The 57671-nt window shown below is 37.8% G+C and carries 48 protein-coding genes, 1 other RNA gene and 3 pseudogenes (1 of these 52 running past the window's edge); 31 read left to right on the forward strand and 21 right to left on the reverse strand.

The window, feature by feature from the left end; translation table 11 throughout:
- The 3 genes and pseudogenes from ACFILY_RS05670 to ACFILY_RS05680 form a co-directional block, all read right to left on the reverse strand.
- Window positions 1-483, reverse strand: a pseudogene (locus ACFILY_RS05670) (hemagglutinin repeat-containing protein); the annotation flags it as partial.
- A gap of 575 nt (window positions 484-1058) precedes the next feature.
- Entirely contained in the window at window positions 1059-1940 is an 882-nt protein-coding gene (locus tag ACFILY_RS05675) for an outer membrane protein (RefSeq protein WP_375631052.1), read from the reverse strand.
- A gap of 182 nt (window positions 1941-2122) precedes the next feature.
- Window positions 2123-2924 (reverse strand): annotated as a pseudogene (locus tag ACFILY_RS05680) (outer membrane protein).
- Between ACFILY_RS05680 and ACFILY_RS05685 the strand changes: the two are divergent.
- Window positions 2854-3024, forward strand: a complete 171-nt coding sequence (locus ACFILY_RS05685) for a hypothetical protein (RefSeq protein ID WP_273790651.1) — start codon at window positions 2854-2856, stop codon at window positions 3022-3024. The pseudogene ACFILY_RS05680 and the gene ACFILY_RS05685 sit on opposite strands and share 71 nt — an antisense overlap.
- A 277-nt stretch (window positions 3025-3301) precedes the next feature.
- Here ACFILY_RS05685 and ACFILY_RS05690 read toward each other — a convergent pair whose 3' ends face one another.
- The 3 genes from ACFILY_RS05690 to ACFILY_RS05700 all read right to left on the reverse strand — a co-directional run bounded on the left by ACFILY_RS05690 (window position 3302) and on the right by ACFILY_RS05700 (window position 6648).
- The gene (locus ACFILY_RS05690; protein WP_375631053.1) at window positions 3302-4129 is read right to left on the reverse strand and encodes an outer membrane protein; all 828 of its coding nucleotides are present in this window, start codon (window positions 4127-4129) and stop codon (window positions 3302-3304) included.
- A 337-nt stretch (window positions 4130-4466) separates the two neighbouring features.
- The gene (locus tag ACFILY_RS05695) at window positions 4467-5300 is read right to left on the reverse strand and encodes an outer membrane protein (RefSeq protein WP_375631054.1); all 834 of its coding nucleotides are present in this window, start codon (window positions 5298-5300) and stop codon (window positions 4467-4469) included.
- A 1018-nt stretch (window positions 5301-6318) separates the two neighbouring features.
- Window positions 6319-6648 carry a hypothetical protein gene (locus ACFILY_RS05700; protein WP_375631055.1) on the reverse strand — a complete coding sequence of 110 codons (330 nt, stop codon included), beginning with the start codon at window positions 6646-6648 and terminating at the stop codon, window positions 6319-6321.
- Window positions 6649-7061: 413 nt separating this feature from the next.
- On the opposite strand from ACFILY_RS05700, the pseudogene ACFILY_RS05705 reads away from it, so the two are divergent.
- A pseudogene (locus ACFILY_RS05705) lies at window positions 7062-7496 on the forward strand (integrase); the annotation flags it as partial.
- Window positions 7497-7744: 248 nt separating this feature from the next.
- Here ACFILY_RS05705 and ACFILY_RS05710 read toward each other — a convergent pair.
- The 11 genes from ACFILY_RS05710 to gshB form a co-directional block, all read right to left on the reverse strand.
- Window positions 7745-8365, reverse strand: a complete 621-nt coding sequence (locus tag ACFILY_RS05710; protein WP_273790559.1) for a ribonuclease D — start codon at window positions 8363-8365, stop codon at window positions 7745-7747.
- Window positions 8358-9752 (reverse strand): M20/M25/M40 family metallo-hydrolase, encoded by a 1395-nt coding sequence (locus ACFILY_RS05715; protein ID WP_273790560.1) that lies wholly within the window; start codon window positions 9750-9752, stop codon window positions 8358-8360. Before ACFILY_RS05715 ends, ACFILY_RS05710 begins: the two co-directional genes overlap by 8 nt.
- Window positions 9753-9836: 84 nt before the next feature.
- Window positions 9837-10712 carry a bifunctional DNA-formamidopyrimidine glycosylase/DNA-(apurinic or apyrimidinic site) lyase gene (mutM, locus tag ACFILY_RS05720; RefSeq protein ID WP_375631056.1) on the reverse strand — a complete coding sequence of 292 codons (876 nt, stop codon included), beginning with the start codon at window positions 10710-10712 and terminating at the stop codon, window positions 9837-9839.
- Window positions 10713-10987: 275 nt separating this feature from the next.
- Window positions 10988-12235, reverse strand: coding sequence for an aminopeptidase (locus ACFILY_RS05725; RefSeq protein WP_375637607.1), 1248 nt, complete (start codon window positions 12233-12235; stop codon window positions 10988-10990).
- Between the two features lie 174 nt (window positions 12236-12409).
- Window positions 12410-13246 (reverse strand): cell wall hydrolase, encoded by an 837-nt coding sequence (locus ACFILY_RS05730; RefSeq protein ID WP_273790563.1) that lies wholly within the window; start codon window positions 13244-13246, stop codon window positions 12410-12412.
- A 550-nt stretch (window positions 13247-13796) separates the two neighbouring features.
- A complete protein-coding gene (gene phoU / locus ACFILY_RS05735) occupies window positions 13797-14519 on the reverse strand; it encodes a phosphate signaling complex protein PhoU (RefSeq protein WP_273790564.1) in 723 nt (240 codons plus the stop codon).
- Between the two features lie 21 nt (window positions 14520-14540).
- Window positions 14541-15299, reverse strand: a complete 759-nt coding sequence (gene pstB, locus ACFILY_RS05740) for a phosphate ABC transporter ATP-binding protein PstB (protein ID WP_273790565.1) — start codon at window positions 15297-15299, stop codon at window positions 14541-14543.
- A gap of 51 nt (window positions 15300-15350) precedes the next feature.
- Window positions 15351-16640 (reverse strand): phosphate ABC transporter permease PstA, encoded by a 1290-nt coding sequence (pstA, locus tag ACFILY_RS05745; RefSeq protein ID WP_375631059.1) that lies wholly within the window; start codon window positions 16638-16640, stop codon window positions 15351-15353.
- Entirely contained in the window at window positions 16637-18097 is a 1461-nt protein-coding gene (gene pstC / locus ACFILY_RS05750; RefSeq protein WP_375637606.1) for a phosphate ABC transporter permease subunit PstC, read from the reverse strand. The genes pstA and pstC overlap by 4 nt, the downstream gene beginning before the upstream one ends.
- A 75-nt stretch (window positions 18098-18172) precedes the next feature.
- Window positions 18173-19219, reverse strand: a complete 1047-nt coding sequence (locus ACFILY_RS05755; RefSeq protein WP_375631060.1) for a substrate-binding domain-containing protein — start codon at window positions 19217-19219, stop codon at window positions 18173-18175.
- Window positions 19220-19351: 132 nt separating this feature from the next.
- The gene (gene gshB / locus ACFILY_RS05760) at window positions 19352-20299 is read right to left on the reverse strand and encodes a glutathione synthase (RefSeq protein ID WP_375631061.1); all 948 of its coding nucleotides are present in this window, start codon (window positions 20297-20299) and stop codon (window positions 19352-19354) included.
- A gap of 87 nt (window positions 20300-20386) precedes the next feature.
- Between gshB and ACFILY_RS05765 the strand changes: the two genes are divergently transcribed.
- On the forward strand, window positions 20387-21181 hold the full coding sequence (locus ACFILY_RS05765; protein WP_375637605.1) for a molybdopterin-synthase adenylyltransferase MoeB: 795 nt from the start codon (window positions 20387-20389) through the stop codon (window positions 21179-21181).
- 923 nt (window positions 21182-22104) lie between these two features.
- Here the strand turns inward: ACFILY_RS05765 and ACFILY_RS05770 are convergent.
- On the reverse strand, window positions 22105-22668 hold the full coding sequence (locus ACFILY_RS05770) for a c-type cytochrome (RefSeq protein ID WP_375637604.1): 564 nt from the start codon (window positions 22666-22668) through the stop codon (window positions 22105-22107).
- A gap of 104 nt (window positions 22669-22772) precedes the next feature.
- Between ACFILY_RS05770 and ACFILY_RS05775 the strand changes: the two genes are divergently transcribed.
- The 24 genes from ACFILY_RS05775 (at window position 22773) to truB (ending at window position 48712) form a co-directional block, all read left to right on the forward strand.
- The gene (locus tag ACFILY_RS05775; RefSeq protein ID WP_375631064.1) at window positions 22773-23504 is read left to right on the forward strand and encodes a 3-deoxy-manno-octulosonate cytidylyltransferase; all 732 of its coding nucleotides are present in this window, start codon (window positions 22773-22775) and stop codon (window positions 23502-23504) included.
- A complete protein-coding gene (locus ACFILY_RS05780) occupies window positions 23501-24364 on the forward strand; it encodes a prephenate dehydratase (protein ID WP_273790573.1) in 864 nt (287 codons plus the stop codon). The genes ACFILY_RS05775 and ACFILY_RS05780 overlap by 4 nt, the downstream gene beginning before the upstream one ends.
- Window positions 24365-24901: 537 nt before the next feature.
- Window positions 24902-25309 (forward strand): hypothetical protein, encoded by a 408-nt coding sequence (locus ACFILY_RS05785; RefSeq protein ID WP_375637603.1) that lies wholly within the window; start codon window positions 24902-24904, stop codon window positions 25307-25309.
- Window positions 25310-26854: 1545 nt separating this feature from the next.
- An RNA gene (gene ffs, locus ACFILY_RS05790) (signal recognition particle sRNA small type) lies at window positions 26855-26952 on the forward strand.
- A 223-nt stretch (window positions 26953-27175) separates the two neighbouring features.
- A complete protein-coding gene (locus tag ACFILY_RS05795; RefSeq protein WP_375637602.1) occupies window positions 27176-29116 on the forward strand; it encodes a DNA polymerase III subunit gamma/tau in 1941 nt (646 codons plus the stop codon).
- Between the two features lie 14 nt (window positions 29117-29130).
- Window positions 29131-29454 carry a YbaB/EbfC family nucleoid-associated protein gene (locus ACFILY_RS05800; protein ID WP_375637601.1) on the forward strand — a complete coding sequence of 108 codons (324 nt, stop codon included), beginning with the start codon at window positions 29131-29133 and terminating at the stop codon, window positions 29452-29454.
- A gap of 30 nt (window positions 29455-29484) precedes the next feature.
- Entirely contained in the window at window positions 29485-30090 is a 606-nt protein-coding gene (recR, locus tag ACFILY_RS05805) for a recombination mediator RecR (protein WP_273790577.1), read from the forward strand.
- Between the two features lie 49 nt (window positions 30091-30139).
- A complete protein-coding gene (locus tag ACFILY_RS05810) occupies window positions 30140-31168 on the forward strand; it encodes a YeiH family protein (RefSeq protein WP_273790578.1) in 1029 nt (342 codons plus the stop codon).
- Window positions 31169-31881: 713 nt separating this feature from the next.
- On the forward strand, window positions 31882-32568 hold the full coding sequence (gene tsaB, locus ACFILY_RS05815; protein WP_375631069.1) for a tRNA (adenosine(37)-N6)-threonylcarbamoyltransferase complex dimerization subunit type 1 TsaB: 687 nt from the start codon (window positions 31882-31884) through the stop codon (window positions 32566-32568).
- Complete coding sequence (gene rimI, locus ACFILY_RS05820; RefSeq protein ID WP_273790580.1) at window positions 32568-33059, forward strand: ribosomal protein S18-alanine N-acetyltransferase; 492 nt, start codon at window positions 32568-32570, stop codon at window positions 33057-33059. Before tsaB ends, rimI begins: the two co-directional genes overlap by 1 nt.
- Window positions 33060-33090: 31 nt before the next feature.
- Window positions 33091-34467, forward strand: a complete 1377-nt coding sequence (gene miaB, locus ACFILY_RS05825; protein WP_375631070.1) for a tRNA (N6-isopentenyl adenosine(37)-C2)-methylthiotransferase MiaB — start codon at window positions 33091-33093, stop codon at window positions 34465-34467.
- A 159-nt stretch (window positions 34468-34626) separates the two neighbouring features.
- Window positions 34627-35751, forward strand: a complete 1125-nt coding sequence (locus ACFILY_RS05830; RefSeq protein WP_375637610.1) for a PhoH family protein — start codon at window positions 34627-34629, stop codon at window positions 35749-35751.
- A complete protein-coding gene (gene ybeY, locus ACFILY_RS05835) occupies window positions 35748-36215 on the forward strand; it encodes an rRNA maturation RNase YbeY (RefSeq protein WP_375637600.1) in 468 nt (155 codons plus the stop codon). Before ACFILY_RS05830 ends, ybeY begins: the two co-directional genes overlap by 4 nt.
- Window positions 36216-36323: 108 nt before the next feature.
- On the forward strand, window positions 36324-37349 hold the full coding sequence (locus ACFILY_RS05840) for a hemolysin family protein (protein ID WP_273790583.1): 1026 nt from the start codon (window positions 36324-36326) through the stop codon (window positions 37347-37349).
- Complete coding sequence (gene lnt, locus ACFILY_RS05845) at window positions 37312-38946, forward strand: apolipoprotein N-acyltransferase (protein ID WP_273790584.1); 1635 nt, start codon at window positions 37312-37314, stop codon at window positions 38944-38946. Before ACFILY_RS05840 ends, lnt begins: the two co-directional genes overlap by 38 nt.
- A 148-nt stretch (window positions 38947-39094) precedes the next feature.
- Window positions 39095-39508, forward strand: coding sequence for a helix-turn-helix domain-containing protein (locus ACFILY_RS05850; RefSeq protein ID WP_273790585.1), 414 nt, complete (start codon window positions 39095-39097; stop codon window positions 39506-39508).
- Window positions 39509-39638: 130 nt separating this feature from the next.
- Window positions 39639-40907, forward strand: a complete 1269-nt coding sequence (metK, locus tag ACFILY_RS05855; protein WP_273790586.1) for a methionine adenosyltransferase — start codon at window positions 39639-39641, stop codon at window positions 40905-40907.
- Complete coding sequence (locus ACFILY_RS05860) at window positions 40904-41605, forward strand: tRNA (guanine(46)-N(7))-methyltransferase TrmB (protein ID WP_375637599.1); 702 nt, start codon at window positions 40904-40906, stop codon at window positions 41603-41605. Before metK ends, ACFILY_RS05860 begins: the two co-directional genes overlap by 4 nt.
- 127 nt (window positions 41606-41732) lie before the next feature.
- Window positions 41733-42383 carry a ribosome maturation factor RimP gene (gene rimP, locus ACFILY_RS05865; RefSeq protein ID WP_273790647.1) on the forward strand — a complete coding sequence of 217 codons (651 nt, stop codon included), beginning with the start codon at window positions 41733-41735 and terminating at the stop codon, window positions 42381-42383.
- A 47-nt stretch (window positions 42384-42430) separates the two neighbouring features.
- Window positions 42431-44062, forward strand: a complete 1632-nt coding sequence (nusA, locus tag ACFILY_RS05870) for a transcription termination factor NusA (protein ID WP_375631074.1) — start codon at window positions 42431-42433, stop codon at window positions 44060-44062.
- Window positions 44063-44698 (forward strand): RNA-binding protein, encoded by a 636-nt coding sequence (locus ACFILY_RS05875; RefSeq protein WP_273790589.1) that lies wholly within the window; start codon window positions 44063-44065, stop codon window positions 44696-44698.
- Window positions 44695-47214 (forward strand): translation initiation factor IF-2, encoded by a 2520-nt coding sequence (gene infB, locus ACFILY_RS05880; RefSeq protein WP_273790590.1) that lies wholly within the window; start codon window positions 44695-44697, stop codon window positions 47212-47214. Before ACFILY_RS05875 ends, infB begins: the two co-directional genes overlap by 4 nt.
- Window positions 47215-47337: 123 nt before the next feature.
- Window positions 47338-47745: a 30S ribosome-binding factor RbfA gene (gene rbfA, locus ACFILY_RS05885; RefSeq protein WP_375637598.1), complete on the forward strand. Its 408-nt coding sequence runs from the start codon at window positions 47338-47340 to the stop codon at window positions 47743-47745.
- Between the two features lie 4 nt (window positions 47746-47749).
- Window positions 47750-48712, forward strand: coding sequence for a tRNA pseudouridine(55) synthase TruB (gene truB / locus ACFILY_RS05890; protein ID WP_273790592.1), 963 nt, complete (start codon window positions 47750-47752; stop codon window positions 48710-48712).
- 462 nt (window positions 48713-49174) lie between these two features.
- Here the strand turns inward: truB and ACFILY_RS05895 are convergent, their stop codons facing one another.
- On the reverse strand, window positions 49175-50803 hold the full coding sequence (locus ACFILY_RS05895) for an MFS transporter (protein WP_273790593.1): 1629 nt from the start codon (window positions 50801-50803) through the stop codon (window positions 49175-49177).
- Between the two features lie 314 nt (window positions 50804-51117).
- On the opposite strand from ACFILY_RS05895, the gene rpsO reads away from it, so the two are divergent.
- From rpsO to ACFILY_RS05910, 3 genes are all read left to right on the forward strand, one after another.
- Window positions 51118-51387: a 30S ribosomal protein S15 gene (gene rpsO / locus ACFILY_RS05900; RefSeq protein WP_005774142.1), complete on the forward strand. Its 270-nt coding sequence runs from the start codon at window positions 51118-51120 to the stop codon at window positions 51385-51387.
- Between the two features lie 250 nt (window positions 51388-51637).
- Window positions 51638-53833 (forward strand): polyribonucleotide nucleotidyltransferase, encoded by a 2196-nt coding sequence (gene pnp, locus ACFILY_RS05905; protein ID WP_375637597.1) that lies wholly within the window; start codon window positions 51638-51640, stop codon window positions 53831-53833.
- 74 nt (window positions 53834-53907) lie between these two features.
- Window positions 53908-54903, forward strand: a complete 996-nt coding sequence (locus tag ACFILY_RS05910) for a class I SAM-dependent methyltransferase (RefSeq protein ID WP_375631078.1) — start codon at window positions 53908-53910, stop codon at window positions 54901-54903.
- A 19-nt stretch (window positions 54904-54922) separates the two neighbouring features.
- Here ACFILY_RS05910 and hslU read toward each other — a convergent pair whose 3' ends face one another.
- Both hslU and hslV read right to left on the reverse strand, forming a co-directional pair.
- The gene (gene hslU / locus ACFILY_RS05915; protein WP_375631079.1) at window positions 54923-56233 is read right to left on the reverse strand and encodes an ATP-dependent protease ATPase subunit HslU; all 1311 of its coding nucleotides are present in this window, start codon (window positions 56231-56233) and stop codon (window positions 54923-54925) included.
- Window positions 56234-56815 (reverse strand): ATP-dependent protease subunit HslV, encoded by a 582-nt coding sequence (hslV, locus tag ACFILY_RS05920; RefSeq protein WP_012754621.1) that lies wholly within the window; start codon window positions 56813-56815, stop codon window positions 56234-56236. It abuts the gene before it with no gap.
- Window positions 56816-57035: 220 nt separating this feature from the next.
- Here hslV and ACFILY_RS05925 point away from each other — a divergent pair, with 220 nt between their 5' ends.
- Window positions 57036-57671, forward strand: partial view of an asparaginase gene (locus tag ACFILY_RS05925; RefSeq protein ID WP_375637596.1) — the 5' portion only. Its footprint extends 354 nt past the window's final position; only the first 636 of its 990 coding nucleotides appear in the window; the start codon lies at window positions 57036-57038; the stop codon falls past the right edge of the window.

Here is a 57671-nt window from a genome sequence, read left to right on the forward strand (position 1 = left end):
TTTCAGCCCTACCTTGCCATCAGCCGCAATGGAACTGCCTGTGATGCTAAGATCATGCGGTTTGCCATCCTGCCCTGCAATGACCGTGGTGTCACCTCCCGATTTTATCGAAGAGCCAACGGCATGAGAGGCTTGCATATCCACTTTCGTGTTTTTGGTGCGAAGATGATACTCCATCTCATCGTTTCTTACCCCTATCGCTATCTCCCCTTGGGCGCCAAGAGCAACATTACCCTTGGCATCTATATCGGAAGCAGCCATATGGATATCTTTTCCAGAGAGAACAGTGGTCTCTTTTCCAGAACTTAAATGAGAGCCATTGTGTAAGGCAACATGAAAGGTTTGATCCCCGCGATGGCTATTGGCACTGTTGCGTGTGGCATCAATCGAAACATTCCTCTCAGCTTGCAAGAGAAGTTTATCCGTTGCTTGAACATCAGAGCCTAAAATATTCAAATCTTTTCCAGAGAGAAGTGGGCTTGATGTACTTTGAAAAATATTTATTTAAAACAAATGTGTGAATACACAACAACAAGTGTATTCCGTTTAGGGCGTTCTGTTTTGCATGAGGAGTATGATCCCATTAAGAAATGCAATAAACAAAAACGTAAAGCTAAATTAAAAGAAGATGATAAAGTTGGAAACTAGTTTTTCTCTTTGTAACTTTATATTCTTCCCCAATGAGGCTGTATTCCCGTTTCAGAACTTACTCTAACAGATATATGTAGTATGCTCGCTCTAATCTAGTATATAAAAGTAGACTAAAGTTCGCCACTGGTTATGATATTGTCCTATTTCTGAGATTAATTAAATACTTTTCACTTAAGTGTAAAATGATAGCCGTAATATAAGATTTTATGTAATAAGTAGTTATAAAATCGCTGCATACTACTAATTCGCCTTTTATAATATAAAACTTTTTTAAGCCTTATAATACAAAATGATACCAATAAAAAATAAAAGAGATTAAGAGAAATAAAATAGAGAGCTAATAAAATAAAGGCCCCGTTAAACGAGGCCTTAGTATTTTTTGTGCTAATAATTTCATTTTTACGAAATTAGAATTTGTAAGCGACACCTACACGGAAGTCATTGGTTTTGTAGTTGAATTCACGTGTATCGTTGGCGAATTTCTTTTTACCAAAATCGGAGTAACGGTATTCTGCACGTAAAAGAACGTTGTCGGTCATTGCAAAGTCAACACCGCCGCCAATAGTGAAACCAACCATTGTCTTCGTGTCATCAGCCCAAGTACCACCAGTCAAATCTACATTTTGCTTAATTGATGGGTTTTCAACCACATCAGCTTTCTGTTCAACTTTAACTCTCTCTCCTTTTCCTGTAACTGATTGAATACCCTGTACCTGCGCATAGGCAATACCACCAGCAACATAAGGCATAATACGGTCAACAGCAGCAAAACCGATACGAACGCGTGTAGCACCAGACCATTTTTCTTTGTAACTGTGCTTTTCCGTTACCTTGTCACCTATTTCAAACCGTTGCTGATCTTTTAATTCAACCTTAGCTTTTTCAAGGGCATTATTAAAAAATGCCACATCTTCTTTAGTAAGAGTCAATTCACGGGCTGTTTTTGATTCTTCACGGTCTGCCCAAACTGCATCGGTTTCAACACCGAGAATGAGACCATTTCCAAGGTCTACGTTAGATCCGGCATAAATCCCACCCATGAAACCAGAAGGACTAGGTGTGTTATCTTTTTTGACAAGTTCTTTATCTTCTCCTGGAATAGTTACTTTAGTTTTACTCGAAAAGTTACCAACTTGACCACCAAGATAAAAGCCTGTCCAAGAAAACGAAGGGGCTGCCGCGATAACTGCTGGGGCTGTTTCACGAGGGATCACCACGTCAGCAGCTTGTGCTGCAGAAGCTGAAATTAAAGCGGCAATAGAAGTTGCTATTAAAGATTTTGTATTCATAATTTTGCTCCTAAATTAACTACAAAACGACCTTACAAGATTATAAATAGAAAAGCTGTAGTAAAAATGTCACAGTCGTACAAATAAAAGCCCAGAAAACAGCGCTTTTGTAAAAGTCAATATCTTTTGGAAATTTAATTTTTTATTAATACTTTTTATTCATAATTGCACTTTTGATGAAATTAGAACTTGTAAGCGATACCTACGTGAAAGTCATTGGTTGTGTAGCCTAGTTTAAGGTAATACTTTTTATATTCCTTCTTACCAAAGTCTGAGTAACGGTACTCCGCACGAAGCAGAACATGATCTGTCATCGCGAAATCTATACCACCACCAAGGGTGAAACCCTCCATCGTTTTTATTTTATCAAATACTGTAGCAGAAACTTCTTTACTTGGCTTACCCATTTGCCAATTTTGTTTGTTCCTGAAACTTTACCAACACCCTGTATTTGCGCATAAGCAATACCATCAGCCACATAAGGCATAATACTGTCAGCGACGGAAAAACCAACACGAACCCGTGTTGCACCAGACCATTTTCTTTGAAACCAATGCAATACACTGCTGTGTCACCCTTTTGAAACTTTTCATTTTCATCCAATGTGACACCAGCATCTTTAAATTCATCATTAAAATCATCAAATTCATCAATCGCAAGAATCTTTGAGACCGTCTTCGTCTCTCCTCAGTCTGCCCAGACTGCATCGGTTTCAACACTTAGAATGAGGACATTTCAAAGATATACGTTGGAACCTAAAATAAATACCACCTATGAAACCTGAAGGCTTAGGTAGTGCATCTTTATCTGAAGTTTTTTTCTTTTGTCTCTAAATCAAATACATAAACTTTGACTTGAAAAGTTGCCAACTTGACCACCAAGATAAAAACCTGTCTAAGAAAACGAAAGAGCTATGATAACTGTTGGAGCTTTTTTACGAGGAATGACAATATCAGCAGCTTGTGCCGCAGAAGCTGTAGTCATAGCGATAACAAAAGTTGTTACTGAAGATTTTATATTCGTAAACTTTGCTCCTCATTTATTTACGAGCACAGTATTATACGACTACAAAAAAACGCTGTAGTAAAATGATACAATCATAGGAAACGAAAGCTGACGCAAGATAAAGTCATTTCATAACTTCACGTTTCACAAGAAATTGTAAATTATGAATACGTATAATTCATTGATTTTACCGCGTAATTATTGTCTCTCGTTTATAAAAATCTTTTTAAGGAAATCTGAATAATATCTTTTACTCCCCTAATAAATATAGGGTATGTGATAATATAACAACAGAAAAGAATAGAGGCCCTGTCTTTGACAGAGCCTCTTGGAAGTTTATTTCGTTGTTGACGAAATTAGAATTTGTATGCAACACCAACACGGAAATCATTGGTTTTGTAAGCTACTTTATCCCCGTTCTTTACAAATGCTTTTTTACCATAGTCTGAGTAACGATATTCTGCACGCAACAGAACATTGTCTGTCATTGCAAAGTCAATACCACCACCTACAGTGAAACCAACCATCGTTTTTGATGCATCAGAAACGGTAGCAGTACCAATATCTGCATTATTTTCATCTTTTACCTTAATCGAATCAACTTTTTGTACCTGTGCATAAGCAATACCACCAGCAACATAAGGCATAATGCGATCAACGGCTGCAAAACCAACACGAACGCGTGTAGCACCAGACCATTTTGCTTTTAGAGAAACGCTATTCATCTTTTTGCTTGTCGCCGTGATAGAGGTTTTATTTTTTCCTGAAGCATACTTAGGTTTGAGTTTGTCAAAAGTCTCATCATAACCTGCTCCAACAGTTTCCGCAGCGCGGTCTTTTGATTCTTCGCGGTCTGCCCAGACGGCATCAGTTTCAACACCTAGAATGAGGCCATTTCCAAGATCCACATTGGAACCTACATAGATACCACCCATGAAACCAGAAGGCTTAGGCATCCAATCTTTGTCACTAATTTTATTGTTCGTCGCTGAATCGTATACATCAACTTTACTTGAAAAGTTACCAACTTGACCACCGATATAAAAGCCTGTCCAAGAAAATGAAGGGGCTGCTGCGATGACTGCTGGGGCTGTTTCATGAGGGATGACAACATCAGCAGCTTGTGCTGCAGAAGCTGCTGCTATAGCGATAACAGAAGTTGTTACTAAAGATTTTATATTCATAAACTTTGCTCCTAATTTATTTATGAGCACAGTGCTACAAGATTACAGAAAGAAAAGCTGTAGTAAAAATGATACAGTCACAGAAAATGGAGGGCACATCCCAGACAAAATTGCTTCATAACTTGATTTTGTACGAGAAACCTAAAGATATATATATATATATATATTATTGATTTTTAAATGTAATTCTTGTTTGTTGTCTATGAATTTTTTTAAGAAAATCTGAATAATATCTTTTCACATCCACAATAAATTATGTATTGTGTGATAATATAGCAACAGAGAATAACAGAGGTGCTGTCTTCGACAGCACCTCTGTTATTTAACTTATCATCTATTAAAATTTGTAAGCAACACCAACACGGAAGTCATTGGTTTTGTAAGATGTCTCATATTTATCATTTGAGAATTTCTTTTTACCAAAATCTGAGTAACGATATTCCGCACGGACAATAACGTTATTGGTCATGGCTAAATCAACACCAGCACCAAGCGTGTAACCAACAAGGGTCTTTGTTTCATCAGACAGAGTACCAGAAGCTATTACTTTATCTGAATCTTTCCCTGTTATTGAAATCAATGCACTATCTTGAAGCTGTGTATAGGCGATACCACCAGCAACATAAGGCATAATGCGTTCAGCTGCAAAACCAATACGTACACGTGTCGCACCAGCCCACTTTTCTTTAAAAGTGAAACTGTGGGTTCGTTTATCACCAGGTACAAGCGCATCTTTACCAATATTAATTCCAGATTCTGTTAATATCTTCTTAATATAATTTATGTGATCTGGAAGAATAACATATGTTTTTCCTGTCTTCGTGTCATCTTTATTAGACCACATGATATCTGTATCAACACCTAAAATAAGGCCATTGCCGAGATCAACGTTGGAACCTGCGTAAAAACCACCCATGAAACCAGATAGTTTAGGCAAAAGGTCATCAGGTGCTGGAATCTTTTTTCCGTTACTGAGAATATCCATTTTCGTCTTACCCGAAAAACCACCAATCTGCCCCCCAACATAAAAACCTGTCCAAGAAAAAGTTGGAGCAACAATAACGGGAGCAACAGGTGTTGGACTGGGGGGAACAATAACATCTGCTGCTTGAGCTGCTGAAGCTGAAACAAAAGCGAAAGCAGAAGCTGTTATTAACCATTTCATATTCATATTTTCTCTCCATAGCTGAATATTTATTTGAACACACCATTTCATATAGAGCCCCATCTTCAGATATCTGTAGCAAAAATGATACACTTATAAAAAAAACAAAAAGCCAATCAAAGTACCCTTAATTGCTTGATCTGTAATAAATGAGAATTAAACTATGCCCATGCACAAATGATCTCTTTTCCTCACGTTTTCTCTCCTTTATCATTTTGATAAAAAAACTGCGCCACAGTACCCTCCGTGTAAAGCGTGTGCTATTGGAATGAAAATATAATATATTGATTTATAATGATAAAAATATCTTTTATATTAATTCGTCTGCAATATTGAAGATGTTCTTATCTTAAGCCTTTTTATATTAAAGCCCCCCCAGCACCTCACAAACGAGCAAGTGTGTGAATAAATAAAACTATTTAAAAGCTAAAATGCTTCCTATTAATACTCTCAATATTGTAATAGTGAAGACCGTTACAATATTGAGAGCAGCTAAATGTAACTGTTCCATTTAAATTCATACAAACAACGTTTTTAGCTTCATCCTTCGTATAACCAAATGTGAATAGCTCTTTGATTATTTTTTCATCACTGTAAAGAATGCTTGTACCCGACAGAACAAGATCTCCACTACCCTATGAACTGCAACAAGATTACATGCAATTTCATTACATTTGCTCTTTGTTTTTAATTTAGGCATTTATTCCTTTTTGACATACTTACCATTTTTTTCTTCTCTCAACCTTATAGTAAAGTCTTTTTCAGAGCTTCAGCCTTATTTGTAGGCTATCATTTCATACTCCTTTACAAGACGAAATTGAAAAAAATACCTAAAGACAAACAACCGGTATGATAAACATTAAAACTTATATAGAAATCTCCTTAAAGCTGAAAAAATGAGAAATCTTTCTTAAAGTTTTCAAACCACCCCTTGCTTTAAAAATCATGAATTTGGCAGAAAAAATATCCCTCTTTTTCAACTTCAAAGCATATATTATACTTCTTGATGTTGTTTTTTCACTTTTTAAAAACTCATTGGACCTCGTGCAAATGGGTTTGGCCGTCCTCTTTTCCCTGGTCTTCTTTTAGGATAATGATCTCTTTTTTTACCAGAATGTAACACAGGTACTAACTTAGCTGCTGTTATGCATTCGCTGTTATTTGTGCAAGAAAGTTCTATCTGAAAAACTTCAGATAATAACTTGCAAAGCTGTTCACCAGAAAAAAAACCTATTGGAGGAACAGTCGAAGATGCTCTCTGTATAAGATTTTGAGACGCTAAAAAACTTGCACCTTGAGCCATAGAAATTGAAGCAAAAGTAGCAAAAGCTGTAATAAAATATTTTATATTCATAAATTTAACCTCATCAAATATTCATAATGGATTTTATCTAGTGCCTTCATTGCAAATTTCCAGAGAAAAATAATGTGTTTATAGATAAAAAGTGAAAATCCTTAAAAATAAAGCTTTGGAGCATTTTGCTTTTAAAATAAAAGCAAATTGCCCTGCTCTGCCAACATAGAAATTACTTATTGAGTAATAAATAAAGGCACAAAGTATCGTCTGAAAATAATAAACTATACGAACTTCATATAATATACTGATTTATAATGATAATTTAGCGTTATTCATATTGACTGAGAACCCTAAATATCATAAGATTCTCTCATTCAAAATCTTTTTCATGTTGAATCAATCAAAACCATTTGTTTGCACGTTATAAGTGGGGAAAGCTGTGTGGATAAAAAACACTAAAAAGACTAAAAATGTCTCTTATGAACCGTACCAAGGGCTACACAACATTGGGAGTTGGCAAAGTGGTGTGATGGTAGCAGCTTGTTACTCCGTAAGCGTAAAAATGAGAGTGCTCAATGAATTTTATATCATATTTTTGGGGGCTTTATCGTTATACCATTCATAAGCGCCGCCGTAAAATGGATTTGGGTGCCGGTTTCTTTAAAAAAGCACATGAATTAGCAACACAAATATATTCCGTTTAGGGCGTTCTGTTTTACACGAAGAACGTAAATCCATTAAAAACATGAGGCAATGCGTAATCTCTATTATTTAACAGACATTGCTTTAAATACTTTTGAAAGTCGTAAAGCCGAATTAAAAATGATGGTAAAGATGAGATTTGGTTTTTACATTTACACATTCATATTCTCCCCCAATTAGGCTGTATACCGGTTGCAGAGATTTAAGTCTTCCAATCACCGTATGTTTCCAGCCTCTCCTCAAAATTGCTTTGTTTCAAATAAAAGCTGTTACAAAAATAAAAAATATGAATTCGCAAAAGTACTTTTATTGCCTAAACTTCAAATGAAATAGCACTTAAGAATTTATTATAATTCTTATCAGAAAAGATGAGAGGATAAAATGTCCATAATGTACAAGCATTTTGTCCTCTCACATCAATAATTAACTCCATTAAAAGCCAATTTTAAAGTTAGCTATGCGCAAAAATATCAACTTCCGCCCATCCTAAAAGATCAAGCCTAGCTCTCATAGGCAAAAATTGAAAGCATGCCTTGGCAACATTTTCTCGCTCTTCACGTCTTAAACGTTCTTCAAATATAACCTTTAAACGATGCAAATATAACACATCCGACGCAGCATATTCAATTTGCGCCTGTGATAACGTTTCTGCCGCCCAATCCGAAGATTGTTGCTGTTTAGAAATATTCACATTCAGCAATTCATTACAAATTTCTTTCAAGCCATGACGATCCGTGTAAGTACGCGTGAGTTTCGAAGCAATCTTTGTACAAAAAATAGCCTCTGGCATAACACCAAATGTATGTGCTAAAATAGCAAGATCAAAACGCCCAAAATGGAATATTTTTACGACTGCTTTATCTTTAAGAAGCTTGACCAAATTAGGTGCATTCTTTTGTCCTTTAGCAATCTGTATAATATCGGCAGTACCATCTCCAGAAGAAAGCTGAACAACGCATAAACGATCACGATGGGGTTGTAATCCTAAAGTTTCGGTATCAATCGCAACAGCATCAGTTTGATAATTATCTAAGTTTGGTAAATCACCTTGATGAACACGAATCTCAGCCATTTACCCTCCTATTTGCTAAAGCTGCAAGAATACGCGCCCAAGACCGCTGCCCCTTATGAAATGATTTTAAATTATACTTTTCATTAGGCGAATGAATACGGTCATCAGCCAGTCCAAAACCAACCAAAAGAGTTTCCATGCCAAGAATTGACCGAAAATCTGCTACAATTGGGATCGAGCCCCCCATGGCTGTCAAGACAGCAGGCACTTCCCACTCTTGTGATAAGGCATCCTTCGCCTCCTTGATAAAAGATGAATCATCAGAAATCTGAAGTGCCGGAGAAGAACCGTGATTCTTAAACTCAACCTTACAATCAGCAGGAATTGAGCTACGTACATAATCACGCAACGCTTGGCGTATTTTCTCTGGATCTTGCTTATGCACCAAACGACACGATACTTTTGCACTCGCTTGAGAAGCAATAACCGTTTTCATCCCTTCCCCTTCATAGCCGCCACTAATACCATTAATTTCCATGGTAGGACGTGCCCATACAAGCTCTAAAATGCTCCGCCCTTTTTCACCAGCTGGAACAGAAAGTCCTATAGGACCAAGAAAATTTTCAGCAGTACAATTAAGCGCATTCCATGATTGTAAAATATGTGGAGGTGTTTCTTCTACTCCATCATAAAAACCAGGAAGTGTTGCCCTATTATTTTCATCGTGAAGTCCTGCTAAGATTTTCGTTAAAATACGAATGGGGTTAGCTGCTACTCCTCCAAAATAACCAGAATGCAAATCACGATTAGCTGCTGTGATAATAATCTCTTCTGCCATAATTCCCCGAAGAGAAAGAGCAATAGATGGAGTATTCGCATCCCACATTGACGTGTCACAAACCAATGCATAATCTGCCTTAAGTTCATCTGTATTTGCTTTTAAAAAAGGAATAAGGGAAGGAGAAGCACTCTCTTCCTCGCCTTCACATAAAATAGTAACTTTAATAGGAAGCTGCCCTGTTTCTTTCTTAAATGCACGACATGCTTCAATAAAAGTCATCAACTGACCTTTGTCATCTGAAGCTCCACGAGCACAAATAACTTTCTCTCCATCTCTCTCTTTTAAAGAAGGTGTAAATGGATCATCCTCCCATAAACTCAATGGATCAACAGGTTGAACATCATAATGTCCGTAAAACAACACATGCAAACAATCATCTGAAGGTCCAGGATGATGCCCAACAACCATTGGATGCCCCGGTGTATCACGGCGTGAAGCCTCAAAACCGATGCTTTTTAAATCCTCTACTAACCAATCAGCTGCTTTACGACATGCATCCTTGTAAGCCGAGTCTGTAGAAATCGATTGAAAACGTAAAAGAGAAAAAAGGCGTTCAAGGCTCTTCTCTATATTTCCATCAAGATGTGTTAGTACTTTATTCAGCATAAAAAAAACCTTTCAAGCCTTGTGTAATTATATTATAGATACGATGACTTTAAGCCTCTTGTAAGATTTTGCAAGACGCCTTATTCATTTTTGACATTGTGAGCAGTAAAAACTTGAACGTCCAGCCTGTAAAATGCGCATAATAGGCGCTCCACATTCCAAACATTGCTTGCCTTCTCGTCCATAAACTGAAAAAGCATGCTGAAAATAACCAAGTGAACCATCTATATGCATATAATCACGTAAAGAAGAGCCACCAGACAAAATGGCTTCAGAAATCACATTGCGTATATTTTGTGCTAAAGAATCTGCAAATTCACGTGCCCGTGCCGTTTGTGATGCCAATGTAAATGCACCACGTTGTGGAGACAAACGACTCCGCCAAAGTGCTTCGCAAACATAAATATTCCCAAGACCTGCAACAATAGACTGATCAAGTAAAACACCCTTGAGAGACATTTTTTTATTAACAAAAGCCTTTTGTAAATAACGACCAGAAAACGAATTACTCATAGGTTCAAGACCTAGCTTATTTAAAAGTGGATGTTCATAAAGCTTATCCGTATCGACTAAAAGCATAAACCCAAAGCGACGCACATCATTATAAATAAGATGATAAACTTCACCATTCTTTGTCTGAATATCCATGACAAAATGATCATGCTTAACCAATTTACTTGTCGTTGAAAAAACTGTTCTTAAAAGATCATTCTCTATACGCCATGAACCAGACATTCCTAAATGGCTTAAAATCGTTTCATTCTGAGAAAGATGAAATAATAAATATTTTGCACGCCGACCAAGTTCTATAATTGTTCTGCCAATAAGGCGCTCAGAAAAAGCCTCAGGAAAAGGAAAGCGCAAATCTCTACGATTAAGTTTGACAGATACTATCTTTGCATCAGTTACAACGGACTCAAGTCCACGACGAACTGTCTCTACTTCAGGAAGCTCAGGCATTACTCTTCTTTAATAATTATACACTTTCCAATCGTATCTCTGATAAATTGACTTCTTCCCACCCCCCTCAAAGAACGAAGACTTCCTCTACATCTACTAAACAAATTCTTGATGAGTGGATTTTACTTGGATTCCTACTCATGTGAATCATTTAACTAAAGGCTTTATGGACAAACCCTGCCTTGAATATATACCACACACTCTAAAATACTTAACGTATCAATGAGGCTTACATCCCACCCCACCTCAAATGACCGTGTTTTATGGTAACAAAATTAAGCCCATTCACCCTTACGAAATACAGGAACTCTTACACCATCTTGGGTAATGCCATCTATGTCAATTTCGCCAGAACCAATCATCCAGTCAATATGAATGACACTTTTATTCCCACCACGTGCTGCAATCTCTTCTGACGTCAATGATGCCCCATCTAAAAAGCATTTGGAATAACACTGACCTAAAGCAATATGACATGCAGCATTTTCATCAAATAAGGTATTATAAAAAAGGAGGCCACTCTTAGAAATTGGTGAAGAATGGGGCACAAGGGCAACTTCACCCAACCGGCTTGCACCCTCATCACTTTGCAAAACCTGCTGTAAAACTTCTTGGCCTGTTGATGCACGAGCCTCAACAATACGCCCTGCGTCAAAACGTACTTCAATATTATCAACCAGAGTTCCTTGATAGGAAAGGGGCTTTGTTGAGCGAACGAAACCTTCAACCTTATGAGCATGAGGAGTCGTGAAAACTTCTTCTGTCGGAATATTCGGATTGCAAATAACACCATTTTGAGCAACAGATGCACCGCCATGCCATTCATGATCATCTGCCAAACCAACCGTCAAATCAGTTCCTGGCCCTGTAAAGTGTAAGGCAGAAAAACGCTGCTCATTAAGCCAAGATGATCGTTTCTTCAAATGTGCATTATGGACAGTCCACGCCTGTACCGGATCTTCTTCTGTAACACGTGAAGCAGAAAAAATTGCATCAGCTAATTTTTTAATCGCCTCATTAAGCGATAAAGAAGGAAACATCGCCTCAGCCCACCCTGCTGTTGGATAAGCAACAATCGACCAATTCATAGCAAAATTTGATATTTGCTTGAGTGCCGGCTGATAAGCTATTGAAGTGGCTTTATTTAAACGTGAAACCTTATCAAAATCCTGATTGGAAAGGAGCAAAGGATTATCACCAACAATCGCTAAACGCGCTGCCCCATTTTCAAAAGCCTTTGCCATTCCCTCATAAAGCCAAGAAGGAGCACAATCAAAACTAGCTGTATGGGCATTTTCAAACCGTGTAAGCGATAATATATCATCACTAAAAATTGGTGTAATGACACCAGCACCAACCTTATAAGCATGATATGCAATACGCCGAACAAAAGGTAACGCTGAAACTGGAGCAGTTAAAACAAGATCTTGCCCCTCTTGTAAATTCAACCCCACTTTCACTGTAATTTCTGCAAGACGATTAAGCATTTCAGGCAAAATTGTCTCATGAATATCAAAGTACATTACCAATACCCTTCTTTAAATAGAATGCGTTCTTTATGTCGTCATATTATAAATTGTTTTTCAGATCCTTTGAGTTCGCTTTCTCTATGTATATTTATGCGTATCATTATCGCTAAAATTCACTTAATTCATAAACCGCAATGGGTGTATAACCCTTCTTTGGTCATGAAAAACTTACCAGTTTCTGTGTCGTTTTTCTAACATTGCAACAATTGCATTTAACTGATCGGATGAAGGTAAAGCCATAATCGTTTTATTTTCCTCTTTCCTAGCTAGATGTTGAGGTGCATAGGCAGGGATAGGAACTTTATCAAGCTGTACCATAGCAAAAGGCGCTGGATGTGACGTCTTGGATTGTGCTACTTCTGTCGAATGAGATGTACTTTTCTCTGCCTTTACTCCCCTACTCTCTAAGCCTTCATCTATAAAGCTTGGCGCATGACCAGAACGTTCTTGAGCAAAAGCATAAGCAACATCATAAGGGCGATTATTTGTAGGAACTTGAAGTGCCCCATCACTTGATCGTTTTTCATAAAAAGCATTTCCCCCTGCAACCTGAACATAATGCATGTTTTTATACGGAAAAGACAAACCAGCGGTATGAAAAAACTTAGCGTGTTTAACTTTCTTATCTCGTTCACCCCGTAAAACGGCATCAGCTGCCTCTCTTACACGAGCAACAGATGCTTTCTCCGTCATAGGACGCGTTAAAACACCAGGAGCAAATTGCCTATATTGACCAACAACACCACAAATTGTCTTAGGATAGGCGGTTGAATTAACACGATTCATAACAACCGTTCCAACGGCAATCATTCCTTCACGGCTTGTGCGATTTGATTCAAAATACATCGCTCGCATAAGACATTGACGCTCTGTCAATGGATACGTAACCGTTTTTGTCTTATTATTATTTATTTTTCCAGTATCTAAATGATTTGAAGCACACCCCACAACAACTAACGGCGCTACACAACAGGTAACAAATACATTCCAACGATTTTTTTTCATCTTATGCAACACATTCCTATAATCTCTGAGCTATTCAAGTCTTGAAATGAGCTTTAAATGTATCTCTCAATAAAGTACATAGCTAATTGTTACCACTCAGCAAAATTTTAATACAAGAGGTAATCAATAAAGTATCTATGCAAAATAAAAAATAAAAAACTCTTAATTTATAGATCAATATTGTTATTATTCATGGTTCAATATAGGCTATAATAACCCATACGTTTCAATTATAGTAAAATAACGCTATCCATTTCTTCTACATACGAAAAAATAATACAGATATCCCCTTTAATATAAAATTTTAACAAAATGATCTGAAAGGAAATTCCCCTAGAAAACTCCCCTCCGGCCACAATACGAGTGATGATATCATCTAATATACAAATATGTCAAACCAAGAGTTAGCAATCTGCCACGCTTCTCTGAAAAAACTCTTTGTTGCTTCTTTGTGCTTTTCCATAAGACGGTTATCTTATTCTTTCTATAGCTGCACTGTAAGAAAATACTCACATATCTACAAACTTATTTTATACATATAAGAAAAATTTTAATCTATTTTCTTCTCACCTACTCCAACTTTATAAGTAAGGTCATCGCGAGGACGATCAGAGGACATATGGTAACCCGTTATGATATAATGCAGCATTTCAGCAATATTAGTAACATGATCACCAATTCGTTCAATATTCTTTAAACAAAACAGTAAGTGCGTACAAACCGTAATATTGCGCATATCTTCCATCATATACGTCAAAAGTTCACGAAAAAGAGAAGTATACAAAGCATCAATCTTCTCATCACGCTCACGCACCGCGTCAACACGCTCTAATAGGCGACTCGTATAAGCATTTAAGACTTCTTTTAATTGATTGAGTGCTAAAGCTGTAATTGTTTCAAGCCCATGATAAACAGAAGCAGATTGTCGTATTTCTGAAAGTGCAACCGTCCTTTTAGCAATGTTTTTGGCCATATCCCCAATCCGCTCAAGATCAGAAGAAATACGAATGGCTCCAATAATTTCACGCAAATCGACAGCCATCGGTTGGCGTTTGCAAATAATAGCAACCGCTTTTTCATCAATGTCACGTTCTGCTTCATCTAAAAATACATCATCGGCAATCACTGTCGTTGCAAGTTGAAGATCACTACACACAACCGATGCGACAGAACGTTCAATCATCCTTTCTGCATGGCTCCCCATTTCTATAATCCTTGCTCTTAAATATTTTAGTTCTGCATCATAAGAACGGACAGTATGGTTCATAGACATATCTTACACTCCTCAATTCACCTATCCAAAACGCCCCGTAATATAATCTTGTGTCCGTTGCTCTTTTGGTGAGGTAAAGATCATTTCAGTCGCACCAACTTCTACCAAATGCCCTAAATGAAACATAGCCGTATATTGAGAAACACGTGCAGCCTGTTGCATAGAATGCGTTACGATAACAATTGTATAATTTTGCCGTAATGCATCGATAAGCTCTTCAATCCGTGCTGTCGCAATAGGATCAAGAGCTGAACAAGGCTCATCCATCAAAATAACTTCAGGACTAACCGCAATAGCACGTGCAATACACAAACGCTGTTGTTGTCCCCCTGATAAACTTGTTCCAAGATCATGAAGACGGTCTTTTACTTCTTCAAACAAACCTGCCTGCCTCAAACTCTTTTCAACGACATCATGCAATTCAGAGCGCGTTTTTACTAAACCATGAATGCGTGGACCATACGCAACATTCTCAAATATAGATTTTGGAAAAGGACTGGGCTTTTGAAAAACCATTCCAACACGAGCGCGCAATTCTACAACATCAATCCGTGTGTCATAAATATTCTCCCCATCTAAGGTAATAAGACCGGTTGTTTTAGCGCCTTCAATCGTATCATTCATACGGTTAAAACAACGCAAAAAAGTCGACTTTCCGCATCCTGATGGACCAATCAAAGCAGTTACTTGATGTTCAGGAATATCAAGTGTAATACCGTGGAGTGCTTCTTTGTCTCCATAAGAAACCTTCACATCCTCACCACGCATTTTAATCTTCATTACAAAAATTCACCTTACAAAAATCTTATCAAAGTTGTTATTTTATTAAAATTACTGGCGGCGTTCAAATCGTCGTCGTAAAAAAACCGCAGAAATATTCATGATCGCAAGAAAAATCATCAATACAATAATAGCACCTGATGTCTTTTCAACAAAAGCACGCTCTGCTTCCCCCGCCCACATAAAAATTTGAACAGGCAAAGCCGTTGCTGGATCCATGGGGGTCGTAGGAATATTAACAACAAAAGCAACCATTCCAATCAAAAGCAAAGGAGCTGTTTCACCCAAAGCCTGAGCAATTCCAATAATTGTGCCTGTCAAAATGCCAGGCGCTGCTAAAGGAACAACATGATGAAAAATCATTTGTGTTTTTGATGCTCCCAGTCCTAAAGCTGCTGCACGAATAGAGAGAGGAACAGCACGCAGAGCAGAACGTGTTGCAATAATGATCGTGGGAAGAGTCATGAGCGCTAAAACAAGACCACCAACAAAGGAGGCTGAACGTGGTAATCCTAAAAAATTAACAAAAAAAGAGAGTCCTAAAAGACCAAACACAATCGAAGGAACAGCTGCAAGATTATTGATATTAACCTCTATAAAATCTGTAAATTTATTTTTGCGTGCATATTCTTCCAAATAAAGAGCCGTTGCTATGCCTATTGGAAGTGAAACTAATAAAACGATGCCTATCATATAAAGAGAACCAATAATCGCAACACCTAATCCCGCAGTCTCAGGACGACTTGAAGCGCCAAATGTAAAAAAACCAATATTAAATGTTTTATGAAGCGTACCATCATGCGCTAAACGTTTTATCCATTCCACTTGTCGATTAGAAACTTTACGGTTTTTTTCTGCTACACGCAGATCAATCTGTCCCTTATAAGCAGAATCAATATCCGCAGATGCCAAAACTTTAACTTTTTGCATTGTGCCAATCAATTTTGGATTCTTTGTCACCATTTCACGTAGTTGAACGCGGACACCATTTGAAAACATACGGTTAACGTCCCGAAGAGAGGCTCGATCATTTTGATTGATATTAAGTTTCTTTGCTAAAGCATTGCGTACAAGAAGTGGATAATTCGCCGTCATGAGAACTTGTGGTTTTGTTTTACGTTGACCACTTGGATCGATGATCTTTTCATCCAAATAAATCGACAATGTCATTTCACTTTGAAAAAAAGCTGTATAACCCTGACTAATGATAGACCATAAAAGCGCAAATAAAAAAAACAAACCAATAAAAATGGCAATCAAACCATAGGCACGAAAACGACGTTCAGCCCAATATCGACGCTTGAGACTAATATTGCGACGAGGAAAAAAATCTTCATTCATTCATATTGTTCCCGATATTTACGCACAATATAAAGAGCCAGAATATTCATCAAAAGTGTCATAACAAAAAGCGTCATCCCTAAGGCAAAAGCCACCAGAGTTTGTGGAGAATTAAACTCAAAATCACCGGTCAATTGATTAACAATCTTAACAGTCATCGTAGTCATTGCTTCGAAAGGATTGAGTGTTAAGTTTGCTGCAACACCTGCCGCCAAAACCACAATCATTGTTTCTCCAATTGCACGCGATGCCGTCAACAATATAGCCCCCATAATCCCTGGAAGCGCTGCTGGTATAACAACTTTTTTAATTGTTTCAGATTGTGTTGCGCCTAAACCATAAGAACCTTCACGTAAAATGCGTGGAACAGCCGTAATAACATCATCCGATAAAGAGGAAACAAAAGGTATCAACATAATTCCCATCACAACTCCAGCGGTCAAAACACTTTGTGCCATAATAAAACCAACCCCACCTGAGAGAGAAACAGAAAGATCACGTAAAAATGGTCCTACAACCTTCAAAGCAAAAAAACCATAAACAATGGTTGGGATGCCAGCAAGAACTTCCAATAATGGTTTTACAATTGCTCGCAATCGCGCAGAAGCATACTCAGCCATATAAAGAGCTGAAAATAGTCCTATAGGTACAGCAAAAAGCATGGCAACAAATGCAATATAAAGCGTACCAGCAAGAAGCGGTATTAAACCAAATTGTCCTACTTCATCGCCTGAACCGCTCGCGGAAAAACGTGGATCCCAAACTGTTCCTAAAAAGAAATTTGAAAAGGATACAGACTGAAAAAAGCTTACTGTCTGAAAAAGCATAGAAAGCGCAATGGCTATTGTTGTCAAGACTGCAACAATAGATGCACAAATCAATCCAATAATAATAAAAGATTCAACCTTATTACGCGCACGTTGATGAGGCGCAATTTGCATCATTCCACAGATAAAACCAAAGGACGCAATAGCAAAAAGGAAAACATAACCTATAAATTTAAGCTTTTCAGAAGAAAATACCCACGACTGTGCTATTTTGAACACATCATCTGATGCTTCATCGGGTAAAATCCATCCCTTCGCGAGTAATTGTGCCTGCACTTCCTTATAGGAAGCGGTAGAAAGATTCCCCTCAAAGCGATGAATCTTTTTGACGAGACTTCGAAGTGTCTCCCAAAGTAGATCGTGATTTACAGGCTCTGTTACATGCGCACTATACGCCTCAAGCTCTCGAGAGGCATTATATTCTAAATAAATTGTACTCCCAGCATCCCAAACAATTAAAAAAATAAAAGCTGGAATAACAGTAATCAAAAATGTCCACCAGCCATAATAATACGCACGAGAATGCATTTTATGTTGTCTGTATTCAAGAATGCGTGCTCGCATATAAGAAATACAAAAACCACAAAATCCAAAAATCAATAATAACAAAATAATAAAGGAAATGCGCATTTTATCTTTCAGTTTTTATAAAAAAATAGCATCCAAATTCCCTATCCCAGAAATCCAACAAATTTTCCCTGCAAGTTATTTCAATGTCATTACTCGACCAGCAGAAAAATCAGAACGCTGTGCTTGACGCTCCTTTTCAGGAGAAACAATCAAACCATATTCAGCCAAAGGACCCTCTGGACCAATCATTTGATCAGAAAGAAAAAAGTCAACATACTCTCGCAAACCTGAAATAATACCTAAATGTGCTTTCTTAATATAGAAAAAAAGCGGACGAGAAACCGGATATTGTCCACTAGAAATCGTCTCAACTGTTGGCGCAAAACCGTTAATATCGGCAACTTTTAGTTTATCAGCATTATTTTGATAAAAAGACAAACCAAAAATACCAACCCCTGTTTTATTAGAAGTTAGACGCGCAAATGTTTCAGAATAATCACCATCAATATCAACCGCTTTTCCATCCTTACGTACCGCAATACAAGCAGTGTGTATCTCCTTATCATCCATTCCTAAAGACTTCATCACTTCAACTGCCCCACTCTCTTTACACCCCTTAGTAAGTAATTTTTCCTCAAAAACTTCACGTGTCCCATGCTTCTCCCCAGGAATATACGCTGCTATCGTCCAATCAGGAAGAGCACTATTGACTGCACTCCATTTCAAAACATTATTCGGTTGCAACTTTCCGTCTATAATAATTCGAGCAGCAAGGGCTTTATAAACATCTACTGGCTGTAATTTCCAATCAGGTCCCTTAATATCAGTTGCAAAAACAATGCCATCATACCCAATACGTATTTCCTCAACATCTTTTACACCAGCATCAAAACAAGACTGTAATTCACTCGGTTTCATTGCTCGCGAAGCATTAACAATATCAACAGTGTTCTCCCCAATACCACGGCAGAATTCCTTAATACCAGCTCCTGTTCCACCCGATTCGATAACAGGAACCTTAAAATGAGGATAAATTTCTCCAAATGTTTCAGCAACAATCTTTTGATAAGGTAAAACTGTAGATGAACCAGTAATCTGTATTTGATCGCGCGCATTGCCTCCATTTGCTGACAGCAGTAGCGCAAAAAACAATCCCACTCCAATTGATAATACTCTGTTCATCTATAAGCTCCCTAAAAATTGAGGATAAAGCCTCTTAATTTATATCATACGGTCATTCTAGTTCACATTTGCAACATAACAAATATAAAAAACAACATGGATCATTTTTTAAAACCATGTTTTTGTCCTCTGTCAAATAAATTCATTTGAACGCTTGAACTCAATAACATCCCAAAACAAATGAGCAACATCTGTACCGCAGAAGCGTTTAATTTCACGAATTCCCGTAGGAGACGTCACATTAATTTCTGTTATATAATCTCCAATCACATCAATCCCCACAAAAAGAAGACCTCGTTCCTTTAAAGCTGGACCAATGCGTTCACAAATCTCATAATCACGTTTTGTTAACTCAACATTTTCCGCGCGGCCTCCAACATGCATATTAGAGCGCACATCTGTTTCTGTCGGAATTCTATTAATAGCTCCAACAGGTGTACCATCAAGCAAAATAATCCTTTTATCTCCTTTTCGTACTGCCTCTAAATAGCGCTGAACAATAAAAGGTTCGTGATAAATTTCTGAAAACATTTCCAACAATGATGCTAAATTGCGATCATCTTGTTTTAAATAAAAAATACCAGCGCCCCCATTTCCATAAAGTGGTTTAACAATAATATCGCCAAATGTCTCTCTAAAAGCTGTTATTTCTTCAATATCTTTGGTAATTAATGTTTCTGGCATCAGATCAGAAAATTCAGTCACAAAAATTTTTTCTGGACTGTTGCGTACCCATGCCGGATCATTCACAACGAGTGTTTTAGGATGAATACGTTCTAACAAATGAGTCGTTGTGATATAATTGAGATCAAAAGGTGGATCTTGGCGTAAAAGAACCACATCCATATCTGTTAATTCCGTGCGAACAGGCTTTTCTAATTGATAGTGGCTTCCCTCTTTATCATGTACAATCAATGGCTCTAGTCGTGCAATCACACAACCATCATACAGAGATAAACGATCTGGTGTATAATGGAAGAGAGAGTGTCCACGTTCTTGTGCTGCTAAAGCGAGTGCAAATGTCGTATCTCCTTGAATCCGAACTGTTGAAATATGATCCATCTGAATGGCAATTTTCATAAATAAATCCTCCCTATCCTAAAAGCAGACTGGTCTAAGCATCATAAACTTAGTAAACAATAAAAGAACTATGACAAGAGAAAATTTATGACAAAAGAAACAGATACAAAATTAAACAACAAAGAAATCGAACGCTATGCACGCCACATCATTTTGCCTGAGATTGGTGGTGTAGGACAACAAAAGATAAAAAAAGCACGTGTTCTTGTTGTGGGTGTTGGTGGTCTTGGTGCTCCTGTCTTAACCTATTTGGCTGCCGTAGGTGTAGGAACCCTTGGAATTGTCGATAACGACATCGTTTCACTTTCCAATTTACAACGCCAAGTTATTCATAAAACAAATGCAATAAACAAAAGCAAAACAGACAGTGCTGAAGCCACTATAAAAGCAATAAATCCCCATGTTGTAGTTGAAAAACACACCCTACGCTTAGATAAAAGTAATGTGGATAAACTGCTTAATGCTTACCACATCATTGTTGATGGAAGCGATAATTTTACGACGCGCTATCTTCTTGCTGATCACGCTGCCCAATGCAAAAAACCCTTAATAAGTGGTGCTGTAGAACGTTTTAATGGCTCATTAACCGTCCTTATGCCGTATAAAGACAATAATCCTCACTATCGCGATTTATTTCCCACCCCTCCAGCTCACGGGACTATCCCAACATGCGCTGAAACTGGAATAATCGGTGTTTTACCTGGCGTTATTGGGACCCTACAAGCAATGGAAGTTATTAAAATGATCACAAACATCGGAGAGCCATTAGTAGGAAAGATTCTTCTCTATAATGGATTATTAGCGCAATTTAATATTATTACTTATAAACGCTCAAATTATAAAGAAAATGCCATAGTTATTAAGAAGCTTGGAGAATTATGATTATGTCCTCTCTTCCACTAATTTTTAGCACTCTCGCAATATGTATTAAAATACTAATATTTTATCGCAAGTCATCGAAACATTGTAACCAATGAAACCTATTAAATTTTTTACAAATATGGAAAACCTTTTGTGAAAAAATAATTCTCTATAATGGATTATCAGTATAATTTCATGTCATCGTCTATAAATGGACAGAGACTCGTGGGAACGTAGCTGCTATCAGTATTCTTGTGTAAAAAATTTTCAACGTAGATAAAAATACAATCAGCAGAACTCTATTCAACTATTTTACTATTCACACATGAAAATTGTTTCACATGAAAGTGCTTACTTCAAACCATAACCTATAAATAAATAATCTAAGTCACATTTTAGTGATTGATACTATAGAAGGTCAATGATCTGTCCGTACATCTCTAACCTCAAGAGAAAACGTCTATTCATCGAGCATCATAAAATGCAGCTTAGGATTATTGCACGTATAAGAACAATCAATTGTTTCTGTTCATAAGAAAAATACATGGGAATTGATGTAAAAGTACATAGGGATTGATGTGTATAGAAGGATTGAGATAAACCTCATGGAGAGCTTTAATTACATAATTATCGGCATTCAGAAGCAGAAAGTTGCGGCTCATGAATTGATAATCCTTCAGCAATAATTTCACAGACAAGTATATGTAGAAAAAGTGAAGCAAACAAATCTTGAAAACCAATCTGCAGATGACAGCGTAAAGAGTGCATTTTTATAAAAGAGCTCTTTAAAATAAGCGAGTAAATATGCAATGTTAAATGTGTTCTGTTTTGCGTGAGGGGCGTTCCCCCTAACAAAACATCAATAAGAGCTCTTTTTATAAAACCGTGAAACTAAAATTACAAAAAGTCAGACTTCTTTCTAAAATTAACATCTATGGTATAAGTTAATTTAGCTCGTTTGCTTTATTATTATCCATTGGTAAAGGAACAGGATGATCGGATAAACTGCGTAAATAAAGCAAAAGATCGGCACGATCTTGGTCATTTTTAATTCCACGAAAAGACATAATGGTCCCAGGAAAAGCTTCACGTGGAGAATGTAAATAACGATCTAACGTTACAAAATCCCATTTTTGATCAGAATGAGCACGTAATGCCCGTGAATAAGCAAAACCTGCTGCTGATGCCAAAGGGCGGTTAACAATCTCCCAGAGGACTGGACCAACACGCCCTGCTGCATTGCGTCCAGATGTGTGGCATATGGCACATTGGCGAAAAACTTTACGGCCATTTTCAAAATTGCCTTGTTGAAGGCGGCTATTTAGTGATAGGGAAACATCAGGTGCTTTTTGTTTTTCTTGAAATATATCATTCTTGGCAACTGTATGATGATATTGGACTGATGTAGGATGATCGTAAATTATATTGCTGAGTGTGGAAATCCCCACAACAGCGACCAGCACACATAAACAAGCACAAATAAAATAAATAAATCTCCGGCGATTCATAAAAACTCAAATGTTCACGGTTTCATTACCATTTTTAGTTTAAGCTTTTTCTTTATAACACACAACATCATAAATGCATCACAGATGACATTTGGAATCTTACAATGGCTCTTGAACCAATTATTCTTATTCCTGCCCGTATAGGCTCAACCCGTCTTCCTCAAAAAGCTCTCGCTAAAATTGGCGGAAAACCGATGATTGTTCATGTCGCAGAACAAGCTAAAAAAGCTGCAATAGGACGTACAATCGTTGCAACAGATCATAATGATATCGCTAAAGCTGTTGCAGATTATGGACATGAATATATCATAACACGAGGTGATCATAAGTCTGGATCTGATCGTATTTATGAAGCTTTAATGCGCATTGATCCGGAACAACGTTACAATGCCATTTTAAATATACAAGGTGACTTACCAACAATAATGCCTCGTGAAATCATTCGTGCGCTACGCCCTTTAGAAAATAGCTTTACTGACATTGCAACCTTGGGCGCCCAAATCATTGAAGAAAATGAAACAAGAGATCCCAATGTTGTCAAAATCATTGGTACACCGCTTTCTCAAAATCGTCTTCGTGCTCTTTATTTTACGCGCGCCACAGCACCCTATGGAGACGGTCCTCTTTATCACCATATTGGAATATACGCCTATAGGCGCGAAGCACTTGAGAAATTTGTATCATTCAAACCCTCACCACTTGAGAAACGTGAAAAACTTGAACAATTACGTGCATTAGAAAACAACATGCGTATTGATGTGGAAATAGTCGATACAATTCCCTTAGGTGTAGACACACAACATGATCTCGATAGAGTTTGTGAGATTTTAGCATGAAAATACTTAAAAAAACCAATAAAATTTCTTTCCAAGGAGAATACGGCGCTAATTCCCATATTGCTTGCTCCAATATGTTCCCCAATATGGATGCTGTTCCCTCTGCTACTTTCGAAGACGCCCTTAATTTAGTGGAAAGCGGGAAAGCTGATCTTGCTATGATCCCTATTGAAAATACCCTTGCGGGACGCGTTGCAGACATTCATCATCTTTTACCGCAGTCATCTCTTTATATTATTGATGAATATTTTTTACCTATCCATTTTCAACTCATGGTTTTACCCGGCGTTACACATGACGAAATTAAAACCGTCCACAGCCATACGCATGCCCTTGCACAATGCCGAAAAATCATACGAAACAACGGTTGGAAACCTGTTGTTTCTGCTGACACCGCTGGAGCTGCAAAATTTATTAAAAAAAATGCTAAACGTTCACAGGCTGCCTTAGCACCTTTAATCGCAGCAGAACTCTATGGACTTGATATTCTTGAAAGAGATGTTGAAGATAACCCTCATAATATTACCCGTTTTGTCATCCTTTCACGCTCCAAACGACATGTCCCCAAACCTCAAAATGGCGAAAAAATCATTACCAGTCTTCTTTTTCGAGTGCGCAATGTCCCCGCTGCTCTATATAAAGCTATGGGAGGATTTGCAACGAATGGTATCAATATGACAAAATTAGAAAGCTATCAAATTGGTGGAAATTTCAATGCAACACAATTCTTTGTTGATATTGAAGGGCATCCTGAAGACCCGATGATGAAACTTGCCTTAGAAGAATTATCTTTCTTTTCTGCAGAACTGCGTATTATCGGTACTTATCCAGCACAAAACGATCGAACATCGTATATATAAAAGCAATTAGGCTGCTATCATTCTTTGCTGATATCAAAGAGCATCGTAAAAATTTCATAATGCAACGTATCTTGAAAGAGCTCGTTTTTTTCTACTCAACACCCTTCATAAACACTGAAGAAGAAAAAACGGCTCATAAAAGAATATATAAATTATTTCCATAATATTTTTTCACAAATTATATCATGATAAAAAGCACTTCAACTTGTATAAAAACCAGTGTAAAAAAACACAGTAACCAAAAATAAAAACGCTTGTACCATCTATTTCCCTTTATATCTTCAAAGAGAGCTTCTTGAGAAAAGTCATTTCCTCTGACAATATTCCAATAAAGATAACGAACTTCTAAATTAGCTCTCAAAACAATTCAAATTATTATACATGATAGAGCATTCAAATTTCTTAGACTGATATCAGTCTGAACATGGTTTAAAACTAGAAAATGCAACTTAGCCCTGATTTTAGCGTTAAGTTTGAACTTTTATCTTTATAAAAATTGATTTATGATTCACCTCACTTTAGAAAAAGGAGAAGATAATGAAAAAAATCTTCATGCAAGGATTATTAGCCGCAAATATTCTCGCCCACTCTAGTGGTGCGTTTGCTGGCTTTGGTGAGAAAAAATGGAATTTTGGGCTGGATGAAAGTGTTGTGATCATACCATCCGATACAATCCATCAAGGAGCTGAATACTCTTGTAGTATCTTTGAACCAAAGAAAGTATCCTTTACTTTATCGTACTCTACCCCTTCTGATTTAAACAAATTGAGAATTGCTGTTGATGATGAAAAGAAAATAACCCATGATAAAGAAAAGAAGATCTTTATCCTAAAAAATATAAAATCTCTTCATATAAGTTTTCCTTCGTCAGGACATTATATTTTTAAAAATATTACGAAGAAAAAAGTTGTTGGAACAAATTGTGACACAGGAGATTATGATTAACAATATTCTATAACATCTAAATTTGAGTAGAGTTATTCTTTTTTCAGGTATTTTTTTCAAAATACAGCATAATGAGCCATTAAAACTTATCGCTGAAGAGGTGTTTTTATCCTAATATGGCAAACCTTAAGTTGCTCATAAGGTTAGATATTAAGGAACTTTTGCGAAAACTAAAAGACTAAATTTAAATTGTTCTGTATTTTCTACTATCAGAGCTATTTTTTTAATAAGAATATGCTTCTCTCTTCGCAACTGCTTCATTTTAAGTGATATAAAGCACATCGTACCCAAATCACTTAGATAAACGGAAAAGTAAAATTTGCTCTACAGATGCATTCCTCACTGCACTTTAAGTCATACTCATTCAGCTTTTTATAAAAATTATCTCGCTTTTCCCTCCTTATTAAAGAATATATTATTTGAAACTATAAAATGTCGCTTACTATCGAATAAGAACCATTTTTATGCTTATAAAATCAGTATCCCCTTATTTCTATAGCGTTGAATGTTGCATCTCCTCTTGTATGAGTACAGCCCCTTTAAAAATATATGAAATCTTTTCTCAAATAATGAAACTTCATATATTGACCCACCTTGTGATGAACATCAATGTTTTTTAATTAAAAGAACAAGCACGCAAAAAAAGAGCGATAACATCTATTCAGTATTTATATATTTATATTATGTTAAAAGAAAAAATATTACATATTTTATATTCTCATTCACTATAGAAATGAGGTGGTACTCTTATAAGATACTGGCTTATCATTATAAAACTTTGATTTTCTTACACTGAATTAAAACCACGAATAAAGTAAGATCCTCCCATCTTAAATCTCATATTGAATCCATTAAAATCGTTTCCTCGAAAGTTACAAATGGGATTGGTGTGTGAGTAAAAACGATTAAAAAAAGGAATAAAAATGCTTCTTATAAAGCCTCTCAAGTACAAGGGATCGCAACATTGGGAGTTGTTAAATAGCATGAGGGCTAAAATTTATACTTTGTATTAAGCATAAAGAGGGTAGCGCAACAATAGATTTATAACTCAAGGGAAGCATGTATACTATTTATGAGTGGCGTTTGAAATATAGTTAAGAGTATTGAGCAATCGCTCTTTAAAAAGCCTGTGAATGTATAACATTAAATGTATAAAGCAATATTTTATAATTCTTTAAATAGCACTCTTCCCCCCTGACTTTCGAATGTTAGCCAATTACATGATCTATCTGCTTTATTTGCTTCTTTGACTGTTGTAAATTTTTGATGATTCAATTTCGTAGTTTTAGAACAGATGTATCTATCCTAAAACTCTTACATGTTTCAGCGAATGAGAATAATTATACATTCAGACTATCTTAAGCGAAAAAATATTTTCATACCAAATAAATATGAAGAGCTACTGCTATAAAAACTGGTAAATCCACAATCTCTTTGTTGTTTATATGTCAATAAATTAAACGCAAAGGAAAATTCTTCGTCGTTCTTAGGATATTTTTCGTTTCTGATCTTGATTTTTCATTCCAAATCGACAATATGAGCTTGGGAGGTTGGTGGTGGACGAACTACTCGCCAACTGGGTCAGGTCTGGAAAGAAGCAGCCCCAACGAGTTCTGGTACGGGTCATCGTTCCAACCTCCTATTTTGCTGAAGAAATTATTTTTTATGCTGTCTTTTAGCGAGGTATTTTTAATCTTCAGAGCAGCATTTGTATGCAGCAAATAAAGGGGTTTTGTTATTTTTAAACAAATTGTCCCATAAATAATTTGATTAAGAAAAAATCCTTTTATATGAGACTACAGTATTGATCTATGCTTTTGTATTATCAAAATGTACGCATAAAGAACTTCGAAGTTGGAAATACTCATGGAAAATTTACCGGTAGAAACAGCCTATCGTGTTCTTGCTCGTAAATATCGACCAAAAAACTTCTCTGACCTCATTGGTCAGGAAGCTATGGTGCGTACTCTCACCAACGCCTTTGAAAAAGGTCGTATTGCACAAGCGTGGATGTTAACAGGGATTCGTGGCGTAGGTAAAACCACAACAGCACGTATTTTGGCACGTGCGCTTAATTATAAAACAAAAGATATTGATCAACCAACAACCGTATTGGACTCTCTTGGAGAACATTGCACACAAATTATCGAAGGACGCCATATTGATGTTATAGAAATGGATGCCGCTTCTCATACGGGCATTGATGATATTCGTGAAATTATTGAACAAATACGCTATCGTCCTGTTTCTGCACGCTATAAGGTTTATATTATAGATGAAGTACATATGCTCTCAACACAAGCCTTTAATGGTTTATTGAAAACTCTTGAAGAACCACCGTCCCATGTGAAATTTATTTTTGCCACAACAGAAATTCGCAAAGTTCCTATTACAATTCTTTCGCGTTGCCAACGTTTTGATTTGCGACGTATTGAATCAAAAGCTTTGAGTGCACATTTGCGTCAAATTGCGAAATATGAAAAGGTAGAAGTAGAAGATCAAGCACTCTCTATGATTGCCCGTGCTGCAGAAGGATCAGCACGTGATGCATTATCCATTTTTGATCAAGCAATCGCCCATAGCAATGGCAATGTTAATGCTATTGCGGTGCGTACAATGTTAGGATTAGCGGATCAAGCACGTATCATTGATCTTTTTGAATTTATTATGAAGGGCGATGTTGTCAATGCGTTACATGAATTACGCAGTCAATATGAAGCAGGTGCTGATCCTCTTACTATATTGACAGAACTAGCCGATTTTAATCATCTGGTCACACGTTTACGTTTTACACCAGAAATAGTGGAAGATTTCTCTCTAACTGAAGAACAACGTTTAAGAAGTTTAGACTTTTCAAAAAAACTTTCCGTTCCTATTTTATCCCGAAACTGGCAAATGTTACTCAAAGGTTTACAGGAAGTTAATCAAACTGCACGTCCTCTTCAAGCCGCTGAAATGCTTTTAATTCGTCTTGCTCACACGGCTGACTTACCAACTCTTGATGAGGCTTTAAAAAAGCTTACGCAAGAAAAAACGCCTCTCACACTGGTTAAAAACTCTTCTCATCAAGAATCTACAAATGCAAATAATATAACAAAAGAAACAATGGTCGGAGCCCATGCTTCCTCGAGCGTTTCAAATACATTACCCGATCAATCAGATTTAAAAAGCTCTTTGAAAAACCAATTAGATCATTCCTTACAACCGGAAAATTTAGTTAAAAATCAAAACTATGACAAAATCAACGCCCAAGAAGTAACAGAAATTCTAGAAACTTCTTCATCTACTGATCTTTCTGAAAAGATTGTAAATTTATCGCATTCTGTCACGCAAACAACAGAAAAGATTACTGAACCTAAAACTCTCGTGATTAATTCTTTGCACGATATTGTTCAATTAGCCGAACAGCATAATGACACTCCTTTCAAACTCCTTATTAAAGAATTTGTTCATCCTGTTTCTTTTGAAGCTGGGCATATTACCTTAAGACTTTCTGAAAATACCCCACAATTTCTTGCTCATGATATAGAAAAAAAGATATCTCAATGGACAGAAAAACGCTGGACAATAACTTTTGTTAATGAAGGAGGTGGCCCAACCTTACAGGAGGAAAGTATAGCGATTCAAAAGACTCTTTTTTCTAATGCAGAAACAGATCCTGATATTGCGAAAATCCTCAATCATTTCCCAGAAGCAAAAATTGTCGATATTCGACTCAATAAAGAAGAAAATGATCTTGATTTACTCTCCAATACCTTTAAAAATGCTGATATTTTTAAAAATAAAAATGATATCAATGATGAATAAGGATACCTATTCCTATGCGTGAAATGATGAGCATGATGAAAAAAGCCAAAGAAATGCAAGAAAAAATGCAGAAGATTCAGGAGGAAATAGCTAATCTGCAAGCTGTGGGCACTGCAGGGGGTGGTCTCGTCAATATCACTTTAAATGGCAAAAATATTATAACAGCAATTCAAATTGATCCTTCATTACTCAAACCTGAAGAAGCTGAAATTCTTGAAGATCTCATTATGGCAGCTTATAATGAAGCAAGAACAAAAATCGAAATCGCAATAGAAGAAAAAACCAAAAGTATAACGGCAGGGCTACCACTCCCATCAGGTTTCAAGCTTCCATTTTAATGAAACGGTTTTTTCCCGTGAGACAAAAATATGTCTAAATACATTGCAGGACCTGAGATTGAACGTCTCATTCAGATTTTATCACGGTTACCAGGTCTTGGTCCACGTTCAGCGCGTCGTGCTGCGCTTCATCTTATCAAAAAAAAGGAGACATTGCTGGAGCCTTTGGGAGCGGCTATACAAGCAGCTATCGAAAAAGTCGGTATTTGTTCTGTTTGTGGAAATGTCGATACCATTGATCCTTGTTCAATTTGTACAGATTTGCGCCGCGATGATACAACAATCATCGTTGTTGAGGATATTGCTGATCTGTGGGCCCTTGAGCGCGCAAAAACTTTAGCCGCACGTTATCATGTGTTGGGTGGACGACTCTCCCCCTTAGATGGAATAGGTCCTGACGAACTCAACATTGCCACCTTAATACAGCGTGTTGTACAAAACCCTATTACGGAGATTATTCTTGCTGTCAATGCGACTGTCGAAGGTCAAACAACTGCTCACTATATCACTGATCAGCTTTCTAATTTTCCAGTTAAAATTACGCGACTTGCTCATGGTGTTCCTGTAGGAGGTGAGCTTGATTATCTTGATGATGGAACTTTAGCAGCAGCTGTACAAGCAAGAACAAATCTTTAAAACTTTTTCTTCTTAACCTTTAGCTCTTTAATGACGGGGGAATATTAAAATGATCAAGAAAAATCTCTCACTTTTAAACGACTTTGGTCCTGGTATTTTAGTATGTTTACTCATATCAGCCTTAGCTTATGGCTTAGAAGTTGTAGAAAAACAGTTTTTCACGGAAGCGTGGCTTGAAAGCCTTGTTTTGGCAATTCTTCTAGGATCAATTATCCGTAGTTGTTTTTCTTTGCCAACATATTTTCAAAAAGGTATCACCTTTTGTGCAAAAACACTTCTCGAAATTGCTATCGTTCTTCTAGGAGCAAGCATTAGCATTAACGCAGTCCTTTCAGCTGGCTGGAATTTGCTTGCTAGTATCATATTCGTGATATTCGTAACGATTATCCTGAGCTTTGCCATCGGCCGACTTTTCGGGCTTTCTACACATTTGGCAATGCTGGTCGCTTGTGGGAATGCTATTTGTGGCAATTCAGCTATTGTCGCCGTTGCACCTGTTATAAAAGCAAAACATGACGATGTAGCCGCGTCAATTGCCTTCACTGCTCTTTTAGGAATTCTTATTATTTTATTTCTACCCTTTTTACATCCATCTCTGAATTTGTCATTTAGCCAATATGGTGTGCTTGCTGGCATGGTTGTGTATGCTGTACCACAGGTTTTAGCAGCAACAGCACCTATCTCTTTTCTAAGTGTTCAAATTGCAACAATTGTCAAATTAGTACGGGTTCTCATGTTAGGCCCTGTTATTTTTACTCTATCAATCATTTATCGCCGATCAGCAGAAACACGCTTGCGTTTACATACCCTCGTCCCATGGTTTATCATTGGCTTTATTATCATGATGCTTGTTCGCTCAAGTGGTCTTATCCCTGAAAAGGCTATCAATCCCATCAAATTTATTGCCCAGTTGTTTACTGTTATCTCAATGGCTGCACTAGGATTAGGTGTTGATATCCGATCACTAAAAAAAGCAGGATGGCGCGTCATTTTGGCTTCAACCTGCTCCATAATTATTCTCGGTATTTGTAGCCTTATTATGATACAATTGAATGATTTAAATCATATAACATTTTAAAATGTGCATTGATTATTATTTTTTCAACGTAGTATGCAATCAACCCAAAGTCCTCATTATTATTAAAATCAGTTCTTTCATAAACCAGAAAAAGTTCTAAAATATTGCCCATTATTCTATACAAAAAATTGAAAGAGCTGATATTTAAGTGAAAACTGTCAATTTTGCTTTTCAGTCCATAATGATTTGCAATGGGGTAGTATCAAAATACGTAACTCATACAAAACAATACCATTTCTTTCATCTGCTCTCATTACGCTGAGGTTTTTATACAAAGACTGATAAAATATATTCTTATTTGGAAAAAATGTGAGGTCATGACTTTTCCTCTTTTAAATTACTTTTACTTACTATGTGATACAAGTGGCATCAACGTACTATTTGATAGCTTAAAAGTTGTGACAACCCTTACATTTAAATGATTCGTGAAAGGAGTTTTGATTCATACGCTAACTCCGCTTGTAATATACAAGCTAATAAATTTAATTGTTTCACCATAAGTAAATTTAAAATAAGAGAATCTTACAATACTCAAGGTACTCATTCAAAAAGTGAAATAATAGGGATTAAATTAACATCTCGTTCTATCTCATAAAAAGATATTGTTGCTTATTGGCACTAGTAACTTTCTTACAAATGAAATATACGATAATGAAAAGATTAAAAATACAGCAGGACTTTTATTTATCGTTTTATTCAACTAAAATATTTTTATGCTTATCCTTGCTATAGATACTGCTTCAATTTATTGTGCTGTTGCGCTTATTCGTCATAAATCTGTTATTGCGCGTATCAATGAACGCATGAACAAAGGACATGCCGAAAAAATTATTGGGCAGATTACACAAATAATGAAACAAGCCAATATGACGCTTGATCAAGTTGAGCGTATTGCTGTCAATATTGGACCTGGATCATTTACTGGTGTACGTGTCGGTGTTGCAACAGCACGCGCTTTGGCATTAGCACTTGAAATACCAGCTGTTGGAGTGAGTGCTCTTGAAGCGTTAGCAGCACAAGTCATAAACAGTAAAAGTACAGTATCGGCAATTACTGTTGTCATTGAAGCAGGGAGAGGAATGTTCTACCATCAAAATTTTCATAATGATCTCACACCTTTGGGAGAGCCGGGATTAAAAACAATTGAAAATATCCTCGAAGATTTGCCAAAAAAAACCCGACTGACTGGCCCAGCTGCTGATGTCGTTATGGAGCATATTAAAAACCATAAAATACACGAAAAAATTGTCCTAGAAAAAATCCCCTGCGAAGCGGCCGATATTGTAAACTATGCTTATCTTGCTGCAAACAAACAATCAAAAAATTCGCCTCGCCCACTCTATCTACGCAGCGCTGATGCAAAACAACAAACCAATTTTGCTTTGCCACAAAAAAAATAATGCCCAAATTTTCATTGACAAAAAAGATTTTTGGAATTGCTCCGCTACAAGTTAATGATAGTGCTTCTCTTCATCAAATTCATCAACATTGTTTTACCCCTTCTTGGGAAAAACAAGCTTTTGATAATTTCTTAACAGATCACTCTATCTTCGGATACAAAGTTTTTCTCATTGATCGCTCTGATCAAATTTTAGGCTTTTGCCTATGCCGTCTCATCCTTGATGAAGCAGAAATCATCACAATTGCTGTTCATCCTCATTATCGTCAACAAGGAATTGGTACCTTTCTTATCGATCGTACAGTTCACCATCTTCACGACAAGGGCGCTATAAAATTATTCTTGGAAGTAGAAGCCACAAATCTTTCTGCTTTGAACCTTTATCAACGCTTTGAATTTCAAAAAATTTCTGAACGTCTTGCCTACTACGCGTCAAAAAATGGTCGTGGTGATGCAATTATCATGCAAAAAACTTTTAAGCAAATAGATTGAGATTTGTGTAAAAAACATTTACACATGCGCTATGAATAAAGTAAATCCTAAAAATACGCCTCCTGTTGCTCCTAAAAAGGTTTTTATCAAAACCTATGGATGTCAAATGAATGTTTATGATAGCCAACGGATGACTGATAGCCTCAGTTCGCAAGGCTATGTGACAACACAAATTCCCAATGATGCCGATCTTATTCTTGTTAATACCTGTCATATTCGTGAAAAAGCAGCAGAAAAACTTTATTCTGATCTTGGTCGTTTGCGCGTTATGCGTCAAGAGCGCACACCTGATAAACCCCTGATGGTTGGTGTAACAGGTTGTGTTGCACAAGCTGAGGGAAGTGAAATCTTGCGCCGTGCTCCAACAGTGGATCTTGTTATTGGTCCGCAAATGTATCATCGCTTGCCAGAATTGTTAGAAAAAGCAAAACAAGGAAAAAAAATTATCGAAACAGACTATGCTGTTGAAGATAAATTTGCTCATTTGCCGCCCCATAATAAACATGCGGTAAGAAAACGAGGTGTTAGCGCATTTTTAACAGTACAGGAAGGTTGCGATAAATTTTGCACTTTTTGTGTTGTTCCTTACACACGCGGTGCTGAAATATCACGGTCTGTCGAGCAAATTACCGAGGAAGCCCGCCAACTCATCGAAGCGGGTGTCAAAGAAATTACGCTGCTTGGACAAAATGTCAATGGTTGGCATGGACAAAGTGCTGATGGCAAAACTTGGCGTCTTGGCGATCTTCTTTATCATCTTGCAAAACTCAATGGTTTAAAGCGTTTGCGTTACACAACCAGCCACCCACGTGATATGGATGATAGCCTTATTGCCGCGCATCGAGATCTTGATATGTTAATGCCTTACCTCCATCTTCCTGTTCAATCAGGTTCAGATCGCATCTTAAAAGCCATGAACAGACAACACAAAAGCTCTCATTATCTTCATCTTATCGAAAAAATTCGAAACGCACGGCCAGATATTGCCTTTTCAGGCGATTTTATTGTAGGGTTTCCAGGAGAAACAGATGAAGACTTTGAAGAAACCATTAAACTTATTCAACAAGTACAGTACAGTTCAGCTTATTCTTTTAAATATTCCCCCCGTCCTGGAACAGTGGGAGCCACAATGAAAAATCATGTTGATGAATCTGTAAAAGATTCCCGACTTCAACATTTACAAGCCCTTCTCCTTGAGCAACAAAATGCGTTTTTGCGTTCTAAAATTGATCAAAAAACGAACGTTCTCATCGAAAAACCTGGACGTCACTCAGGGCAAATGGTAGGGCGTTCCCCTTGGCTTTTACCTGTTGTTGTCGATACAGAAGCCTCTACAGGTAGCGTGATAGAAATTCATATTAAAAATGCAAGCTCAAACAGTTTTGTTGGTGAAGTGACAAATAGATAAACATGCCTCTAACACCTTGTTCAAAAATAAATATTTTTGAAAACTCTTTTATTTTAAAAGAAAATGATTACATCTAAAGCGTGCACTTTTTGTAAAAATTGTCTTTTATAAAGTTTACTTAACAAAATGTGCAATATTTATGTAGATATGGAGAATAGGCTGAAAGCTTCAACCGAAAAAATAAAGCGTATTAAAGAAAAAGTAAATATGTCCCTTGAAAAGGCTGATACCTTGAAACAAACAAGCGCTTCAGATGTGAGCCAAGTTGTTTTGATTTTCGAAAATAATAAATATGCAAAAGCAGTTTTTGGTAAATTTGACGAAAATCTCGCTTATATCGAAAAAAAACTCGAACTTAGTATTCATCCGCGTGGTAATGAAGTCTTAATCCGTGGAAATATTTCTGTTATAAAACATGCGCAATATGTATTGCAGCAGCTTTATGAACGTGCCAAAACACATCAAGAGCTCACTTTATCAGATATAAAAGGAGCGATTGCTATGGTAAATATACCAAAGAAGCAGAAAGAAGACACAATAACACACAAATCTGCAACGAAACGTATACCAGCACGGTTGAGTACCCATAAAAAAATAATTCATGCAAGAACTCCAACACAAGACGCTTACATAAGCGCTATGGAGCATACTGAACTTGTGTTTGGTGTAGGACCAGCAGGAACAGGAAAAACGTATCTTGCTGTTGCTCATGCTGCAATGCTTCTAGAACGTGGTATCATTGAGCGAATTATTCTCTCACGTCCAGCTGTTGAAGCTGGAGAACATCTTGGTTTTCTTCCCGGTGATCTCAAAGAAAAAGTCGACCCATATTTACGACCACTTTATGATGCTCTTTATGATATGATGCCCGCTGAAAAAATAGAACGCATTTTAGCTTCTGGTGTCATAGAAATTGCTCCTCTCGCCTTTATGCGCGGACGAACACTTGCCCATGCTGCTGTTATTCTTGATGAGGCACAAAATACTACCCCCATGCAAATGAAGATGTTCCTCACACGTCTTGGAGAAGGAACGCGTATGATTGTTACCGGTGACGTAAGCCAAATTGATTTGCCTACAGGGCAAAAATCAGGTCTCATTGAAGCAATTCGCATTCTTTCAAATGTAGAAAATATTGCAATTGTGCATTTTGATGAAAAAGATGTTGTACGCCACCCACTTGTTGCTGCTATCGTTCGTGCTTATGATCGTGATTCCGAAATACAAAATAAAAAAAAATCATTCGCATGCGATGCATTAAAAAATGAATTTGATTCGTCATGATTATTATTGATATAATGATTAAAAGCGCAGGGTGGAATGATGAGAAAATGCTTTATAATATCACTGAAAAAGCATTAATGGCAACTATGCATCATGTTTCATTGGAAAATGTTGTAAGCGAGATTAGCCTGCTTTTTACGGATGATGAACATATGGCACAAATCAATGCACAATGGCGCAACAAAAACAAATCCACTAATGTATTATCCTTTCCTGCTTTTCCACTTAAAGCTGGAAATCAACCTGGTCCCATGCTCGGTGATATTATTATTGCCCGAGAAACTGTTGTTTTCGAAGCAGAGAAAGAAGGAAAAACATTTCAAGATCATTTAACGCATATGATTGTTCATGGTATCTTACATCTGCTTGGTTATGACCATGAAACTGATGATGAAGCATATAAAATGGAAAAGCTCGAAAGAGAAATTCTTCAAAAGCTTTCCATAAAAGATCCTTACGCATAATTGTCTATCAATGATAAAATTTAACTTTTAAAATCAATATTACCAGCATACCATTTAAAGCCTCTTATTTATCTGTTATAAAAAGAAAGTCTAAAAGATTTCAAAACCATGGCAAACAAAATAAATGCACAAAATAATAGTCAAGCATCTTCTAATAATGAAAAAGACCCCTCTCAACAGACGAATCATACAGAGAAATATTCCCTGATGAATCATTTATTTTCATTCTTACGGGGTCGTAATTGTGCATCTACGTCACTGCGCGATGATCTTACCGTTGCACTCACAACTAACAATGAAAAAGATACCGCCCTCTTCTCACCTGAAGAACGTACTATGCTGCATAACATTTTACGCTTACGTGAAGCACGCGTGGATGATGTTATGATACCTCGTTCTGAAATCGAAGCATTAGAAATAAACACCTCTCTTGGAGAAACCCTTCAATGTTTTGCAAAAATTGGTCATTCTCGTATACCCGTTTATGCTGAAACTTTAGATGATCCGCGCGGCATGATCCATATCCGCGATATTCTTAACTACATCACTCGCTTTATTATCAACCCAACAAAAACCGAACAAAAATCCGATTTGCTTCAATTAAACCATACAGACTTGCATACTCCAATCGGTGAATTGGATTTGATCCGAACAGTTCTCTTTGTTCCCAGTTCTATGCTTGCGAGCAAATTATTAACACGGATGCAAACTACACGAACTCAAATGGCTTTAGTTATTGATGAACATGGAGGAACAGATGGTCTCGTTTCAATGGAAGATATTGTTGAGTTAGTCGTTGGGGATATCGAAGATGAACATGATAATGTCGACAATGCTATCGTACGTGAACCAAATAATAAATGGCTCGTTGATGCAAGAACTGAACTAGAAGATGTGGAGAAAGCTCTTGGTCCTGATTTTATCGTAGGGGAATATGGTGATGAAGTTGATACTATTGGTGGTTTGATCGTCTCCATTCTTGATCGCATTCCTGCTAAAGGTGAAATTGTCGAAGCTGTACCTGGCTATAGATTTCGTATTTTAGAAGCTGATAAACGCCGGATTAAACGATTGCGCATTTTTCGCATTCCCAAAAATGAGAATCTTGAGAACAATGCCATCCCTAAAGAATAGTCCAGCGTTTTTAAACAATTTCATCGTTTTTTTGTTCTCTGTTACAGGCTGGAAGCGCCAAGCATGGATATTTCTGTGTGGTGCTCTTACTTCTTTTGCACTTCCACCCTTTTATTTAACACCTCTTTGCTTTTTAACTTTCCCTCTCTTTATTGTTTTACTTGACTCAATACGGGCCACCAAAAACAATAAAAAACATTTTTTTACTTACGCTTTAAGCTGTGGAACCTTTGGTTTTAGTTATTTTATTTGCGGCCTTTGGTGGCTATGCAATGCTTTGTTAACAGATCCAGATTCTTTTGGTTGGGCAGTCCCATTAGCCATTTTATTCCCTCCACTCTACCTTTCTCTTTATTGGTTTTTTTCTGGTTTCATTGTCGGTTTATTATGGACAAAAGGAATAGCACGCTTTTTTGTTTTAGCCTTTGCATTAGGATTATCCGAGTGGTTGCGTGCGTTTTTATTCACAGGATTTCCATGGAATTCTCTTGGCTATACAGCCATGCCAACCCCAATGTTCATGCAATCTGATGCAATCGTAGGACTTTACGGAATGAATATTCTTGCTGTCTTAGCCTACAGTTTGCCAACTGTTTTATTAACGAATGAAAAAAAGAAAGTGGCACTTTCTCTTTGCTTATCACTTATATTCATTCACTGTGGTTTTGGGTTTTATCGTCTTCATACTATAGAAAACACAGCTGAAGATCAAAAAAGTGCTTATTGGGTGCGTATTGTTCAACCGTCCATCCAACAAAATATAAAATTGCGTGATAATACACGAGAAGCTATGTTGGAAGCGCATATGAAGCTAAGTGCAACACCAACAACCGATCAAAATTCAGAACCCGATTTTATCATATGGCCGGAAGCTTCCGTTCCTTACCTTCTTTATGATAACTCATCTATCACAATGCGCATTGCCTCTCTTTTAAAACCTAAACAATGGGCTATTATCGGAGCAATACGCGCCAGCAATGATCTACCTCATTCCCAAACACAATATTTTAATACAATTGCAGTCATTAATGCTCAAGGTAATATTTTAAATACCTCCGATAAACTTCATTTGGTTCCTTTTGGTGAGTATCTTCCTTATCAGAATTTATTGAAAAAAATTGGATTGCGTACCCTTGCCGATAATATTGGTGGATATAGTACTGCAAGTGTGCGCAAAATTGTTACAATGCCAAACGGATTTTCTTATCTACCCTTAATTTGTTATGAAGCAATATTTCCCCATGAAATGACTTTTCAAGGCTCCCCGCCTCAAGCAATTATTAATATTACAAATGATGCATGGTTTGGTGTAACACCTGGACCCTATCAACATCTTCAACAAGCACAGCTTCGTGCCGTTGAACTGGGAATCCCCCTCATACGGGCAGCTAATAATGGCATATCAGCTGTTATTGATTCTTATGGACGAATCGTTGTAGCTCTTCGACAAAATGCTGTGGGCATTATTGATTCACAAGTTCCATCATCCATTACCCCTATAGGAAGCAATGAATACAGAACTTTCTCTACTTTTATCTTATTCATCCTTATGCTATTGTGTCGTGTTGGTTTTGGTTCTACAAAACAGCTTAAATGATTCAAGTGCCCTTTGTACGGCATTATGTTGCGTGTACCAGTAGTATTGGGAAAAAATATTACATATTGTTTTAATTATATGATAAATCAGCTTCGCATAAATATGATGTTGGTTTAGAAGAAAAGTGCTGGAAATAAAGAGTTGCATTATGACCGAAACTAGAAAAAAACCTGACCCTATAGATATCTATGTTGGAACTCGTATCCGTTTACGTCGTAATATTTTAGGACTCACTCAAGAGAAACTAGGTGAAAAATTAGGAATTACTTTTCAGCAAATCCAAAAATATGAAAAAGGAACAAACCGTATTGGTGCCAGTCGTCTTCAAGCGATAGCAGAAATTATGGATGTTCCTGTTTCTTACTTTTTTGATAAAGGTATTACCTCCCAACAAGTAGAGGGTTTTGCCGAAAGTGATCACAATTTTATAGACTTTTGTTCTAGCAGCGAAGGGATTCAGCTCATGCGCGCTTTTACAAATATATCTGATGCTAAAGTGCGTCGAAAAATTATTGACTTGGCAAAAGCACTTTCTGAGGAAGATGTGACAAATAAGTTATAAATTAAAATTATATCTTTTCTCTTTTATTCATATAAATTTGCATTGACGATTTGCTACAGAATTAGCAAATGGTAGCGACTTTAGTAAGCAATTAATTAAATCGTTGGTTTTCTTTTTTGAAGGAGTTCCTATGCCGCATCAAGATTATCTTTTTACGAGCGAATCGGTATCGGAAGGACATCCTGATAAAATTTGTGATCGTATTTCCGATGAAATCGTTGATATGATCTATAAAGAAGCTGAAAAGACTGGTACTGATCCATGGTTAGTACGCGTTGCCTGTGAAACGCTCGTCAGTGTCAACCGTGTTGTTATCGCTGGTGAAGTACGTGTTCCCGATACGCTATTAAAAAAAGATAAAAATAAAGAATTCATCTACGATGAAACTAGCTTTCCACTCATTAATCCTACACGTTTTCGTACAGCAGCGCGCCGTGCTATTCGTACCATTGGCTATGAACAAGCAGGATTCCATTGGAAAACTGTTAAAATTGATGTTCTTTTGCGCCCCCAATCAGCTGATATAGCAAGAGGGGTTGATAATGCTACGGATCGGCACGGTGAAGAAGGAGCAGGTGATCAAGGCATCATGTTTGGATATGCTTGCCGTGAAACACCTGATCTCATGCCTGCACCAATTTATTATGCGCATAAAATTCTCAAACTTCTTGCCGCAGCCCGACATAAAGGAGAGGGAGAAACTGGAAAATTAGGACCAGATGCTAAAAGCCAAATAACCATACGCTATAAAAATGGAAAACCAATAGAGGTCACATCCATCGTTCTTTCAACGCAGCACCTTGATGAAAGCTGGGATTCCAATAAAGTACGTACAGTGGTTGAGCCTTACATTCGCCAAGCTTTACATGACATTCCCATTGCAGCTCAATGCAGTTGGTATATTAACCCAACAGGAAAATTTGTTATTGGAGGACCTCAAAGCGATGCCGGATTAACGGGACGCAAAATTATTGTGGATACTTACGGAGGTGCAGCACCTCATGGAGGCGGTGCTTTTTCAGGAAAAGATACAACAAAAGTTGATCGTTCTGCTGCCTATGCGGCACGCTATCTGGCTAAGAATATTGTTGCTGCTCATTTAGCAGAGAGATGCACCATTCAACTCTCCTATGCAATTGGTATCGCACAACCTTTATCTATTTATCTTAATCTTCATGGAACAGGAAAAGTCGATGAAAAAGTTATTGAAGCAGCCATCCGCAAAATAATGGACCTTTCACCTACCGGCATTCGAAAACATCTTGACCTCAATAAACCTATTTATGCAAAAACAGCTGCCTATGGTCACTTTGGTCGTAAACCAAAAAACGATGGTTCGTTTTCATGGGAAAAAACTGATCTCGTGAAAACGCTTCAAACAATGATCCAAATCCCATGATTAAACATAATATACGTAAGAGTGAAGCATTTTTTGGACGCCGACAAGGAAAACAACTTCGAAACAGTCAGCTTACACGTATAAAAATGCTTCTCCCCAATTTTAATATTGATTTAAATGTTCCTCCTCCTTCAAACCTTACATCCTTATTTTCAAGCAAAGTAAGAGAAATTCGACTTGAAATCGGCTTTGGTGGAGGTGAACATTTACTTCATGAAATGGAATATTTTCCAAAAACTGGTTTTATCGGCGTCGAGCCCTTTATCAATGGCATGGCAAAAATATTGTTATCTCTTGAACAGCATCAAAACCATCAAAATCGTCTTCGCCTCTATAATGATGATGCTACACGCCTCCTTGATTGGCTCCCTGATAACTCGCTTGATGGAATAGACCTCTTCTATCCCGATCCTTGGCCGAAAAAGAAACACTGGAAACGACGTTTCATCAACATAAAAAATCTTAACCGTTTTGCTCGTGTTCTTAAAATAGGAAAATTTTTTCGCTTTGCTAGCGATATAGACAGTTATGTAAACTGGACTTTGTGCCATTGTGCACAACATGATCACTTTGAATGGAAAGCAGAAAGCCCTCAAGACTGGAAACTCCCTTATCCACTATGGAGTGGAACCCGCTATGAAGCAAAAGCTTTACGCGAAGGACGAACGCCTGCCTATCTTACCTTTATCAAGAAATAAATGATCAAGCGCTTTTCTCATAAACAACTTGAAAAATTTTGAATTTAAGAGTATCAATAGTTAAATTCTTGGTCTTATGATGAAGAGTGGGCCGTTGGACCCGCTCTTTTTTAATATCATAAAACTGATGAAAACAACTTGGATAAAATGTATGAACGAAGCTGAAAAAATAAGCAATCTTGACGAACCGCGCTTGTTTGAAGAAGAGGGTATCGAAGCACAGGTTGCTGCTCTTGTCATACCACTACTTAAACCTTTAGGTTTTCGTTTGGTTCGTGTAAAACTCCTTGGTCAAAATGGTTTAACACTTCAAATTATGGTTGAACGTGCCGATGGTTCTATGACCATAGAAGATTGTGAAACTGTTAGTCGAACTGTTTCCCCACTCCTTGATGTCCAAAATGTTATTGAACGCAAATATCATTTAGAAATCTCATCACCTGGAATTGATCGTCCATTGGTAAGAAAATCTGATTTTTTTCATTGGCAAGGGCATCTTGCAAAAATTGAAACAAAAATAATAATTGATGGGCGCCGAAAATTTCGCGGGACACTTACAAATATCACGCAAGATGGATTTATTTTAAACACTGATAAAGCTGCTTATGGAGAAGCCATGTATACCCCTATTTCCTTTTGTGATATCATAAATGCACATTTAGTGCTTACCGATGAGCTTATTCGCGATGCATTGAAACAAAATAAAGATTTAAGTCAACAATTCATTGCCGAAGAGAACGCTAACGACTCTATACAGACGCTCAATTTCAAAAAATAATATCACAGGGGAATACCCATCGTGTGGCACAAAGAAGGAGAAAATTGATGGCTACAAGCGCTAACAGGCTTGAGATTCTGCAAATTGCAGATGCTGTTGCACGTGAAAAGTCAATCGACCGTGAAATTGTCATTTCTGCGATGGCTGATGCTATTCAAAAAGCAGCACGTTCTCGTTATGGTCAAGAAACCAATATCCGTGCTGAAATCAATTCTAAAACAGGTGAAATTAAATTACAGCGCCTGCTTAAAATCGTTGATGTCGTTGAAGACTATACAACGGAAATTACTTTGTCTGATGCTCTCAAACATCAAGCAGAAGCAAAAATTGGTGATTTTTTTGCTGATCTTTTACCTCCTATGGATTTTGGACGTATCGCAGCACAATCTGCTAAACAGGTTATTGTACAAAAAGTACGCGACGCAGAGCGTGATCAGCAATATGAGGAATTCAAAAATAAAGTTGGTGAAATTATTTCTGGTACAGTTAAGCGTGTGGAATATGGTAACGTCATCGTTGATCTAGGGCGCGGTGAAGCTATTGTGCGCCGTGATGAATTAATTCCTCGTGAATCATTCCGCTATGGAGATCGCATTCGTGCTTTTGTCAATGATGTACACCGTGAAACGCGTGGGCCGCAAATCTTCCTTTCACGCACACATCCCCAATTTATGGTAAAACTTTTCACTATGGAAGTGCCAGAAATTTATGATGGTATTATAGAAATCAAATCTGTAGCTCGTGATCCAGGTTCACGGGCTAAAATCGCCGTTGTTTCACGCGATGGTTCCATTGATCCTGTTGGAGCATGCGTTGGAATGCGAGGAAGTCGTGTACAAGCTGTTGTTGCTGAATTACAAGGCGAAAAAATTGATATTATTCCTTGGTCGCCTGATGCGGCAACATTTGTCGTTAATGCACTGCAACCTGCTGAAGTTTCTAAAATTATCCTTGATGAAGATGCTGAACGGATTGAAGTTATTGTGCCAGATGATCAACTTAGCCTTGCTATTGGACGACGTGGGCAAAATGTTCGCTTGGCTTCACAGCTAACAGGATGGAACATTGATATTTTAACGGAAAAGGAAGAATCTGAAAATCGTCAAAAAGAATTTACTGAACGGAGTAAATTGTTTATGGAAGCCTTAGAGGTTGACGAAATGATCGGACAGGTTATGGCATCAGAGGGTTTTTCTTCTATTGAAGAAATCGCCTATATTGATCTTGAAGAAATCGCTTCTATTGATGGTTTTGACCATGATACCGCCGCTGAAATCCAAAGTCGTGCCCGCGAATATCTTGATCATCAAGAAAAAGAACTTGATGAAAAACGCAAGAAGCTCGGAGTTTCTGACGAATTGCGAACACTTCCTGGAATGACAAGTGCTATGTTGGTTGCTGTAGGTGAGGATGGTGTAAAAACGATAGAAGACTTTGCTGGCTATGCCGTTGATGATTTAGCTGGTTGGAGAGAACGCAAAGAAGGTCAAACACAGAATTTTTCTGGTATTTTAACCCCTTTTGACATTACACGCGCAGATGCAGAAGCTATGGTTTTAGCCGCACGTGTACAAGCAGGCTGGATAGACCAAGCTGATCTTGTTACAGAAAATCCTGTAGAAGATGAAAATTCTACAGAAAATGAAAAAATAGATGATTTGGATGTGGATACACTTTAAATGAATGAACGGACTTGCATTGTGACCCGAAAAAATGCTTCAGCACAAACGCTGATCCGTTTTGTTATTGGTCCCAATAACCAAATTGTTCCTGATCTTAAAGCGAATTTACCAGGGCGTGGCGTTTGGATTTCCGCCCATCACGCTGTTATTGAGAAAGCAATAAAACAGAAAGCTTTTCATAGAAATTTTAAAACAGATGTTGAGGTTGCACCAAATCTTGTGCATGTTATTGATACGCTTTTACTAAAAGCCGCTCTTTCAAGCCTTTCCATGGCACGAAAAGCGGGAGCAATTGTTATGGGAGCAACAAAGGTTGACGCTGCTATCCGCTCTGGTAAAGTTATTCTTGTACTTCATGCTAAAGAAACAACAGAAGATGGGAAACGAAAAATTGCACAGGCCATCCATTCAATACAACAACAAACAAATCGGACTATAAAAACCATATCTTTATTTACAAGTGATGAAATGCGAGTGGCTTTTGGCTCTAATCCTGTAATGCACGCGGCCTTACTGGACACAAAGGCTGCTGAAGGATTTCTCAAAACGACATGTAAATTGATCAGCTATCGTGACGACAAGCATAGTAAGTCTAGTGAGATGACGGCACAAGCCGTGAAGGAAGTACAATGAGTGAAAATAACAACGACAAAACAACCGTCAAGAAGACACTAACTCTCAAGAGGTCTGTCTTGGAAACGAGCACGGTTAAACAAAATTTTAGTCATGGCCGTACGAAGGCTGTCGTTGTCGAAACCAAACGGCGTAAAATTACGCGACCTGATGAAAAAGCTGAAACCCTACAGCCCATTACAAAGCCGCATGTGGCCCCCCAGCGTTCTAAACCGCGTTTTGAGGGAAAAAAGCCTCAAGAATCTGTGGCCAAAAGCAATCTTTCATCAACTGAAATGGAAGCGAGACTTCGCGCGTTAGAAGAAGCACATATCCAAGAAAGAATAACGCGAGAACAAGCCGAAGAAGAAGCAAGACGCGCTAAAGAGCGTGAAGAAATTTTACAGCAAGAAAGTAAAGAAAAAGAAATACATCTCCAACAAGAAGAAGAAATATCACCAGTACAGACTCCACCTGTTCCCCCTCTCATTGAACAGACAGATATTCCTATTGCGCCTAAAAACACAACCGTGATTGAAAAACGCAAAATAGATGACAATAAAGAGGAAGAACGGCATAGTCGACGTGCTAATCCTGCTAAATCAGAAATACGTGTACCAAAAGTTGTCAAAGGAGCTGATGAGCGGCGACGCGGAAAGCTAACTCTGAATAGTGCACTGGATGAAGAAGGAAACGCACGTGGGCGCTCAATGGCTGCAATGCGGCGTAGACAGGAAAAGTTTAAGCGTGCACAAAATCAAGAACCAAGAGAAAAAATTTCTCGCGAAGTTGTTCTTCCTGAAACGATTACCATTCAAGAGCTCGCACAACGTATGACGGAGCGTTCTGTTGATGTGATTAAATTCTTGATGAAACAAGGACAAATGATGAAACCTGGCGATGTTATTGATGCAGATGTTGCCGAACTCATCGCTGTTGAATTTGGCCATACTGTTAAACGTGTTTTAGAATCTGACGTAGAAGAAGGTATCTTTAATATAAAAGATAATCCTCAAAACATGCAGCAGCGTCCCCCTGTTGTAACCATTATGGGCCATGTTGACCACGGAAAAACTTCTCTTTTGGATGCTATTCGTAAAGCAAATGTTGTTTCTGGCGAAGCAGGAGGTATTACGCAGCATATTGGTGCCTATCAAGTAGAACAAAACGGTCAAAAAATTACCTTTATTGATACACCTGGTCATGCTGCATTTACGGCTATGCGTGCACGTGGAGCTCGTGTTACTGATATTGCTGTTCTCGTTGTAGCCGCTGATGATAGTGTTATGCCCCAAACGATTGAATCAATCAATCATGCGAAAGTCGCTGGTGTACCTATCATTGTTGCTATCAACAAAATTGATAAACCAGCTGCGAATGCACAAAAAGTACGTACAGAACTTCTACAACATGAAGTGTTTGTTGAAACTATGGGCGGTGAAACTTTGGACGTTGAAGTTTCTGCTAAAACTGGTCAAAATCTTGATAAACTTCTCGAAGCTATCCTTCTTCAGGCTGAAATGCTTGATCTGAAAGCAGATCCTCAACGAACTGCAGAAGGCGTTATCATTGAAGCCAAATTGGATCGCGGACGTGGATCTGTTGCAACAGTTCTTGTTCAAAAAGGTACATTACACCCTTCTGATATTATAGTTGCCGGAAATGAATGGGGTCGTGTGCGTGCTTTGATTGATGACCATGGCCGCCATGTCAAAGAAGCCGTTCCCTCTACACCGATTGAAATTTTAGGAATGCAAGGAACACCACAAGCCGGAGACCGTTTTGCTGTTGTCACACATGAAGCAAAAGCACGTGAAATTTCTGAATATCGTCAACGATTAGCACGTGATAAAGCTGTTGCGCGGCAAACTGGTTCGCGTGGTTCTCTTGAACAGATGATGACAAAATTGCAAACGACTGGTGTTAAGGAGTTTTCTCTTATTATAAAAGGGGATGTGCAAGGATCAATTGAAGCAATTGCTTCAGCATTGGAAAAACTCGGAAATGATGAGGTTCGTGCGCGTATTGTACATTCTGGTGCTGGCGGAATTACCGAAAGTGATATTTCTCTTGCGGAAGCTTCTAACTCTGCTGTAATTGGCTTTAATGTTCGAGCCAATAAGCAGGCACGTGATTTTGCTAAAACACAAGGAATTGAAATTCGTTATTATAACATCATTTATGATCTTGTTGACGATATCAAGGCTGCCATGTCTGGATTACTCTCACCAGAACAGCGTGAAACTTTCCTTGGTAATGCTGAAATTCTAGAAGTCTTTAACATTACAAAAATTGGAAAAGTTGCAGGATGTCGTGTTACAGAAGGTAAAATAGAACGAGGAGCCGGTGTTCGCCTTATCCGCGATAATATCGTTATTCACGAAGGAAAGCTGAAAACACTCAAACGTTTTAAAGATGAAGTCAGTGAAGTGCAAAGTGGTCAAGAATGTGGAATAGCCTTTGAAAATTATGACGACATGCGCGCAGGAGACATCATTGAGACCTTCCGTATCGAACATATTAATCGTACATTATAAAATAATCCAATAACCTTATTCTGTTATAAAATGAGAAAAAGTTATTAGATTTTATACACAATATCTTTTTTTCCTTATCTAAATGGTCAAAAAAAGAGATCTTGTAGCAAGGATAAAACTTTGATGAAAAATGCAGGACCATCACAACGGCAACTTAGAGTAGCAGAGCAAGTACGTCATGCAGTAGCGCATATATTACAGCGTGATATTTTGCTTGATGATATCTTAAAAGATATTGTTATTTCTGTCTCTGAAGTACGCATGTCACCAGATTTAAAAATTGCTACTTGCTTTGTATCACCTCTCAGCACTCTTAAAAATGCTTCTCATACCGATGTTGTTGATACCCTCAATAAACATAGTCGTTTTCTCCGTGGAGAAATCAGTCATGCGTTGCGACAAATGAAATATATGCCAGAACTGCGTTTCCGACTTGATAATAGTTTTGATAATTTTTCAAAAATTGATGCCCTCCTTCGCTCGCCTGAGGTTGCACGCGATCTTCACCATAGTGATACAGATGAGGATTAAAGATATGGCGCGGCAACACAAGAAAAAAGGGCGTCCTGTTTCTGGCTGGGTCATATTTGATAAACCAAAAGGAATGAAATCAACAGAAGCTGTCTCACAAATCAAATGGCTCTTTCATGCTCAAAAGGCAGGACATGCGGGTACACTTGATCCTCTTGCTTCTGGTCTCCTTCCTATTGCATTGGGCGAAGCAACCAAAACCGTCCCTTACGTGATGCAAGGCAAAAAAACTTACCGTTTTCATATTGCTTGGGGGCAAGAGCGCTCAACAGATGATCTAGAAGGAGAAATAACGAAAACTTCTCTCAAACGTCCAACACAAGAAGAAATACTTGCTCTTCTTCCTCAATACACAGGTGTTATTTTGCAAACACCTCCACAATTTTCAGCAATCAAAATTGCCGGAAATCGTGCCTATGATTTAGCGCGTGAAGGGGAAGTTGTTGAAATTCCGCCCCGTGAAGTGGAAATAGAAACTTTCAAGTTATTAGAAATGCCTACTAAAGAGCATTCTGTCTTTGAAATAACCTGCGGAAAAGGAACTTATGTGCGCTCTTTAGCACGCGATATGGGACGTGATCTCGGTTGCTATGGGCATATTGCTGATTTAAGACGTATTGCCGTCGCACCTTTTGATGAAGAAGATCTCATTACATGGGAGGAACTAAAAGCGGCCATTCCGCCAAATAAAAACACTACAGATGAAAATAATCGTTCTTTTGAAAAAAACTTCTCAACACTCGATGGGCTCTTAATTGACACAAGTGCCGCATTAGATTGCCTCCCTCACTATATCCTTAATGAAACTCAAGCACAGAGAATTATCAAGGGTCATTCTATCCTCTTGAATCATCACAAAGTACCTCTTGATGAAGAGGAAATTTGTGTCCTCTATAAGGAACAACTTCTTGCTATTGGCATTCTCGACAAAGGTCTATTTAAACCAAAGCGGATTTTCACAATTTAATCGATTCTTTTCCACAACCACCTTTTGCGAAAAGATATTTTTCTCTATCAATTAAGAAAAATATGGTGCTTTTCATTGTCTATATTTACCGTATTCATATCAAAATTTAAGTCAGTGCTATAAGCTAACACCACCACACACTTTTTCCTCTTAATGTCGCAATAATCCTTGCATTTGAAGGGATTCATAAGAGGCTTTTTATTTCTTTTTCAATCATTTTTACTCACACTTTAGCCCTCGTTTGTAATGTGCAAGCGAAGATGTGGACTGATTTACTCTAAATAGATTTGAAACGAGAAAAGCTTAAGACTTTCAGAACTATCACTCAACATGAAAAATTGTAAATAACCGTTATAAATCAATTTATTAACTATTGAAACAGCAATTTTTTGTTATGATTAAGCTAACAAATTGATCGAAATAATATTAACATATTTAATATTTACAAAAACTGTTTTAACCCTAAGGGAGATGATCAGAGGAAACTTTTAAAAGCATCTCATTGGCTTGAGGTATTGTTTGGCGTTCAATCATGCGGTGCACTCTTATACCGTTAGGAGCACAATTTAAATGACGCAGACGCTTATTGACTTCTGCATCTGCTTTTGTACGACGATGATTATGGCGTAAATAATCTACCCATGTTGGCATATGATAAGCCTCTGTCCAATATTCAGGTCTTTCAAGATCTCGTAAAAGGACCCACTGACGCGCACCATCACGTAATCGAATATGGCGTCGACGCGTCATCACTTTGAGAAACTCTTCGAGTTCATTTTCATGAATTTGGTAATCAATCATTATCATGATCGGGCCACTTCTTGCTTTGAGGTCGAGTAATAATTCCGGCTCTCTAAAATGATCAAGAGGATTTAAATCTATCTGAGGAATTTCTTGAATTCTAAATTTTACCCCTGCAAGAGCACCAAAAATCAAGAATAAAGAACAAACGCTCAAAGCAATTGTTGGAGAATAACCATCAGCTAAACCTCCCCAGATTGCACTTCCAATAGCCATCCCCCCATAAGATGCCGTTTGATAAAGAGCTAAAGAACGTGCAACAACCCAGCGTGGTGTAGAGAGTTGTACAGATGTATTAAACAATGATAAGGCCAAAACCCAACATAAACCTGCAGGAAATAAAGCAATATGGCTTATAATCAGTGAACGGCTGATTCCCAATAAAAAGCAAGAAAAGGCGAAACCAATAAATGCACTTGCAATAATTGTTTCTGAACGAAAATGATGCCGTACAACTGCATTAATAATGCCTGCTGTCATGGCTCCTAACCCAAAACAACCAAGCAATGTACCATAAAGAAGGGCACTTCCTCCAAGAACTTTATGCGCAACAATTGGCAAAAGTGCTAAAATAGAAATTGCTCCTATACCAAAAAGGAACGCTCGAACCATAATGCTCAGGAGATTAGGTGACATCGCAACATAACGCAAACCATCTGAGACAGCTCCTAACAGCCTTTCTCGTGGCAATGAGTTGTTTTCATAATTCGACTTCCAGAAAAACAACGCACCAATAAGAGGAATATAGCTTATAGCATTAAACAAAAAAGCAGCCGATGCCCCTAAAGTTGCAATGATGGCACCCCCAATAGCAGGACCAACACTCCGCATCAAATTAAAGCCAACACTATTCAAACTAACAGCAGCAGGAATATTTTCCCTGCTCACAATATCTCCTATCGTTGCTTGCCAAGAAGGATTATAAAAAGCTGTGCCACATCCAATCAAAAACGTAAAACATAACAAAAGCCAAGGTGTTAGAAATCCCATATAGGCTAAAACAGATAAACTCATCGATATGACCATCATCATAATCTGTGCACACAACATAATTTGACGCCGATTAAAATTATCAGCTAATGCCCCTGCCATCAAAGAAAACATAACAAGTGGTAATGTTGTGGCACTTTGAACTAGCCCAACCATGGAATGCGAAGAACTAATCAACGCCATTAACCACCCTGCTCCAACAGCTTGTATCAGCCCCCCTAAATTAGAAATAAGAGTAGATGACCATAAATTTCGAAATACCGAATTACGAAAAAGTTTTAATGTTGAAATGCTCTGCATCTTTTTCCTCCAACGGTATTTATCACTTTTGTTACCACACACACACGCTCATAATCTTTGTATCAAAAGGATGCATAATTGTTTAAAAAACTTCTCATAAAACTCTATTTAAATCAATATTTCAAAACAAAAGCTTTTATTTAAAGAAAGACTTCAAAATGCTGTCAAGGACTAGTATTTTAACCTTCTTTCCTATATAAGAACGAAATTAGGTAAGAGTCTTCGACTTTTCCTGTTTTCTCACAGACCCTAGCTGAACGACATCTCGGCTATGGGTGACTTTATGTTTCTTCGTTTTTGGAAAGGATAATACGATGTCGATTACAGCTGAACGTAAACAAGCTCTTGTCGCAGAATACGCAAACAAAGTTGGTGATACAGGATCACCAGAAGTACAGATTGCTGTACTTTCTGAACGTATTTCTAATTTAACAAACCACTTTAAATCTCACAAAAAGGATAATCATTCTCGTCGAGGTCTTTTGAAGATGGTGTCTCAACGCCGGCGTCTTCTTGATTATCTTAAAGGAGTTGACCAAAATCGTTATCAGACACTTATAAAGAAGTTAGGTTTACGTCGCTAAAAGAAAAATGGAGGTGGTATTTAAAAAAACCACCCATTTTTTCAATGTGTTGCTTTTAATTAAAAATTTTAAAAACTGATAAGTTATTATGGGATAGGACTGCTCATCGTTTCACATTTAATGCGATTTACTTCTCTCTTCTCGCAACAAAGGAAGTAATTTGTTGTCCACCCCAAAACTTGCAAATATGCTGCGCACAACCAGAATGTAAGCAATCAAAGATTTAAACACTGGTCATTAAGGATAAAAAATGTTCAAAACGCACAAGATAGAAATTGAATGGGCTGGGCGTCCTCTCACCCTTGAGACAGGGAAAATAGCGCGTCAAGCTGATGGTGCAGTGATTGCTACCTATGGAGAAACTATTGTCTTAGCAACCGTTGTATCGGCCAAAAACCCAAAACCAGACCAGGACTTTTTTCCACTCACTGTTAATTATCAAGAAAAATTCTATGCTGTTGGTAGAATACCTGGGGGCTATTTAAAACGTGAAAGTCGACCAAGTGAAAATGAAACTTTGGTTTCACGTTTGATTGATCGCCCAATTCGTCCCCTTTTCGTTGAGGGATATAAAAATGATACACAAGTTATTGTTTCCGTTATACAGCATGATCTCGAAAACAATCCCGATATCCTTGCGATGATTGCATCTTCTGCCGCATTGACCCTGTCAGGTGTTCCTTTCATGGGACCTATAGCTGGTGCACGCGTTGGCTATTGTAATGGACAATATGTTCTTAATCCTCATATCGATGAAATGCCTGAATCAAAACTTGATCTTGTTGTTGCTGGAACAGAAAGTGCTGTTTTGATGGTTGAATCAGAAGCACAAGAATTACCGGAAGATATCATGTTGGGGGCCGTGATGTTTGGTCACAAAGGCCTTCAACCTGTCCTTGATGCCATTATAAAGCTTGCTGAAGTTGCTGCAAAAGATCCTCGTGATTTTGTTCCTGAAGATCTTTCTGAACTTGAAAAAGCGATGCAGAAAATGGCAGAACAGGATATACGAAAGGCTTACACAATTACTGATAAGCAAGAACGTTATGCTGCAATTGATGCACTAAAGACAGAAATCCTCAATAAATTTATGCCAGAAACAGAAAAAGACTGTCAATTTAGTACAGATCAAATTGCAACCGTATTTAAACAGTTGCAAGCAAAAATTGTTCGTGGGAACATTCTTGATACCCAAAAGCGGATTGATGGACGCAATCTTTCTACCGTGCGCCCTATCCAATCAGAAGTAAGTATTTTACCCCGCACACATGGATCAGCTCTCTTTACCCGCGGAGAAACACAAGCTATTGTCGTTGCAACACTAGGAACTGGTGAAGATGAACAATATGTTGATTCCTTAACGGGAATGTATAAGGAAACATTCCTTCTCCATTACAATTTCCCACCATTTTCAGTGGGTGAAACGGGACGCCTTGGTTCTCCTGGTCGTCGTGAAATTGGACATGGTAAATTGGCATGGCGGGCAATTCACCCCATGTTGCCAACGAAAGAATCTTTTCCTTATACCATTCGTGCTGTCTCAGAAATCACTGAATCCAATGGCTCTTCTTCTATGGCAACGGTTTGTGGAACCTCACTTGCTCTTATGGATGCTGGTGTTCCTCTAGCACGCCCTGTTGCTGGTATTGCTATGGGCTTGATTAAAGAAGGAGAACGCTTTGCTGTTCTTTCTGATATTTTAGGGGATGAAGATCATCTTGGAGATATGGATTTTAAAGTCGCAGGAACAGAAAATGGTATTACTGCCTTGCAAATGGATATCAAAATTGATGGTATTACCGAAGAGATTATGAAAATCGCGCTTGAACAAGCCAAAGGAGGCCGAATCCATATCCTTAATGAGATGGCAAAAGCTTTAACCAGTGCACGTGCTGAGCTGAGTGAATTTTCTCCACGAATCGAAGTTATGAATATTTCTGTCGATAAAATCCGTGATGTTATCGGCTCTGGTGGTAAAGTTATTCGGGAAATCGTGGAACAAACTGGAGCAAAAATTAATATTGAAGATGATGGTACCATTAAAATTGCTTCTGCTGATGCTAAAACCATTGAAGCGGCAAAACGCTGGATCCATTCTATTGTCGATGAGCCTGAAGTTGGTGCTATCTACCAAGGAACAGTTGTAAAAACTGCAGAATTTGGTGCATTTATAAACTTCTTTGGTTCTCGTGATGGACTCGTTCATATCTCTCAGCTTGCATCAGAACGCGTCAGCAAAACAACCGATATTGTAAAAGAAGGTGACAAAGTTTGGGTTAAATTAATGGGCTTTGATGAGCGTGGAAAAGTTCGGTTATCAATGAAGGTCGTTGATCAAACAACCGGAAAGGAAATCACCGGTGATAAAGCGATAAATGAAGAAAAGTGCGTGGATGAAAAAAAACAACCTGAAAATAAGCGCCGCCGTAAGAAAAAAGAAGAGTAAGTTTTTCTTCTTATCGTATCATGAAATGCCATCCCAATATTGGAGTGGCATTTTTTTCTTTGAAAGAGTCATATGTGTTATTATTTTTGCCTTTTGAAAATCATGAACTCCCGTATCCTGATCCAAACCAGTGTTGGCTAAGTTTTGGTTTAACAGAAATCCCAGCTCAAGAATGGGCACAAAATTTAAGAGTTATTACGCCTTGGCGACCAGATTTTTTAAAATTTGTCGATACTCAATTTCACTGCTCTCCTCAAATAGATAAAACCTTCAGCTATGATGGTGCATTTTTACATTTGAGCAAATATCGTGGTTTGAACCAAAATTGTTTTCTTGATTTATTAGAATGCGTTAAACCCAATGGATGGATTGTAATCAGTGGGAATAAAACTGTTGGAGCTGCTTCAATGATGAAATGGGTCAAAACAATTGTTCCCATCACCAATAAATTATCTAAAAATCATGGTCTTGTATTTTGGTTGCAAGTTCCTCAACAAATTGAGAGACATAACATTGCGCAATTGCGCTCACCACCGCTCACTTTTGGTAATTTTCAAACCGCTTCTGGTATGTTCTCACACGGACGTATTGATCCAGGATCTGCTGCGCTTGCGTCTTATATGTTCAAAGTTATTTCTGGAAAAACGGCTGATTTTGGTGCTGGATGGGGCTATCTTTCTCACGTTGCACTTGAAAGAAGTGAAAAACTCACCGCTCTAGACCTTTATGAAGCCGACTACAACGCTTTGAGAGCAGCAAAACGGCACCTTAAATCCATAACAGCTCCTTTTCCAATTCATTTTTATTGGCATGACCTTGTACATGAACCTATCACAAATCTATATGACACAATCATTTCAAATCCACCGTTTCACACACAACAAACGACAGATGTTTCATTAGGAAAAAATTTTATTATAAATGCTGCAAAGTGCTTAAAACCAAGCGGCAGTCTGCTTTTTGTTGCAAACCGCCACCTGCCTTATGAAACATTATTAAAAAATATTTTCCGCACAGTGTTGATACATGAACAAGCCCATGGTTTCAAAATTATCGAAGCGCGCAGATAAACAAAACAAGCAATAACTTTCAAAGAATAAAACGGGAAAGATCGATATCAGCAGCAAGCTCGCCAATAGATTTTCTTACGTAAGCAGCATCAATTTTAAACGATGTTCCAGCTTTATCTGGCGCCGTAAAAGAAATCTCATCCAAAACGCGCTCCATCACTGTTTGCAAACGACGTGCCCCTATATTTTCAATCCTTGCATTTAAATCTACAGCAATATCTGCTAAAGCATCAATTGCATCATCGGTAATTTCCAAATGAACCTCTTCCGTTGCCATAAGAGCAATATATTGTTTAATCAAACTGGCTTCTGGTTCTGTTAGAATGCGTCGTAAATCTTCCCTTGTTAAAGGATTGAGCTCCACACGGATGGGCAAACGTCCTTGAAGTTCCGGTAATAAATCAGATGGCTTGGAAACATGAAATGCACCTGAGGCAATAAAAAGAATATGATCTGTTTTGATTTGCCCATATTTTGTAGCAATTGTTGTTCCTTCCACCAAAGGCAAAAGATCACGTTGAACGCCCTCACGCGAAATCGCAGCACTGGCTCCACCGTCTCGAGTTGCAATTTTATCAATCTCATCAATAAAAACAATACCATCATTTTCAGCAACACGAAGCGCCTCTTGAATAATTTGCTCCTGATCAAGGAGTTTTTCAGATTCATCATCAATGAGCGGTTTAAAAGAATCCTTTACCGTCGTCTTACGGACTTTTGTACGACTGCCCATTTTGCCCAAAATATCTGATAAATTCATAATACCCATTTGTGCCCCAGGCATACCAGGAATATCAAAGGTTGAAGCACTATTGCTATTATTATCGGCGACTTCAATTTCAATCTCTTTCTCATCCAGCTCACCTTCACGCAATTTTTTACGAAAACTATCACGGGTAGCAGGACTTGCTGTTTTACCAACAAGGGCATCTAAAACGCGCTCTTCAGCATTCACGTGAGCCTTTTCTTTTATTTCATCTCGTTTCTTTTCACGTACAAGAGAAATGGCAATTTCAACAAGATCTCGAATAATTTGCTCAACATCACGTCCCACATAACCAACTTCAGTAAATTTCGTCGCTTCTACTTTAACGAAGGGTGCTCCAGAAAGTTTTGCTAATCGACGTGCGATTCCTGTTTTACCAACACCTGTTGGCCCTATCATTAAAATATTTTTTGGCATAACTTCTTCACGCATCGGCTCATCAAGCTGTTGCCTACGCCACCGATTGCGCAATGCAATAGCTACAGAGCGTTTGGCATCATTTTGGCCAATAATAAAACGATCAAGTTCAGAAACAGTCTCACGAGGGGAAAATACAACACACATTTAAATAGCTTTCTCTAAAGAAGATAATTCTGCATCCAATGTTTCAATCGTAAAATGATCATTGGTGTAAACACAAATTTTAGCGGCAATAGCCATAGCTTTACGAGCAATAGTTTCTGCATCCAAATCCAAATCCATGAGTGCACGCGCTGCTGAAAGAGCAAAATTTCCTCCAGAGCCAATTGCCATAACCCCATCTTCTGGTTCTAAGACATCACCAAGCCCTGTTAAAGCCAAAGTTACTTTCTTATCAGCCACGAGCATCATTGCTTCGAGACGACGCAAATAGCGATCTGTTCGCCAATCTTTTGCAAGTTCTACACAGGCACGCATAAGCTGATCAGGATATTGTTCAAGCTTTGTTTCCAATCTCTCCAGTAATGTAAAAGCATCTGCCGTAGCACCTGCAAAACCAGCAATAACCACTCCGTTCTTTCCAAGACGACGCACTTTACGTGCATTGCCTTTCATAATTGTCTGTCCAAGAGAGACCTGACCATCACCGGCCATCACGACTTTTCCACCTTTTCGTACCGTAATAATTGTTGTACCATACATTATGTCTGGCTTATGTTCTGTCATAAGGAAACTCCTTAATATTAACTTTACTTTTTAATATTGATTTCTTTTCATACAATGTAAAACTCAATTACTATTGTCCTATTTAAGAACATATACAGCAAAACACAATGATTCAGCATAACTCAATTTGTTGAAAATGGAAAAATGATATCATTGTTGTCAATGTAAATTACTGCTAAATAGCTTTATATAAACAGTTTGTGCTTTTTAGAGGAAAATTATGAAAAAAATAGCCATAGGGACCTTAGGTGGAACAATTGCAATGACTGCTGATAGTTTTGGTCACATGCAACCGACTTTAACTTCAGATAACCTTATAAAAAGTGTTCCTGATTTAAATAACGTTGCTGATATTCATGCACAAACATTAATGCAAATACCAAGTGGATCTTTATCGTTTCAAATGCTTTTTGAAATAATTAAGTGGGCAAAACAACAAATAAACGCTGGTGCAGAAGGTATTGTTTTAACACAAGGGACTGATACTCTGGAAGAAACAGCTTTTTTTCTTTCTCTTTATTGGAAGGAGGCTGAACCACTCATCATAACCGGCGCTATGCGCATGCCTCATGAAGCAGGCGCGGATGGCCCCGCCAACATTTTAGCAGCCACTCGTGTCGCAGCAGCCACACAAAGTCGTAACAGGGGCGTTCTCGTTGTCATAAATGATGCAATTCATTCACCTTATTGGCTCTATAAAAGCCATACCGTCAAAGTCGAAACATTTCAATCAGGTCTTGCAGGTGTTTTAGGAACTATTTTAGAGGGAAAACTTATTTATTTCAATGATCGAAAATTTTTTCCGACAACGTTTGATCTTCCCCAAAATCATGATCATCAAATTGCACTCCTCTAT

The organism is Bartonella sp. CL25QHWL (genome assembly GCF_042195335.1).
GTDB lineage: Bacteria > Pseudomonadota > Alphaproteobacteria > Rhizobiales > Rhizobiaceae > Bartonella.

Excerpts from the sequence above, each read along its gene's own strand:
- phoU (WP_273790564.1), bottom strand. The coding sequence starts at position 14,519 with ATGTCTATGAACCATACTGTCCGTTCTTATGATGCAGAACTAAAATAT.
- ACFILY_RS05700 (WP_375631055.1), bottom strand. The coding sequence starts at position 6,648 with ATGAATATAAAATATTTTATTACAGCTTTTGCTACTTTTGCTTCAATT.
- rpsO (WP_005774142.1), top strand. The coding sequence starts at position 51,118 with ATGTCGATTACAGCTGAACGTAAACAAGCTCTTGTCGCAGAATACGCA.
- lnt (WP_273790584.1), top strand. The coding sequence starts at position 37,312 with ATGAGAATCTTGAGAACAATGCCATCCCTAAAGAATAGTCCAGCGTTT.
- ACFILY_RS05860 (WP_375637599.1), top strand. The coding sequence starts at position 40,904 with ATGATTAAACATAATATACGTAAGAGTGAAGCATTTTTTGGACGCCGA.
- pstA (WP_375631059.1), bottom strand. The coding sequence starts at position 16,640 with ATGAATGAAGATTTTTTTCCTCGTCGCAATATTAGTCTCAAGCGTCGA.
- metK (WP_273790586.1), top strand. The coding sequence starts at position 39,639 with ATGCCGCATCAAGATTATCTTTTTACGAGCGAATCGGTATCGGAAGGA.
- ACFILY_RS05800 (WP_375637601.1), top strand. The coding sequence starts at position 29,131 with ATGCGTGAAATGATGAGCATGATGAAAAAAGCCAAAGAAATGCAAGAA.
- ACFILY_RS05785 (WP_375637603.1), top strand. The coding sequence starts at position 24,902 with ATGAAAAAAATCTTCATGCAAGGATTATTAGCCGCAAATATTCTCGCC.
- ACFILY_RS05730 (WP_273790563.1), bottom strand. The coding sequence starts at position 13,246 with ATGAAAAAAAATCGTTGGAATGTATTTGTTACCTGTTGTGTAGCGCCG.
- mutM (WP_375631056.1), bottom strand. The coding sequence starts at position 10,712 with ATGCCTGAGCTTCCTGAAGTAGAGACAGTTCGTCGTGGACTTGAGTCC.
- ACFILY_RS05685 (WP_273790651.1), top strand. The coding sequence starts at position 2,854 with ATGATAACTGTTGGAGCTTTTTTACGAGGAATGACAATATCAGCAGCT.
- ACFILY_RS05715 (WP_273790560.1), bottom strand. The coding sequence starts at position 9,752 with ATGCTGAATAAAGTACTAACACATCTTGATGGAAATATAGAGAAGAGC.
- truB (WP_273790592.1), top strand. The coding sequence starts at position 47,750 with ATGGCGCGGCAACACAAGAAAAAAGGGCGTCCTGTTTCTGGCTGGGTC.
- pnp (WP_375637597.1), top strand. The coding sequence starts at position 51,638 with ATGTTCAAAACGCACAAGATAGAAATTGAATGGGCTGGGCGTCCTCTC.
- ACFILY_RS05810 (WP_273790578.1), top strand. The coding sequence starts at position 30,140 with ATGATCAAGAAAAATCTCTCACTTTTAAACGACTTTGGTCCTGGTATT.
- ACFILY_RS05675 (WP_375631052.1), bottom strand. The coding sequence starts at position 1,940 with ATGAATACAAAATCTTTAATAGCAACTTCTATTGCCGCTTTAATTTCA.
- ACFILY_RS05710 (WP_273790559.1), bottom strand. The coding sequence starts at position 8,365 with ATGGCTGAGATTCGTGTTCATCAAGGTGATTTACCAAACTTAGATAAT.
- ACFILY_RS05755 (WP_375631060.1), bottom strand. The coding sequence starts at position 19,219 with ATGAACAGAGTATTATCAATTGGAGTGGGATTGTTTTTTGCGCTACTG.
- gshB (WP_375631061.1), bottom strand. The coding sequence starts at position 20,299 with ATGAAAATTGCCATTCAGATGGATCATATTTCAACAGTTCGGATTCAA.
- ACFILY_RS05895 (WP_273790593.1), bottom strand. The coding sequence starts at position 50,803 with ATGCAGAGCATTTCAACATTAAAACTTTTTCGTAATTCGGTATTTCGA.
- ybeY (WP_375637600.1), top strand. The coding sequence starts at position 35,748 with ATGATTATTATTGATATAATGATTAAAAGCGCAGGGTGGAATGATGAG.
- ACFILY_RS05765 (WP_375637605.1), top strand. The coding sequence starts at position 20,387 with ATGACAAAAGAAACAGATACAAAATTAAACAACAAAGAAATCGAACGC.
- nusA (WP_375631074.1), top strand. The coding sequence starts at position 42,431 with ATGGCTACAAGCGCTAACAGGCTTGAGATTCTGCAAATTGCAGATGCT.
- ACFILY_RS05840 (WP_273790583.1), top strand. The coding sequence starts at position 36,324 with ATGGCAAACAAAATAAATGCACAAAATAATAGTCAAGCATCTTCTAAT.
- ACFILY_RS05780 (WP_273790573.1), top strand. The coding sequence starts at position 23,501 with ATGAAAATACTTAAAAAAACCAATAAAATTTCTTTCCAAGGAGAATAC.
- rimI (WP_273790580.1), top strand. The coding sequence starts at position 32,568 with ATGCCCAAATTTTCATTGACAAAAAAGATTTTTGGAATTGCTCCGCTA.
- ACFILY_RS05775 (WP_375631064.1), top strand. The coding sequence starts at position 22,773 with ATGGCTCTTGAACCAATTATTCTTATTCCTGCCCGTATAGGCTCAACC.
- rbfA (WP_375637598.1), top strand. The coding sequence starts at position 47,338 with ATGAAAAATGCAGGACCATCACAACGGCAACTTAGAGTAGCAGAGCAA.
- ACFILY_RS05695 (WP_375631054.1), bottom strand. The coding sequence starts at position 5,300 with ATGAATATGAAATGGTTAATAACAGCTTCTGCTTTCGCTTTTGTTTCA.
- ACFILY_RS05795 (WP_375637602.1), top strand. The coding sequence starts at position 27,176 with ATGGAAAATTTACCGGTAGAAACAGCCTATCGTGTTCTTGCTCGTAAA.
- ACFILY_RS05725 (WP_375637607.1), bottom strand. The coding sequence starts at position 12,235 with ATGTACTTTGATATTCATGAGACAATTTTGCCTGAAATGCTTAATCGT.
- hslV (WP_012754621.1), bottom strand. The coding sequence starts at position 56,815 with ATGACAGAACATAAGCCAGACATAATGTATGGTACAACAATTATTACG.
- hslU (WP_375631079.1), bottom strand. The coding sequence starts at position 56,233 with ATGTGTGTTGTATTTTCCCCTCGTGAGACTGTTTCTGAACTTGATCGT.
- miaB (WP_375631070.1), top strand. The coding sequence starts at position 33,091 with ATGAATAAAGTAAATCCTAAAAATACGCCTCCTGTTGCTCCTAAAAAG.
- ACFILY_RS05875 (WP_273790589.1), top strand. The coding sequence starts at position 44,063 with ATGAATGAACGGACTTGCATTGTGACCCGAAAAAATGCTTCAGCACAA.
- rimP (WP_273790647.1), top strand. The coding sequence starts at position 41,733 with ATGAAAACAACTTGGATAAAATGTATGAACGAAGCTGAAAAAATAAGC.
- pstB (WP_273790565.1), bottom strand. The coding sequence starts at position 15,299 with ATGAAGATTAAAATGCGTGGTGAGGATGTGAAGGTTTCTTATGGAGAC.
- pstC (WP_375637606.1), bottom strand. The coding sequence starts at position 18,097 with ATGCGCATTTCCTTTATTATTTTGTTATTATTGATTTTTGGATTTTGT.
- ACFILY_RS05770 (WP_375637604.1), bottom strand. The coding sequence starts at position 22,668 with ATGAATCGCCGGAGATTTATTTATTTTATTTGTGCTTGTTTATGTGTG.
- ACFILY_RS05690 (WP_375631053.1), bottom strand. The coding sequence starts at position 4,129 with ATGAATATAAAATCTTTAGTAACAACTTCTGTTATCGCTATAGCAGCA.
- ACFILY_RS05850 (WP_273790585.1), top strand. The coding sequence starts at position 39,095 with ATGACCGAAACTAGAAAAAAACCTGACCCTATAGATATCTATGTTGGA.
- tsaB (WP_375631069.1), top strand. The coding sequence starts at position 31,882 with ATGCTTATCCTTGCTATAGATACTGCTTCAATTTATTGTGCTGTTGCG.
- recR (WP_273790577.1), top strand. The coding sequence starts at position 29,485 with ATGTCTAAATACATTGCAGGACCTGAGATTGAACGTCTCATTCAGATT.
- infB (WP_273790590.1), top strand. The coding sequence starts at position 44,695 with ATGAGTGAAAATAACAACGACAAAACAACCGTCAAGAAGACACTAACT.